The sequence below is a fragment of the Frondihabitans sp. Leaf304 genome (genome assembly GCF_001423105.1).
Taxonomy (GTDB): Bacteria; Actinomycetota; Actinomycetes; order Actinomycetales; family Microbacteriaceae; genus Frondihabitans.
Genome location: NZ_LMNV01000003.1, coordinates 571925 through 626983 on the forward strand (window position 1 = coordinate 571925; position 55059 = coordinate 626983).

61 protein-coding genes, 1 tRNA gene and 2 pseudogenes are annotated in these 55059 nt (G+C 65.5%); 29 read left to right on the forward strand and 35 right to left on the reverse strand.

The genetic code is table 11. The features are described from left to right. The first annotated feature begins 252 nt into the window (after positions 1–252). From ASF54_RS12970 to ASF54_RS12980, 3 genes are all read left to right on the forward strand, one after another. Complete coding sequence (locus ASF54_RS12970) at positions 253–591, forward strand: hypothetical protein (protein WP_055963653.1); 339 nt, start codon at positions 253–255, stop codon at positions 589–591. Between the two features lie 150 nt (positions 592–741). Further along, complete coding sequence (locus tag ASF54_RS12975) at positions 742–1479, forward strand: glycosyltransferase (RefSeq protein WP_055963656.1); 738 nt, start codon at positions 742–744, stop codon at positions 1477–1479. A 106-nt stretch (positions 1480–1585) separates the two neighbouring features. Then, a complete protein-coding gene (locus ASF54_RS12980; RefSeq protein ID WP_055964096.1) occupies positions 1586–2041 on the forward strand; it encodes an SRPBCC family protein in 456 nt (151 codons plus the stop codon). A gap of 5 nt (positions 2042–2046) precedes the next feature. Here ASF54_RS12980 and ASF54_RS12985 read toward each other — a convergent pair whose 3' ends face one another. From ASF54_RS12985 to ASF54_RS13000, 4 genes are read right to left on the reverse strand one after another with little or no spacing between them, the layout of a single operon-like run. Continuing rightward, entirely contained in the window at positions 2047–2787 is a 741-nt protein-coding gene (locus ASF54_RS12985) for a PIG-L deacetylase family protein (RefSeq protein WP_162237134.1), read from the reverse strand. Beyond that, entirely contained in the window at positions 2784–3791 is a 1008-nt protein-coding gene (locus ASF54_RS12990; protein WP_055963662.1) for an acyl-CoA/acyl-ACP dehydrogenase, read from the reverse strand. Before ASF54_RS12990 ends, ASF54_RS12985 begins: the two co-directional genes overlap by 4 nt. Beyond that, entirely contained in the window at positions 3788–4384 is a 597-nt protein-coding gene (locus tag ASF54_RS12995) for a class I SAM-dependent DNA methyltransferase (protein WP_055963665.1), read from the reverse strand. The genes ASF54_RS12990 and ASF54_RS12995 overlap by 4 nt, the downstream gene beginning before the upstream one ends. Beyond that, the gene (locus ASF54_RS13000; RefSeq protein ID WP_055963668.1) at positions 4381–4839 is read right to left on the reverse strand and encodes a hypothetical protein; all 459 of its coding nucleotides are present in this window, start codon (positions 4837–4839) and stop codon (positions 4381–4383) included. Before ASF54_RS13000 ends, ASF54_RS12995 begins: the two co-directional genes overlap by 4 nt. A gap of 109 nt (positions 4840–4948) precedes the next feature. Here ASF54_RS13000 and ASF54_RS13005 point away from each other — a divergent pair, with 109 nt between their 5' ends. Beyond that, a complete protein-coding gene (locus ASF54_RS13005) occupies positions 4949–5551 on the forward strand; it encodes a histidine phosphatase family protein (protein ID WP_055963670.1) in 603 nt (200 codons plus the stop codon). On the opposite strand, the gene ASF54_RS13010 is transcribed toward ASF54_RS13005, so the two are convergent. Further along, a complete protein-coding gene (locus ASF54_RS13010; protein WP_235481068.1) occupies positions 5548–6042 on the reverse strand; it encodes a hypothetical protein in 495 nt (164 codons plus the stop codon). The genes ASF54_RS13005 and ASF54_RS13010 overlap by 4 nt on opposite strands. A 212-nt stretch (positions 6043–6254) precedes the next feature. Here ASF54_RS13010 and ASF54_RS13015 point away from each other — a divergent pair, with 212 nt between their 5' ends. From ASF54_RS13015 to ASF54_RS13025, 3 genes are all read left to right on the forward strand, one after another. Next, complete coding sequence (locus tag ASF54_RS13015; protein WP_055963672.1) at positions 6255–6707, forward strand: Hsp20/alpha crystallin family protein; 453 nt, start codon at positions 6255–6257, stop codon at positions 6705–6707. A 589-nt stretch (positions 6708–7296) separates the two neighbouring features. Next, a complete protein-coding gene (locus ASF54_RS13020) occupies positions 7297–8805 on the forward strand; it encodes an MFS transporter (protein ID WP_055963675.1) in 1509 nt (502 codons plus the stop codon). Further along, positions 8798–9817: an alpha/beta hydrolase gene (locus tag ASF54_RS13025; protein ID WP_055963678.1), complete on the forward strand. Its 1020-nt coding sequence runs from the start codon at positions 8798–8800 to the stop codon at positions 9815–9817. The genes ASF54_RS13020 and ASF54_RS13025 overlap by 8 nt, the downstream gene beginning before the upstream one ends. 70 nt (positions 9818–9887) lie before the next feature. On the opposite strand, the gene ASF54_RS13030 is transcribed toward ASF54_RS13025, so the two are convergent. The 3 genes from ASF54_RS13030 to ASF54_RS13040 form a co-directional block, all read right to left on the reverse strand. Further along, positions 9888–10511 carry an HAD family hydrolase gene (locus ASF54_RS13030; RefSeq protein WP_162237135.1) on the reverse strand — a complete coding sequence of 208 codons (624 nt, stop codon included), beginning with the start codon at positions 10509–10511 and terminating at the stop codon, positions 9888–9890. Between the two features lie 700 nt (positions 10512–11211). Then, complete coding sequence (locus tag ASF54_RS13035; RefSeq protein ID WP_055963684.1) at positions 11212–12012, reverse strand: nucleotidyltransferase domain-containing protein; 801 nt, start codon at positions 12010–12012, stop codon at positions 11212–11214. Positions 12013–12350: 338 nt separating this feature from the next. Further along, a complete protein-coding gene (locus ASF54_RS13040) occupies positions 12351–13025 on the reverse strand; it encodes an SDR family oxidoreductase (protein WP_200919621.1) in 675 nt (224 codons plus the stop codon). 136 nt (positions 13026–13161) lie between these two features. Between ASF54_RS13040 and ASF54_RS13045 the strand changes: the two genes are divergently transcribed. Together ASF54_RS13045 and ASF54_RS16475 are read left to right on the forward strand one after the other, a co-directional pair. Further along, positions 13162–13749 carry a TetR/AcrR family transcriptional regulator gene (locus ASF54_RS13045; protein WP_157510178.1) on the forward strand — a complete coding sequence of 196 codons (588 nt, stop codon included), beginning with the start codon at positions 13162–13164 and terminating at the stop codon, positions 13747–13749. A gap of 260 nt (positions 13750–14009) precedes the next feature. Further along, positions 14010–14156, forward strand: a complete 147-nt coding sequence (locus ASF54_RS16475) for a hypothetical protein (RefSeq protein WP_157510179.1) — start codon at positions 14010–14012, stop codon at positions 14154–14156. Positions 14157–14190: 34 nt separating this feature from the next. On the opposite strand, the gene ASF54_RS16480 is transcribed toward ASF54_RS16475, so the two are convergent. Beyond that, positions 14191–14601, reverse strand: coding sequence for a hypothetical protein (locus ASF54_RS16480; protein WP_157510180.1), 411 nt, complete (start codon positions 14599–14601; stop codon positions 14191–14193). A gap of 577 nt (positions 14602–15178) precedes the next feature. Here ASF54_RS16480 and ASF54_RS16485 point away from each other — a divergent pair. The 3 genes from ASF54_RS16485 (at position 15179) to ASF54_RS13060 (ending at position 17244) form a co-directional block, all read left to right on the forward strand. Then, positions 15179–15355 carry a hypothetical protein gene (locus ASF54_RS16485; RefSeq protein WP_157510181.1) on the forward strand — a complete coding sequence of 59 codons (177 nt, stop codon included), beginning with the start codon at positions 15179–15181 and terminating at the stop codon, positions 15353–15355. A gap of 191 nt (positions 15356–15546) precedes the next feature. Further along, a complete protein-coding gene (locus tag ASF54_RS13055; protein WP_055963696.1) occupies positions 15547–15966 on the forward strand; it encodes a hypothetical protein in 420 nt (139 codons plus the stop codon). A 291-nt stretch (positions 15967–16257) separates the two neighbouring features. Next, entirely contained in the window at positions 16258–17244 is a 987-nt protein-coding gene (locus ASF54_RS13060) for a hypothetical protein (RefSeq protein WP_055963699.1), read from the forward strand. A 946-nt stretch (positions 17245–18190) separates the two neighbouring features. Here the strand turns inward: ASF54_RS13060 and ASF54_RS13065 are convergent. The 3 genes from ASF54_RS13065 to ASF54_RS13075 all read right to left on the reverse strand — a co-directional run bounded on the left by ASF54_RS13065 (position 18191) and on the right by ASF54_RS13075 (position 20090). Next, a complete protein-coding gene (locus ASF54_RS13065) occupies positions 18191–18481 on the reverse strand; it encodes a winged helix-turn-helix domain-containing protein (RefSeq protein WP_235481070.1) in 291 nt (96 codons plus the stop codon). A 17-nt stretch (positions 18482–18498) separates the two neighbouring features. Further along, positions 18499–18933, reverse strand: coding sequence for a hypothetical protein (locus ASF54_RS13070; RefSeq protein WP_055963705.1), 435 nt, complete (start codon positions 18931–18933; stop codon positions 18499–18501). 233 nt (positions 18934–19166) lie between these two features. Continuing rightward, entirely contained in the window at positions 19167–20090 is a 924-nt protein-coding gene (locus tag ASF54_RS13075; RefSeq protein ID WP_055963708.1) for a LysR family transcriptional regulator, read from the reverse strand. Positions 20091–20161: 71 nt separating this feature from the next. Between ASF54_RS13075 and ASF54_RS13080 the strand changes: the two genes are divergently transcribed. After that, the gene (locus ASF54_RS13080) at positions 20162–21151 is read left to right on the forward strand and encodes a DMT family transporter (protein ID WP_084816263.1); all 990 of its coding nucleotides are present in this window, start codon (positions 20162–20164) and stop codon (positions 21149–21151) included. Between the two features lie 155 nt (positions 21152–21306). Here ASF54_RS13080 and ASF54_RS13085 read toward each other — a convergent pair whose 3' ends face one another. Next, positions 21307–22527, reverse strand: a complete 1221-nt coding sequence (locus ASF54_RS13085; protein WP_055963711.1) for an MFS transporter — start codon at positions 22525–22527, stop codon at positions 21307–21309. A gap of 112 nt (positions 22528–22639) precedes the next feature. On the opposite strand from ASF54_RS13085, the gene ASF54_RS13090 reads away from it, so the two are divergent. The 5 genes and pseudogenes from ASF54_RS13090 to ASF54_RS13105 all read left to right on the forward strand — a co-directional run bounded on the left by ASF54_RS13090 (position 22640) and on the right by ASF54_RS13105 (position 25664). Continuing rightward, positions 22640–22969 carry a hypothetical protein gene (locus ASF54_RS13090; RefSeq protein WP_157510182.1) on the forward strand — a complete coding sequence of 110 codons (330 nt, stop codon included), beginning with the start codon at positions 22640–22642 and terminating at the stop codon, positions 22967–22969. 495 nt (positions 22970–23464) lie between these two features. After that, positions 23465–23578 (forward strand): annotated as a pseudogene (locus tag ASF54_RS17040) (DUF2510 domain-containing protein); the annotation flags it as partial. A gap of 21 nt (positions 23579–23599) precedes the next feature. Continuing rightward, positions 23600–24097, forward strand: a complete 498-nt coding sequence (locus tag ASF54_RS13095) for a hypothetical protein (RefSeq protein WP_055963718.1) — start codon at positions 23600–23602, stop codon at positions 24095–24097. Positions 24098–24120: 23 nt separating this feature from the next. Continuing rightward, positions 24121–24633, forward strand: a complete 513-nt coding sequence (locus ASF54_RS13100; RefSeq protein ID WP_157510183.1) for a hypothetical protein — start codon at positions 24121–24123, stop codon at positions 24631–24633. A 47-nt stretch (positions 24634–24680) separates the two neighbouring features. Next, positions 24681–25664: a prohibitin family protein gene (locus tag ASF54_RS13105; RefSeq protein WP_055963723.1), complete on the forward strand. Its 984-nt coding sequence runs from the start codon at positions 24681–24683 to the stop codon at positions 25662–25664. 164 nt (positions 25665–25828) lie between these two features. On the opposite strand, the gene ASF54_RS13110 is transcribed toward ASF54_RS13105, so the two are convergent. The 9 genes from ASF54_RS13110 to modA form a co-directional block, all read right to left on the reverse strand. Beyond that, positions 25829–26227, reverse strand: a complete 399-nt coding sequence (locus tag ASF54_RS13110; protein ID WP_157510184.1) for a hypothetical protein — start codon at positions 26225–26227, stop codon at positions 25829–25831. Continuing rightward, positions 26224–26568 carry a PadR family transcriptional regulator gene (locus ASF54_RS16140; RefSeq protein ID WP_084816266.1) on the reverse strand — a complete coding sequence of 115 codons (345 nt, stop codon included), beginning with the start codon at positions 26566–26568 and terminating at the stop codon, positions 26224–26226. Before ASF54_RS16140 ends, ASF54_RS13110 begins: the two co-directional genes overlap by 4 nt. Positions 26569–26765: 197 nt before the next feature. Then, positions 26766–27338: a TetR/AcrR family transcriptional regulator gene (locus ASF54_RS13115; protein ID WP_055963729.1), complete on the reverse strand. Its 573-nt coding sequence runs from the start codon at positions 27336–27338 to the stop codon at positions 26766–26768. Beyond that, positions 27331–28179 (reverse strand): alpha/beta fold hydrolase, encoded by an 849-nt coding sequence (locus ASF54_RS13120; RefSeq protein ID WP_055963732.1) that lies wholly within the window; start codon positions 28177–28179, stop codon positions 27331–27333. The genes ASF54_RS13115 and ASF54_RS13120 overlap by 8 nt, the downstream gene beginning before the upstream one ends. A gap of 104 nt (positions 28180–28283) precedes the next feature. Then, positions 28284–28730 carry a hypothetical protein gene (locus ASF54_RS13125; protein WP_055963734.1) on the reverse strand — a complete coding sequence of 149 codons (447 nt, stop codon included), beginning with the start codon at positions 28728–28730 and terminating at the stop codon, positions 28284–28286. Further along, positions 28727–28939: a type II toxin-antitoxin system HicA family toxin gene (locus ASF54_RS16145; protein WP_084816267.1), complete on the reverse strand. Its 213-nt coding sequence runs from the start codon at positions 28937–28939 to the stop codon at positions 28727–28729. The genes ASF54_RS13125 and ASF54_RS16145 overlap by 4 nt, the downstream gene beginning before the upstream one ends. Positions 28940–29170: 231 nt before the next feature. After that, entirely contained in the window at positions 29171–30220 is a 1050-nt protein-coding gene (locus tag ASF54_RS13130) for a sulfate/molybdate ABC transporter ATP-binding protein (protein ID WP_055963737.1), read from the reverse strand. Continuing rightward, positions 30217–31035: an ABC transporter permease gene (locus tag ASF54_RS13135; protein ID WP_055963740.1), complete on the reverse strand. Its 819-nt coding sequence runs from the start codon at positions 31033–31035 to the stop codon at positions 30217–30219. The genes ASF54_RS13130 and ASF54_RS13135 overlap by 4 nt, the downstream gene beginning before the upstream one ends. A 47-nt stretch (positions 31036–31082) precedes the next feature. Next, positions 31083–31886, reverse strand: a complete 804-nt coding sequence (gene modA, locus ASF54_RS13140) for a molybdate ABC transporter substrate-binding protein (RefSeq protein ID WP_055963743.1) — start codon at positions 31884–31886, stop codon at positions 31083–31085. Between the two features lie 382 nt (positions 31887–32268). Between modA and ASF54_RS13145 the strand changes: the two genes are divergently transcribed. Continuing rightward, positions 32269–33249 carry a glycosyl hydrolase family 32 gene (locus ASF54_RS13145; protein WP_055963746.1) on the forward strand — a complete coding sequence of 327 codons (981 nt, stop codon included), beginning with the start codon at positions 32269–32271 and terminating at the stop codon, positions 33247–33249. Here the strand turns inward: ASF54_RS13145 and manD are convergent. From manD to ASF54_RS13160, 3 genes are all read right to left on the reverse strand, one after another. Then, positions 33220–34458: a D-mannonate dehydratase ManD gene (manD, locus tag ASF54_RS13150; protein ID WP_055963748.1), complete on the reverse strand. Its 1239-nt coding sequence runs from the start codon at positions 34456–34458 to the stop codon at positions 33220–33222. The two genes, ASF54_RS13145 and manD, sit on opposite strands and share 30 nt — an antisense overlap. Before the next feature lie 121 nt (positions 34459–34579). Next, complete coding sequence (locus ASF54_RS13155) at positions 34580–35050, reverse strand: DUF4395 domain-containing protein (RefSeq protein WP_055963751.1); 471 nt, start codon at positions 35048–35050, stop codon at positions 34580–34582. Next, positions 35037–35501: a TlpA family protein disulfide reductase gene (locus tag ASF54_RS13160; protein WP_055963754.1), complete on the reverse strand. Its 465-nt coding sequence runs from the start codon at positions 35499–35501 to the stop codon at positions 35037–35039. The genes ASF54_RS13155 and ASF54_RS13160 overlap by 14 nt, the downstream gene beginning before the upstream one ends. An 83-nt stretch (positions 35502–35584) precedes the next feature. On the opposite strand from ASF54_RS13160, the gene ASF54_RS13165 reads away from it, so the two are divergent. The 3 genes from ASF54_RS13165 (at position 35585) to ASF54_RS13175 (ending at position 38199) form a co-directional block, all read left to right on the forward strand. Next, the gene (locus tag ASF54_RS13165; RefSeq protein WP_055963756.1) at positions 35585–36001 is read left to right on the forward strand and encodes a hypothetical protein; all 417 of its coding nucleotides are present in this window, start codon (positions 35585–35587) and stop codon (positions 35999–36001) included. Positions 36002–36025: 24 nt separating this feature from the next. Further along, positions 36026–37198, forward strand: coding sequence for an MFS transporter (locus ASF54_RS13170; RefSeq protein WP_055963759.1), 1173 nt, complete (start codon positions 36026–36028; stop codon positions 37196–37198). 113 nt (positions 37199–37311) lie between these two features. Beyond that, positions 37312–38199, forward strand: coding sequence for an SDR family oxidoreductase (locus tag ASF54_RS13175; protein ID WP_055963761.1), 888 nt, complete (start codon positions 37312–37314; stop codon positions 38197–38199). Between the two features lie 106 nt (positions 38200–38305). On the opposite strand, the gene ASF54_RS13180 is transcribed toward ASF54_RS13175, so the two are convergent. Next, on the reverse strand, positions 38306–38935 hold the full coding sequence (locus ASF54_RS13180) for a TetR/AcrR family transcriptional regulator (RefSeq protein WP_235481071.1): 630 nt from the start codon (positions 38933–38935) through the stop codon (positions 38306–38308). Positions 38936–39059: 124 nt separating this feature from the next. Between ASF54_RS13180 and ASF54_RS13185 the strand changes: the two genes are divergently transcribed. Beyond that, the gene (locus ASF54_RS13185) at positions 39060–40562 is read left to right on the forward strand and encodes an MFS transporter (protein WP_055963763.1); all 1503 of its coding nucleotides are present in this window, start codon (positions 39060–39062) and stop codon (positions 40560–40562) included. 43 nt (positions 40563–40605) lie between these two features. On the opposite strand, the gene ASF54_RS13190 is transcribed toward ASF54_RS13185, so the two are convergent. Then, complete coding sequence (locus tag ASF54_RS13190; protein ID WP_084816268.1) at positions 40606–41259, reverse strand: TetR/AcrR family transcriptional regulator; 654 nt, start codon at positions 41257–41259, stop codon at positions 40606–40608. A 33-nt stretch (positions 41260–41292) separates the two neighbouring features. Between ASF54_RS13190 and ASF54_RS13195 the strand changes: the two genes are divergently transcribed. Continuing rightward, positions 41293–42342, forward strand: a complete 1050-nt coding sequence (locus ASF54_RS13195; RefSeq protein WP_084816269.1) for a DMT family transporter — start codon at positions 41293–41295, stop codon at positions 42340–42342. Here ASF54_RS13195 and ASF54_RS13200 read toward each other — a convergent pair. Beyond that, on the reverse strand, positions 42266–43207 hold the full coding sequence (locus ASF54_RS13200; RefSeq protein WP_055963766.1) for a LysR family transcriptional regulator: 942 nt from the start codon (positions 43205–43207) through the stop codon (positions 42266–42268). The genes ASF54_RS13195 and ASF54_RS13200 overlap by 77 nt on opposite strands. 124 nt (positions 43208–43331) lie before the next feature. Between ASF54_RS13200 and ASF54_RS13205 the strand changes: the two genes are divergently transcribed. Then, on the forward strand, positions 43332–44324 hold the full coding sequence (locus ASF54_RS13205; protein ID WP_055963768.1) for a DUF1852 domain-containing protein: 993 nt from the start codon (positions 43332–43334) through the stop codon (positions 44322–44324). 20 nt (positions 44325–44344) lie between these two features. Further along, positions 44345–45382: a methionine synthase gene (locus tag ASF54_RS13210; protein WP_055964107.1), complete on the forward strand. Its 1038-nt coding sequence runs from the start codon at positions 44345–44347 to the stop codon at positions 45380–45382. A gap of 107 nt (positions 45383–45489) precedes the next feature. Here ASF54_RS13210 and ASF54_RS13215 read toward each other — a convergent pair whose 3' ends face one another. After that, a complete protein-coding gene (locus ASF54_RS13215) occupies positions 45490–46413 on the reverse strand; it encodes a hypothetical protein (protein ID WP_055963771.1) in 924 nt (307 codons plus the stop codon). Beyond that, entirely contained in the window at positions 46413–47438 is a 1026-nt protein-coding gene (locus ASF54_RS16490; RefSeq protein ID WP_157510185.1) for a hypothetical protein, read from the reverse strand. Before ASF54_RS16490 ends, ASF54_RS13215 begins: the two co-directional genes overlap by 1 nt. A 480-nt stretch (positions 47439–47918) precedes the next feature. Between ASF54_RS16490 and ASF54_RS16495 the strand changes: the two genes are divergently transcribed. Both ASF54_RS16495 and ASF54_RS13235 read left to right on the forward strand, forming a co-directional pair. After that, on the forward strand, positions 47919–48392 hold the full coding sequence (locus ASF54_RS16495) for a hypothetical protein (RefSeq protein ID WP_157510186.1): 474 nt from the start codon (positions 47919–47921) through the stop codon (positions 48390–48392). A gap of 694 nt (positions 48393–49086) precedes the next feature. Beyond that, positions 49087–50067 carry a hypothetical protein gene (locus ASF54_RS13235; protein ID WP_055963781.1) on the forward strand — a complete coding sequence of 327 codons (981 nt, stop codon included), beginning with the start codon at positions 49087–49089 and terminating at the stop codon, positions 50065–50067. Positions 50068–50196: 129 nt separating this feature from the next. On the opposite strand, the gene ASF54_RS13240 is transcribed toward ASF54_RS13235, so the two are convergent. From ASF54_RS13240 to ASF54_RS13255, 4 genes are all read right to left on the reverse strand, one after another. Further along, positions 50197–50268: transfer RNA gene (locus tag ASF54_RS13240), tRNA-Arg, on the reverse strand. Between the two features lie 244 nt (positions 50269–50512). Continuing rightward, positions 50513–51010: an HNH endonuclease gene (locus tag ASF54_RS13245; RefSeq protein ID WP_055963784.1), complete on the reverse strand. Its 498-nt coding sequence runs from the start codon at positions 51008–51010 to the stop codon at positions 50513–50515. A gap of 489 nt (positions 51011–51499) precedes the next feature. Next, positions 51500–52450: a C40 family peptidase gene (locus ASF54_RS13250; RefSeq protein WP_055963786.1), complete on the reverse strand. Its 951-nt coding sequence runs from the start codon at positions 52448–52450 to the stop codon at positions 51500–51502. A gap of 241 nt (positions 52451–52691) precedes the next feature. Next, on the reverse strand, positions 52692–53384 hold the full coding sequence (locus ASF54_RS13255) for a metal-dependent transcriptional regulator (RefSeq protein WP_055963787.1): 693 nt from the start codon (positions 53382–53384) through the stop codon (positions 52692–52694). Positions 53385–53505: 121 nt separating this feature from the next. Here ASF54_RS13255 and serC point away from each other — a divergent pair, with 121 nt between their 5' ends. Further along, entirely contained in the window at positions 53506–54642 is a 1137-nt protein-coding gene (gene serC / locus ASF54_RS13260) for a phosphoserine transaminase (RefSeq protein ID WP_055963790.1), read from the forward strand. A gap of 174 nt (positions 54643–54816) precedes the next feature. Here the strand turns inward: serC and ASF54_RS13265 are convergent. Then, positions 54817–55059 (reverse strand): annotated as a pseudogene (locus tag ASF54_RS13265) (hypothetical protein); the annotation flags it as partial.

Sequence of the window (55059 nt, forward strand, 5' to 3'; positions counted from 1 at the left end):
GGAATGCTTTCGAAATGGTCGTGCGACAGGCCACAGGTGCATTCAGCGATGACCGGCTCATCCCAGAAGGGAACCCAGTAGGTCACGGAGTGTGGGATGCCCCACGGGTCGTCCGGGCTGTACATGCGAACAGCTCCTCTTCCGTCAGACGATCGTCTGTCGGAAAGACCGTATGGCTTGAGAAGACTCGTTGTCAACGACTTTCCCCACCGTCGCGACCCCACCGGGGCTGGCCCGTGTACCGTGCGCGCCATGACCGAGTCGAACCCGGGCGAGCAGGCCGCCGCTCACTCCGACGCCGACGACGAGCGCTGGCTCGTCATCAACGGACGACGGTGGCGACGAACCGACCCGAGCCTGCCCGACGACGTCGCGTCCGCTCTGAGGTCGCACCTCGGCCGCGGTCGCTCGGGAGTGGGTTCGGCGAAGCGTGCTGGCGACGAGACGGCGGTGACGGACGCGCGAAAGCGGGTGGGTCTCGCCAAGCACGGTCTCGGCGAGCGGGGCGACTATTGGTGGGAGCGGCCGGTGGCCGACCGTCTGGTTCAGGCCGAGCAAGCCCTCCGCGACTTGGATGCACTCGACGGCTGAGCCTCGTGCTCGGCCACGGGCCCGCGATGCGCGGGTGACCGTGGCAGAGGAGGCCCGCGCGAACCGCCGGGAGCGCCTACAGTTCGAAGTTCGTGCACGTCCGGTGCAGCAGGGGTTGACCGCGTCGCGAGACGGGTGGGGAAGTGACTAGTGTCGTCGATAACGGCTCTGTGCGCTGTGGTGCCGGCTCACAATGAGGAGGGCCTCATCGGCGCCTGCCTCGAAGGTCTCAGTGCGGCCGCGAGCGCTCTGCACGCCGCCCGCCCCGACGTAGCTCTGCGAATCGTCGTGGTGGCAGACAGCTGCAGCGACGACACGGTGGCGATCGCCTCGTCGTTCTCCGGCGTCGAGGTGCTGACGAGCATGGGCGGCACGGTGGGTGCGGCTCGGGCAGAGGGCATCGACCACAGCCTGGCTGCCCTCCGTGGCCATGCTGAAGGCGGGCCTCTCGGGCGCGGTGTCTGGATCGGCAACACCGACGCCGACTCGGTAGTTCCGCCGAATTGGTTTGTCGAGCAACTCCGGCTCGCCGACTCCGGTATCGACGTGATGCTCGGCACGGTCACACCCGACTTCGCCGATCTCACCGAGGCCCAGATCGCCGCGTGGAAAGCGAAGCGCGTTCCAGGGAAGCCCAACGGGCACGTTCACGGGGCCAACCTCGGGGTTCGAGCATCGGCATATCTCGAGGCCGGTGGCTTTCTCCACCACGACGAGCACGAAGACAACGACCTGGTCACGAGGCTGCGAGCGCAGGGCGTCACGCTCGCCGCATCGGATGATTGCGACGTGATGACCTCCGGCCGACAGGTGGGTCGCACTCCGGGTGGCTACGCCCGATACCTTGCCGAGAACCTCGTGCCGGCTTGCGTGGCTCCGTCGTTCTGACCGGGTCTCGACCTGTCAAGTGGCCTCGAATAGCCGCGTGACCGAGCCTCGGTTCCGCCATCGAGCTACCGTCCACGTCACACCGATCACAAACCAGGAGATCTCCATGGCACAAGCAATCGAAACCATCGACGTCAACGTTCCCGTGTCCGTCGCCTACAACCAGTGGACCCAGTTCGAAGAATTTCCGAAGTTCCTCGACGAGGTCGAGTCGATCGACCAGGTCACCGAGACCCTGACCGTCTGGAACGTCAAGGTCGGTCCCGTCGAGAAGCAGTTCGAGGCCGAGATCACGGAGCAGCACCCCGACGAGCGCGTCGCCTGGAACTCCACCGGCGGCGAGGTCGACCACGCCGGCGTCATCACGTTCCACAAGCTCAGCGACTCCGAGACCCGCCTGACCGTGCAGATCGACTGGGAGCCCACCGGCTTCCTCGAGAAGGTCGGCTCGACGCTCGGCGCCGACAACCACGCGATCAAGAAAGACCTTAAGAACTTCAAGGAGTACATCGAGTCGCAGGGCAAGCCGGACGGCGCCTGGCGAGGCGACGTCAAGGCCTGAACGGTCTAGCCGACCGCTACTCTGCCCTCGTTCTCCACGACGAAGACCTCCTCCGGGCGCTGAAAGTGCCCGAGGAACCTCTCGTGAAGAACGGGGGCAGAGCCGTGTACCTGCGAGCGGTATTTGCCTAGCGCACGAGCTTTGGCGGCTACGTCGTCGCCGGTCAGCGGCAGCGTGGCCATCGTCGACCACGGGGTATTCGCGTGCTCGGGGTTGCCCCAGTGCCACAGCCAGATCGGGTACGCCCACAGCTGCCGTTGCTCGCGCCGACACACCTCGAGGGTGATCTCGCCCAGAACACGGTGGTCGCGGTGCCCGTCGCCCTGCCACGGTGCGACCACGAGGGCGCGCGGAAATTCGCTCAGGATCCCACCGGTCGCCCGGGCGACAAGGTCACGGTTCTCGCGAATGGCACCGTCGGTCACTCCGAGAAACCGGACGTCGTCGATGCCGAGGTCACGGGCTGCCGCCTCCGCTTCCGCGGTGCGAACCGCTGCGAGCGTCTCGCCCGGAGAGACGTCCCCGGCGCCGGAGCCGTCGGTGACGACGACGAAGGTCACCGCGATTCCGGCCGATCGGGCAGAGGCCAGGAGCCCACCGGCACCGAGGGTCTCGTCATCCGGGTGGGCGGCGAAGACGATCACGTGATCGATTCCGCCGAGGCGGAGTCGGGGCAGGCGCTGCCACCTCGGATCCTCGTCCCATTCCCGTGCCGCCGTGCCGGGGTCGGCGGAGTCGAAGATCACCACTCGATGTCGGAGTCGCGCACGCTTCGACCGAGGGAGGCGTCGTCGCGCTCTCCGTGGTGCTGGCGAATGTAGACGGTGAGGTCGGCGACCCGCTTCGCGTGCGATTCGTCACGCACGAGGGGCTCCGGTCCGAGGGCGTGTCCGACGTGGAACATCGCGCCCTCCGCGGCTCGGGCTACGGTGGAGCGGAGGCGCTTGCCGAGCACGACCGCCTCGTCGCCGGAATCGAGCACGGCGGCCGCTGCCGCGAAGGCCCGACGGGATTCGGCAAGGCGGGCGTCGACCACGCCGAGATGCATGAGCGTGATGTCATCGCCTCGACCACCCGGTCGTCGAGTCGCCTCGAGCAGAGAGCGGCCGAGCCCGGTCGCGCCGCCCAGCCAGCACGCGGCGACACTGATGCCGCCCCAGGCGAACCCGGGGCGATCGAGGTACCAGCCGGTCGCGCCCACGGGAGTCGCCGGGCTTTCGTCGAATTCGACGGCGTTGCTCGGGATCTCTTCGAGACCTCGAGAGTGCCACTCGGCCGACGACACCCGCACACCGTGCTCCGACAGCTTGACGCGGAACAGTCGCCGCTCACTCTCGCTCACCCAAGCCGTCACGAGGGCGTCCGAGAGCGATCCCCCGAGCGAACACCACTGCTTCACGCCGGTGAGACGCCAGCCGGTGTCGCTTTCGCGAGCTTCGACGCGATGACCGGAACCCTCCGACGCGAACACTCCCCAGGTGCCGCCGCGCACATGGCTCGACGCCTCCTGATCGAGGATGGTCTGAGCGTCGATGTGCGGCTCGATCGCGCGCGCGAGAGCGAGATCATGCGAGGCGAGAGTCGCCAGCGCCTCCCACACATCGAGTGTCGCGCCCTGACCGACGAAGGGGCGGAGCGGATTCAGGGCGACGCCGAGGTCGAGCGCGTCGTTCACTGTCTGGGGGTTCGCATCCAGGACCGCCTGGGTGATGCGACCCACGGGTGCCTCGGAGAGAGCAACTCGTTTCATGTCGTCGCCTTTCTGGTGAGAGTCACGACGTCGAGGACGAAATCGGGCTCTTCGTGGTGCACAACCGTCGTGAACTCGGGGTGCTGCGTGAGCGCCTGATGGACGGCGTAACCGGATTGCCGGAAGTCGGACGCCGGGTGCCGCCAATGGCACGCCACCACCGTGCCGCCCTCGGTGAGCTGAGACGCGATCGCCCCGATGAGGTCACGCCAGACGTCGTCGTCCAGGTAGTAGGCGACCTCCGACACCACGACGAGATCCCACTGCCCGGCCGGCAGCCCGTCCGACACGTCGCCCTGCGCGACCCGCACATGAGCCAGACCCGCGAGTCGCTCGCGGGCCCTCTGCACGGCGCTCTCGGCCAGGTCGACGGCGAGGATCCGATCGCTCCGGCCCGCGAGCTCCTCGGTCAGCACCCCGGTGGAGCAGCCGATCTCGAGCACCGCGCCGTATCGCTCCCGGGGCAGGGCGGCGAGCAGCACGGCACGCTTGCGAATCTCATACCAGCTCGTCTCGACCGACCACGGGTCGGTTGCATGCAGGTGCGTCGCCTCGAAGTGCGATCGCAGGGCGCCGTGTGACTCGCCGCTCACGGCTTCGCTTCGTGGTGCGCTCGGCCGTGGCTGCGGCGATCCTCTTTCATCTCCGCTTCGAAGAGGTGGCGCTTGCCGCCGGCCAATTCGTCACGGGCCTTCGACTCGGCGGCCTTGAACGCGGCGTAGTAGTTGTCGTCGTAATCCTCGACGACCTGGAACGTCCATCGGCCGTGGATCACGTTGCGCCCTACGAGCTCGTTCTCGATCTCGTCGGCAATCGACTCCTGGCCGGCCTGGTGGAGCATCTCCACGGCCTCCCCCAGCGCGAGATCGGCCTTGCCGGTGAGTCGATGGAATCCGTAGAGGTAACCGCGGGCGTGCTCCACGACCTCAAGGGCCTCGGACAACTTGCCGAGCGCCGCCACCGTCGCGTCGTCGAGACCGGCCGGTCGGCGGTGTGCTGCGTCGGGACCGCCGGATCCTTGTCGTGGGCTGTCTTCGCTGGCGCTCATACGTCGAAGTATGCCCCTCTCTCCCGGGGTGTCGCCCACCGTGGACGGGCACAGACCGGCCCCAGCCACCGCATGCCACGATGAAAGCCACCCCGACCCGAAGGATCCGATGCGACTCCTCCTCATCCGCCACGGCGAGACCGCTGACAACGTCGCTCGCACCATCGGCTCGCACCTGCCCGGGCCGGCCCTCTCGCCGACCGGCATCGAGCAGGCTCGCGCCCTCGCCGATCGTCTCGCCGCCGACGAGGTCGCGGTCGTGCATTCGTCGCGGGCGCTGCGGGCGTCGCAGACAGCCGCCGAGGTGGCCGCCGCCCGGGGTCTGGCGCATCACGAGATCGACGGATTCCACGAGATCGACGCCGGAGACCTCGAGGGGCTCCCCTACGCCGAGGCCCTCTCCGGCTACGCGGGCACGATGCAGCGCTGGTGGCACGATCCCGACGCCCGCATCCCCGGTGGTGAGAGCGGCACCGAGTTCATGGCCCGCTTCAGTGCTGCCATCGATGCGGTCGCGAATGAATCGAACGAGGTCGCCGTCGTGGTCTCGCACGAGGCCGCGATCTGCGTCTGGGCCTCCTCGACGGCCACGAACCTCGATGCCGAGTTCAGTCGCACCCACGGCGTGCAGAACACCGGCGTCGTGGAGCTCCACGGCTCCCCCGCCGAGGGCTGGCGAGCCGTCTCGTGGGATGGCGCGCCCGTCGCCTAGTCGCTTCGGTTAGCGCGGTCGGCACGCTCCCTGAGGGCGTCGAACACCGGTGCGCAGGCTGCCCGGAGCTCCTCCCACGACGCATCCATCAGCTCGGCCGGCGGGGTGTCTACCACCGCGGCATAACCGTGCTGCGCCCTGGGCACTGGATCGCCCGGCAAGACCAGCGACTGCACGAACGCGCCCGTGTCTTTCTCGAAGGTGAGGGTGTGCGACGCCACGTTGCGGCCCCAGTCGGCGGATGGCCACGACAGGAAGGCGACGTGTCGCGGATCGGCCGACAGGTCGGTCGCCGAGACGTAGCTGCCGAAGTGCTCCTCGCCGAGCGAGAGGATCTTGTAAGCGCCGTTGTCGAGGTACACCAGGAGCGCCTCCGGGAACGGCTTCGGCCCGTACATCGCCGTGTACCGCAGCGCTTGTGCGAGCACTGGCGTGCCCAACGGCACCTCGATCTGGTGCTGCGCGGGTGAGTTGACCTGGTCGACCATCATGTCTCCGATCGGAGTAGCTGGGGTTGCAAACGACGCCCACAATAGCGGCACCACCTGTCGCGAAAACGACTCCGTTTGCGGCGAGCGCGAAGGCACTTTTGAGCCTTTTTTGAGCTACGACCCCGGCCACGGTTTTATATTTTTGGTGTCTGAATCCGGGAGGGTTCGGCACCACCAACTCCACACGCAGCACCCAAGAAAGGGGACTCTTCATGGCTATGTCTTTTGATCCTTTCACCGAGATCGACCGTCTCACCGCCGGTCTTCTCGGAACCCGGCAGGGGCCCAAGTTCATGCCCGTCGACCTGTATCGCGATGGCGATCGGTACGTCTTGAACGCAGACATGCCCGGTATCGACCCCGGGTCGGTCGATATCGACGTCGATGGTCAACTGCTGACCATCCGCGCCAACCGGACGGCCGACACCCGCGACGGCGTGAAGTGGCTCAGCCAGGAACGTCCGCATGGCTCGTACCTACGCCAGTTCTCGGTCGGCGAGGGCATCGACTCGACCAAGATCACGGCGCACTACGACAACGGCGTTCTGTCGCTGGTGATCCCGGTCAGCGAGAAGGCCAAGCCTCGCAAGATCGAAGTCACCACCGGCCAGGCCTCCGAGCTCAGCTCGGGTCAGGGTTCGGAACAGCACTCACTCAACAGCTGACGGCGAGGGTGGGGGCCCTCCATGAGGGCCCTCACCCCACCCTCTCACTACGCACCGGCGAGGAGGCCACCATGCTTCTGGTCGCAGCTCTCGACACTCCCACCCGGGATGACATCGACGACGTCATCCGCGAAGCGGAACAGATACTCGTCGACGCCGTCCTCGACGACGCAACCCGCGTGACCATCACTCGGGCAGCACCGCCACTGACTCCAGCCCGTGCAAAACCCGCGGCCACGCCCGGTTGCTCGACGACGTCATGGCGCCGCATCTCACGTCCGACAACCTCGACGCCTTGGGCCCGCTCACCTCCGAGGCGGCCGACACACGACTAGCTCCTCCCGGGGCGGGAACCGGCCTTTGCCAGTTCCCGCCTCGGCCTTTGCGACTGAGGAGGAGACAGCTCACGCACAACGCTGCAGACTGTTCCCTGCCTCGCTCACTTTTGGCCCCGGACCAGCAGAGCTGGCGGTGACGCCGCCCATGCGCTACATTCCGAGCAGAGGGAAAAATCCCGTTCGGCTTCGGTCGGCGGAAATGCGCACGCGTCTCATGGGAGTCGCCACTTCTTCCTCGAAGGAGTGCGCCTATGTCCGTGCAAACAAGTTCCTCTCCCCGTATTGCCGCCCCACCGGAGCGGCTCCGCGACGCGTGGATCGCCCTCGCCGGGCTGTCGGCCGTTTTCCTGTTCGAGATGCTCGACAACTCGATCCTGAACGTCGCCCTGCCCACAATCGGCCGCGACCTCGGCGCGGCAACCGCAGCACTCCAGTGGGTATCGGGGGCGTACTCCGTTGCATTCGGTGGCCTCATGCTCCTGTTCGGGGCCGTGGCCGATCGCTTCGGCAGGCGCCGAGTCATGCTCACCGGTCTCGCCCTCCTCGCCATCGCAAGCGTCCTGACCGTGTTCGTCACGTCGATGGAACAGCTCATCGTCGTCCGAGCCCTCATGGGAGTCGCCGCGGCGATGACGACCCCCGGAACGATGGCCCTGGCTTTCCGCCTCTTCACAAGGGAGGATCTCCGGATCCGGGCATTGACCGTGATCTCCACTGCCGGGCTCGTCGGTCTGGCCATCGCACCGACTGTCGGCGGATTCGTGCTCGCGGTCGCCCCCTGGCAGATGCTCCTGCTGGCCACCGCTCCCATAGCCGCCCTCGCGTTCGTCGCAATCCGTGTCGGTGTCAGCACCGATCAGAAAGCCGACCTGCACCGTGATCCGATCGACATCGTCGGCGCATTCCTCGGCAGCGTGACCGTCGTCGGGATCCTCGTCACACCCACGCTCTTCGTCACCCACGCTGGTACGGGTTTGTCGTGGGGGTCAGTTGCCGTCACTGCCCTCTCGATCGCCGCTTTCGTGATCCGGGAGCGGTCGGCCCGCTTTCCGCTCCTCGACCTGCACCTCATCGCCACGCCCTTGGTCTCCAGCGGTCTGGCTTACAAGGCCGCGGCGGGCCTTGCCATGGCGGGCCTGTCGTATTTGGTCACTCTGCAGCTGCAGCTCGCGTGGGGGTGGTCGCCAGCTCTCGCCGCCGTCGGCACCCTGCCCCAGGTCGTCGTCCTCCTCGCAAGCGGACGGTTCGTGGGTCCCTTCGTCACCCGGGCAGGTCTTGGCCGTGCCGCGTGGATGAGCGCCGCCTCAGTGGTCGCCGGCCTTGCCGTGTTCGCTACCCTCGCCCGGTTCGGCTACGTCTGGGTTGCCCTCGCGCTAGTCCTCGTCGCAGCCGGCATGCGAGTCGTCGGTGTCGTCGCCGGCAACAACGTCCTTCGGGGCCTGCCAGAGAACCGCACCTCGATCGGTGCCGCCCTCGTCGACACCGCCAGCGAGATCGCGACCGCCGTCGGGATCACCGCCACCGGCACCATCCTCGCCGCACTCGTGAAAGGCAGCATCACCAGCGGGGCCTGGACGCCGACGCGAGTCGACTCGTTCGAGACCGCCCTCACCATCGCCGGCCTGACGATCACCGCCTTCGCCGTAGCCCTCGTCGCGCTCGGCATGGTTCGTGCCCCCCACACCACCAGCCCGTCGTCCGCCACCGCCACCACTTCTGCCACTGCCACCGCCACCGCCACGGAGCCCACTCATGTCTGACCCCACCATTCGCCCCACGTTCGACCCCGAGCTCCAGACGTTCCTCACGGCTCTCGAAGCTCGAGGACCCTTCACCCTGTCGACCGAGATGCTGCCCCGCATGCGCCAGCTCGACACGACCGAAGAAGAGCTCGACGAGAAGCTCCGCGACCGTGGTTACGAACGCCGAAGCGTCACCGTGCCCGGGCATTTGGGCGACCCCATCGAGCTGGCCGTCATCCAGAGAATCGGCCGCACCGGCGCTACGGCCGCCGTCTACTCGATCCATGGCGGCGGGATGATGTTCGGTCACTACCTCGGCAACCTCGACTCCTATGACGACTGGCTCCTCGACCACGACGTCGTCCTTCTGAGTATCGACTACCGCCTCGCCCCCGAATACCCCGACCCCTACCCCGTCGAGGACTGCTACGCCGGCCTCGTCTGGGTCGCAGCCCACGCCGACGAGCTCGGCATCGACCCCAATCGGATCGTCATCGCCGGCCAAAGCGCGGGCGGCGGGCTCGCCACCGGCACCGCACTCCTCGCACGTGACCGGAAAGGTCCGGACTTGTTGGCACAGATCCTCGTCTCACCGATGCTCGACGACCGCGACAACACGGTGTCAACGCTCCAGATCGACGGGGTCGGAGTTGCTGACCGGCAGATGACTCGCTTCGGCTGGGACGCCTACCTCGGCGCTCGCCGCGCCACCGACGACGTCTCCATCTACGCCGCACCCGCCCGCGCCGAAAACCTCTCTGGTCTGCCAAGGACCTACATCGACTGCGGCAGCACCGAGGTGTTCCGCGACGAAACCGTCGCCTACGCCAGTGCCCTCTGGGCCGCAGGAGTCGACGCCGAACTGCACGTCTGGCCGGGCGCCTTCCACGGATTCACCAGCATGATGCCCGAGGCCGTCATTTCGAAAACCGCGACCGCCGCCCTGGGCGACTGGACACGACGAACCCTCGGACCACCCGCGCCGGTCGCAGATCTTTCAAGTCGGGCGCTCCAGGTGTCTCTTAACTGAAGCGTGCCGGGCGTCCGGTTTACGTACGCCTGCGTACTTTGTTCGCGCCGCTAGTACGAAGCGGGGCCGCTCACCGTGGACTAGCGAGCTCGAACGCCCGCCACATCTGCTCAGGCCGAGTGACGATGCACAGCATTCCCAAGACTGCACCGCCCACGTCGTCGTACGCTGAGTCGCCGATCATCAAACAATCGGTCGGGTCCGTGTCGAGCAAATCCGCCGCGAGTTGAAAAATACGTGGATCCGGTTTTACGTATCCGACTTCGTAGGACAGGACCACTGCATCGAGGGCCGAGGCGATGCCCCAACCCTCCAGAGCGGGGCGGATGTCCAGGGCAATGTTTGAGACGATCGCCAAACGCACCCCCGCGCCCGACGCGCGAACGATGAAATCCGACACTCCTCGGTTCAACTTCCACTGGTTCGGCATGGTCTCGTACAGCGCTCCGGCGAAATCGAGGGCGATTGCGCCGTCTTGGCTCAGGGCTGAAACGAAAGCGTGCCTGTGAGCCGCGGGATCGAGGTCCCAATCCAGAGCCGGGAAGAGCTTTCTCGCGTCACCCCACACGTTCCCGAGCCGCTCAGCTGCCGTCGACCTCGACGCAGGACGTCTCGCCAGCCGGGATCCTGCCTCATCGACCCACGTCTCCATGGAACGAACAACTGCCATCGTGTTATGAAAATCCAGGAGCACAGCGCGAGGATGAGCACTCGATCCCCTGGACCTCGGCGTCGCGCCTACCCAACGTCCGACCCCGGACTGATCGAGAGGCGCTTGGTTGCCGCCGTGTCCGCTCATAGACCAAACCTAGGCCGCGCAGATCGCTCATCGAAGAGTTGCGCCTGCCGGACGAAGAACTGAACCGGGAGCGGGTGGCGTGGGCCACCGCGCATGGTTAGGTCCGGTCTGGCTCCGGTGCATCGCGTTCGTCGCGAACGACAGCGTCGGGGTCGGTGTGACCATACGTGGCGAGTGAATCCACGTTTCGCGTCGTGGAAGAAAACGTGCCAGCTCGTCGGCCAAAGACTGCTTTACGGAGTCGGCTCATAAGCGGGCGAGGTTGCTCCGGTGCGGTCATGCAACGAACCTAATCATTCACAGCAGCATTGGCCAGACAACGATTTGAAAGGGTCCGACTCGGCGGCGAAAGAACAGGGCCGCCTCGTTGAGCTCTCCGGCCAACGCAACTTCTTCCTGCGAAGCACGCCAGGGTTTCAGGGAGCGGGCGCTGGTGCAGCGTTACTAGCTCCGGCAGGCTTGAACGATGAACCCTCTACTCGCGCTTGTCGTGAACACTGGACCCTTGGAGCGGCGACGACGGGCATAACCATTGGGCACTAGCGCGCGAGTATGCCACCCATCACGTAAGCCGGGCCGACCGCAAGACGTTCGGCTAGCGAACGCCGGACTTGGCGATCGCTACTCGGAAGTAAGTGTCGGCCAGGGCCTGAACTTCAGCGGCTGGCCTCATCAAGGTGTCCGAGTCGAAGTGCTCAGCCCGCTTCAACTCGGTATCGACGAAAGCCTGCAGCACCGGCGGGGCTGACCCCGACCCCATCTCCCGAGTCACAGCCTTCACCGCGATCAACTCGGCCGCCGCGGCACGGACGTCGACACTCGCTTCGCTCTCGGCGAGAAGCGTAGGAAGGTCCATTGGGGGAAGGACTGCGCCCGGATGGTCGAACAGCCACCGCAATGCTGCCGTCGTCCGCAGAACATAGAAGAACCGCTTTAGCGTGGGTGAGCCCGTCTGCTGCTGACGAGCGACGTGGAGGTAATGGCGGCCAATGTGGGCCCGATCGACCACGGCCGACGCGAATGCGAGCAGATCGTCTCGGAATGTAATGTCGCCGGAGTACACGATCGGAGACCGCAACCACTCGATGGCCACCGCGTTGCCCTTCACGATCAGCCGAACGGTTTTGGCAAGATCCCAACCGTTAACATCGAGCACGCTGTCCAAGGGTGTCTCGAGGACATCTCGCTGCGGCCACAGCGACAGATACTGCTCCGCCGGTCGGATATAGATGAAACGGCAGTCGTAGTCGCTGTCGGGCGACGGGAACCCCCACGCTCGGCTACCGCTTTCGATCGCCCAGCCGATACGAACCCCAGCCTCTTGCTCAACTGCCGCAAGGCGCTCGTCGATCCGAGCGACGACAGATGCATCAAGATCCCCAGGCACGGCACGCATGGCAGGACCCTACCGCTGTGCAGGTGTGCCGCCGTCCGTGGCCGTCGGAATGGCGTGATCACTCCATCCCCGCCGGGAGGACCCTGGGCAAACCCTACGTACTCACCGCGCGATCGATGAGGGTTGCCGAGCCCGAAGGACTGACGGGAGCCGATCTCCAAACCCGAATGGTCGCGGTTAAGCCCACTCTTGGCCCGGCTCGAACGGGCTGCCTCCCTCTCCAAAACTCGGCCGGGCCCTGTGGGCGGGTTGCCGGCTAGGGCAAGTCGAAAGCACCTTAGTCCAGGCACGGACGAGGTTCCCCTGCGGAAGACTGAGGTTCCTTGGCGACTAAGTCGTCACGCTTTATGGAGCCACTCGACGAACGCGGGACCGACCGTCTCGACGTTGCCGGTAGGGAGCAATGCTCCGTCGCTGATCGCTCTCCACGTCGCACCCGGTAGTGCGAGGGGAAGACGAAGGGGTTTGGTCGGCCGGACACGTCTCACCATCTCGCTCAAGGTCATCGACTCCGGGCCCGCGAGGTTGATCATGTCGCTATGGCGTTGCCCCACGGCAACATCGGCAATGACTTGCGCGACGGCACTCAACGCAACGGGCTGGATGAGCATTCGCGGAACTAGCGCCACGGGCCCCGCACCCATACGTTCAAGGGTCTGCTGCGCGAATTCAAACCACTGCGTGGATCGAACTGTTGTAAGGTCCGCGCTCAATTCGTGCGCCAAATGCTCCTGGGCTGCTTTGCCGGCGAAATACCCGTATCCCTGAACCTCAGGCAGCTCGCAATTCACAATTGACAAGAGCACGTGCTTTGCTCCGGCCAGTCGTGCGGCTTCCGAGATGGCGCGCGTGGACTTCGTAAAGAACTCGGTCGCTCGCTTCCGGCTCGTGGTGAACCGGCCCGTGGCTTCCACGACGGCATCCGCGCCGACGAAGAGAGCGGCTGCGTCGTCCAGGAGAACGTCGAATCCTGTTGATCGCGACAGCAGCTTGACGGTCGCGCCTCGCTCCACTAGCGCCTCCCGGATTGCTTTGCCCGAGCGCCCTCCGCCTATAACTATGACTTTCACAATATGTCCTCCCACAGCGATCAATGCTCTACAAAAGTAGAGACTCTAAGATTGTAGAGGGTGGGTGATGAGGAGTGATATGACGCGGCTAGACGACATCGGGGACGCGGGAGTGCGCCTGATCGCCCGCGGAGGCATTCGAGCGCTCACGCATCGTGCAGTCGATACGGAGGCAGGACTCCCGCCCGGTTCCACGACCTACTACGCCAAGACCCGCCGCGACCTCACGGCCTTACTCGTCAACCGGCTAGCCGACTACACCCAACAAGACCTCGAAGGTCTCGTAGTTGCGCCGAGCCTCACGCCAGCGCAAGCGGCCGGAGTTGCCGTGGGCTTCCTTGAGTACCTGTCGCAGCGCGAAGATGCCCAGGCTGCGCGGTTCGCGCTCCTGTTCGAGCTGCGACACGACGATGAGATGCGTGCCGCTCTCACCGAGCAGGCTCCTGTGCGGCAGCTTCTAATTCAAGCCGCGGAAGCAGTGCTGCGAGCGTTGCACGTCCTTGACCCGTCTACTCATGCACGAGATCTCGTCGCCATCGTTGATGCGCTTTTGATGTACGGCACGGCACGAGCAGCGACATTCGACGCCACACGGATTCTCACCTCGTACCTCTCCGGGCTCCCTCGCAAGACTCAGGACCACGATAGAAAAGCACTCCGGCATTAGCGCAGGATGGTTGTGTCGGCGAGAACGAAAAGTCCTGAGCCAATTGAAAAGGGAGGGGAGCAGCAGGATTTGAGGGCAGCCGGGTACTTCCCGGGCCGACCAAGGTCGGCGGTGGCCAAGAGTGCGCCTTAGATCTTCGGCTTGCGCGCAATGACATGTGGCCGGCGGACCTCGGTCACCGGGCCGAACAACGTCTAAACGCAGACAAGCTATGCCGTAGGTGAGTAGGGGTAACCTCCGGGGTATTAGAGGAGCGGATCATGTTGATAAAGATCGGCAAGGCAATCGCTTGGGTGACGCGGCTCGTGACTGACGCGCTCACGCAACTCGGTGGTGAAAATGGCGGGCACTCCCAGGATCCGTCGGCCCGCAAGCTCTACGAGGCACCTGAGAAATACCGGCCTTAGCCGAAACCGAAAGCTCCGAACTGTGAGGGTCGGGCTACCGGGCGGCACGAGCCCACTCGTCTCGGGCTTCTTTTGCTCTTGAGGCGAAATAGTCTCGCGCCTGTGGATTCTTCGCTCGACGTCCAGCCCGGACGCGTTCTTGGCGACCATCGGCCCACAACTCGACTTCGAATTCGTCACCGATCTCCTCAGCGACGCGACGAGCTAGGACGAGACCTAGCTCGTTGAGGGAATGCGGAAGACCAACCGGAGTGAAGTGATTCGTTTCGTCAGTTTCTCCACTGGAGCGGAGATGCCACCATCGCAGGTCGCTCGCGAGCGCCGCGCTGAGTCCGCTCTCCTCGAAACCAACCGCGTCAGGAAACCAAAGGACCTCGTCCGCGTGATCAACCTCTAACCGGATGACCGACGTCTCGTATTCATCTGGCTCGGCACTGACATCCATGTCGGGAGCCTAGCCACCGCCCAAATCGACTCACAAGCCGATACCTCTCACTGCGTGCAGAGCAGCGACAGCGCGCTAGCCATCCCCTCTCGCGCACCCGAATCGTCTTATAACTGGAGGGTGCCGAAGGAATCCAGTACCGTCATCTCACCCACCCGAGGAGCTGAGACCATGTCGAATCTGCAGCGCCCTTCCGCTTTTCAGGACGGGGACACGGGTGTTGGGAAGACGCCCCCGAAGCGCGAGAGATGGCCGTCGTGGGCGCGGATCCTGGTCGTATTGGTGGCGGTGGTCGGCATCTTTTTCGGATTCGCGCAGTGCACCGAGTACCAGGCGCGGCTCGTGCCGCACCTGCCCTCCGGGGCGAAGCAGGTGCTCGCCCGCCCCGCCACCGACGCGGGGGTGATCGGGACCTCTCGCACCAACAGGGACATCACTGTCGTGCAGAAGGAGGGCAGGATCCCAGCCGACCTCATTCCCGTGCGCTGGAGCACCGGCACGCTCCGCCCGGCCTCCCGCGACCTCCTCATCACGGGGGGGGTACGGCAACTGCGGTGCGCCCGCCCGCGAGACCGACGTGTTCCTCCTCGAGACGCCCGACTCGGTGCTCATCGACGTGTGGGACGACACCCGCAAGGACCTTCCACTCGGAACGGCGTGCTCTGGCGTCGGCCTCACCGGCACAGCGACCGTGCACCTCGCAGAGCCACTTGGCTCCCGGACGCTCGAGCTGCACGAGATCGCTCCACGCTGACGCACGCTGGTAATAGTCAGTGCTCGGCTTCGCGGCATGACCAGCTTAAGTTTGGGGAGGGTTCCGTTCTGCGCACGTCAAGGAGACGTCTAAATCGACAGCAGCCCCCTTCGCCAGATCCACCCTCCGGCCGATCCATTGACCTCTTTGGGCCGATGCGACACCGTCCAACCTCCCCGTAGCGTCGAATTGTGACAACGGGATGGGACGACACCGGCGAGCTCTACAGAGAGCGGACGACGCAGCGCACCGCCGCCCAGTCCTGGATCCTCGCACTCATCGCCATCGGACTACCTGCCGCATGGTTAGCCGGCATAGTCTTCGCACGCTGGTTCGAAGGGCATGTCGGTTACCAGGAGGCACCGTTCGGTCCCTACCCCGGTTACGTGCACCCAACCGACGCGCAAACGAGGGTGCATCTCACCGCTGCTGCCCTCGAGACGTTGACGCTGCCAGCGATGGTCGCCGGGATGGTGTGCGGCTTCCTGTCGCTACGGCGGCCGCGACCGGACGTGCTGCCGGTCGCCGCGACCGTCATTAGCTGCGTCGCCGTGCCACCCGGCGTCTACGTGACGGTGCTCGGGTTGGTCGGGTTCGTCTTTCAGTCGTAGCCGCCGCCTGGTTGGGCCGAGAAACACCCACTCGAACCGGTTTCTCTTTTTCCACCGATGCAGGGCTCGTGCAGCCAGGAACCGGAGATAGGTAACTCCCGTTAGGACCACAAAGCTCAAGGGGCGAACAGCAAATCCACCGGTGGTCGACTAACTACCAAAGGGCAAAAGGATGCCGAGCAAACACAGGGAGAAGAAGCGACAACTTGGTGTGTGGGGCCTGGCTATAGTCCCACCTGGACAGGAGTGCCATTCTGGTAGGCGTCCAGCCGATAAAAGAGCAGCGAGGCAATGAGCCCCACCGTCGAGGAAGTCCAGAGATCCGCGGATGCCCAACGCGAGCTCGCGCTCACGCTCTTCCGGGCCGTCCCCGAGAGCGACTGGGTCACAGTAGTCGCCACCTTCGTTGAAGGCGGAGCAACCAATATCGGACGCGCGGAATTCATCCGACCGGATTCCTCGTTCGGATCCATCAGGGGAGGATGGGCCGTCTTCGAGGCCTGGACTGCTGTCCGAGCGTCCATGGTGGACGGCACGAAAGGCACCTGGCTGTCGGCCGAGATCACGCTCGAGGCCGCAGGCAAATACCATTTCGACTTCAACTACGACGTTCGACCCTATGGCGGAAGAAGCGCCGGCCTGTTCGCGCCGCTGGACGACCCCTCCACCGCTATGCCGACGGACGACGACTGGCGCGAAGACCTCCGCCGATACCCGCGCTCGCCTGAATTTCTCCCCAACTGGCTCGCCGCCCTCGCGGGTGAGGGCGACGCGCCGGTCGTCGCGCCCCACGAGGCGCTCGACTCGTCCCTCATCATCGCCGCCCTCGCAGCACCAATCACCTGGCCGGAAGAGCTCGCCATGCTCGAAAGCTCGCCCGAATGGACAGAACTGTACGACGCAGTCTCGGCCAGCACCGCGGTGCAACTCGACGTGAACCGCGACATCACCTCAATGCTCGCCTCCGAGAGCAAGCGCGCCGAGTGGGGCGGGTGGCTCGACAGCCTTCTACAGGCTGTGTTCAGCGACGTATTCGCAAACCGCATCGAGTCGGGCGACGTCGCCGGCCTCGAGCGGGTGTGGCGTCCTCTTGAGGCCGCGGGCCTCGCGAAGGCGCCGACGGGACTCGAGAACATCGACCGGTCGGCACCCGTCACCGGGATCGGCGGCAACATGCCCGACGTCGTGGTGCGACTCATCGATGACGTCTCCCACGCACTCGGTGTGCTGATCGCAGGCCAGTTGATCAACCGGTTCGGGTTCGCGCCGGAGGCGTGAGAAGCGAGGGATCTCAGCCCCGATGCCGCGAACCATTGACGCCGCAAGGCATCAGGTATCCAGTGGCATCACCTTTCTCGCTGGCTGAAGTCGACACCCGGCTGTCCCGAGGGCCAGACCGGTGTCACCCGCTGACCGTCAGTCGGCAAAGTCGTGGAACACGGCTCGGAGCTTAGGTCGTCCAAGGCGAGCCTCGGCGATAGGGTGTCGAAATCAGTTGGGGAGCGCGTGGGGGCACAGTGCAGTCATCAGACAGCGAGTCAGCATCAGGATCGATAACCCAGTTCGCAGGCGTGGCTGGCATGAGGGGGCGCCGGGCCTCGACGATCACGGGAGCCGCAAGGGCATCCTCCGATGCCCTTGTATCGCTCATCGTCAGGGTCATCCGATGAAACACGACACGACTATTCCTAGGCGTGGTTTCTTGGTCGCTGCAGCAGCCGTGGCGCTTCTGGTCGCGAGCGGATGCACGATGTCCACACCCTCGGTGATTGCGACCTCACACCGCGCAACCGCGGTAAACCCCTCCCCGAGCCAGATGTCCGCGCCTCTCCTGCCGGCCAAGGATCTGGGCCCCCGAGAAGGGGCGGACGGAGAAGCGACACCTGGGAAAGACGGTGTCTTTGAATACGTGGTGGCGTCGGGCGACACTGAGACAGGCATCGCTTCGCGGTTCCGAATTTGCGTCGGTGACGTTCAAAGCTCCACCGGTGATTTGTCTATCTTTGCCGGTGATCGGATTAGTCTTGAAAAGACGACAGGTGTGCCTTTGGGCTCATCGAAATGTGTCCAGCCTGGCGGATAAAAAACCGTCGCTCCGACGCCTGCTCGTGGATCCGATGGGGGGGAGGACACCGCGGTCCCCTTTGTGTCGGTGGCCCTGCCTCGAGAGACAGAACCACCTCCCACGCGACGAGATGGACGAGCGCGTCACCTGGAGGATTGCTTAGTCTCCGGCGATATCTCGAAGAGCTGCCAAGTGTGCCTTCCACGCGGTACGGCCCTCGGCGCTCAGGGCGAGAGTCGTGCGTGGCATCTTGCCGACGAACCCTTTCTGAACTTTGAGGTAGCCGGCCTGCTCGAGAAGAGCGACCTGCTTGCTCAGCGCGGAGTCAGTCACCTCGATCGCATCGCGCACCTCACGGAAACTGAGCTTCTCGGCCTTATCGAGGGCTGCCGCGATCGAGAATCTGATCGGATTCTGCAGCACGTCGAAGAGGCGATGCCTGGGATGCACGTGTTCGTCGGTGGCCGTCAACGTTTTGCCTCAACAATGGCGGCCGTGAATGTCACAAAGAACACCAAGCCCGAGGCCAGAGCTGCGAGAGGAAGGGAACCATGGGCGAAACACATCACACCGATGGCGAAGAGGTAAGGGACAAGCCACGCGCCGATGTAGATCGCCCATCTCTTGCTCCATGCGAAGGCGAGACTTCCCTGCGTCGTGATGAGGAAAAAAATTATTGACGCAAAAAAGGCGGCGAGCGTTGCGACATAGACGAGACCGAACGCGTTGCCTTCTGTCATCGCCATACCGAGGGTTCCCATGGACGTCGTGAGCCCCAGCGCGAGGAGGAAGGTGATGTAGGGCCAGCGGACCGCATTGTGGGCACGGTCACTGATTCGGCGAGCGTCCTCCAGAAGGGAGCGGGCGGCCACAGGGCTAAGTTGTGCGTTTTCGTCGGACATGAGGCTCCTTTGCTTGTCTCAAGCATCACACGTACTTTCCAGTACGGCAAGTAGTTTTTCGACGCGCAACTGACACGACTGTCTCATGTGTAAAACCAAGCGGATTCCCCGCAGAGGGTGCCTCAGCCCGACGGCCGAATACCCTCCAGACACCAGCCGAGACCAACGCTGGGAGTCCGCGCAGCATGGGTCGGGCGTGTGGCAGGCCAGCCTTCGCGAAATCGTGCGACGGGTTAGCGGGGCGAAGGTGTTTTCGACCGCTGCGTCGCGGCGGCTGCGACTTCCCGGAGTGCCTTGAGGACCCTGCGGACGGGGGCGTGCGCAATGGCGTCGGGACGGGCGAGAACGTCGACGTGGCGAACGAGAGTCACGCCGATCACTGGGCGTAGCACCATCCCGTCGACCGCAAGGGAGGCGGCAGTCGTCTGCGGCATGACAGCGATCGCCGCCCCGGCGCGGACAACCTCGGCGGCGACAGAAAACTCGTTGATGCGATGATCGACCCGAGGGGCTTGGCCGATCACGGCTCCCAGGTAGTCGAGCACACCGGTGAGGGGAAATCCCTCATGGGTGGATATCCACCGCTCGTCTCGTAACTGCTCCGGGCTGATGCCGGGCAATACTGCCAACGGGTGGCCAGCGTGCAGGGCGATCACGAGGGGTTCTACGAGGAGCGGTGTCACCACAAGACGCGTGGTCGGCCATTCGGGGTCGTGGGCGAGACGGTGTGCGATGACGAGGTCGTAGTCCGCAGTGAGGCCGGCGAACTTCTCTTGCGCGACGTCGGCGTCCGCGAGGGAGACACGCGGACCGTCGCCCAGCTCGATGAGGAGCGGTCCGAACAGGGCGAGACCGGCACTGTGAAAGGCGGAGATGGAGACGGGTCGCGCCTCCTGGTCCAGGAAAGACCCGACGGCCCCCAGGGCCTCGGCGAGAGCCTCGTCGACGCGTGCCGCAGCGACTGCTAATGCTTCACCGGCTTCGGTGAGCACAAGTCGGCGCCCCTGCTTGACGGTCAACGGAACGGGGATTCCCGCCTGCAGCGCAGTGAGCTGTTGCGACACTGCGGATGCACTGACATGCAAAGCGGTAGCCACGGCCGCGACACTGCCCCGGTCTCCCAGCTCGCGAAGGAGACGGAGGCGGGCAGGATCCATAAGTTGAGACTAAAGCGTCGATGAAGATGGTGGCCGTTGTTCTTCACGATCCATATACGGACAGTAGTGGGATGGCTAGTAAGCGCCCTGAACTCATCGTCGATCTGCTCCTGCTCGGCGTCGCTGCAGTGTGGGGTGCCAGCTTTCTCGCGGCTAAGGAACTCGCCGCCGAGACCGGGGTTCCAGCGGCCGTCGCTCTCCGGTTCCTTGTTGCTGCAATCGCAGTAGGGGTCGTGTGTCTCGTGCGGAGGGAGCGACTCCCTCGGGGACGAGGCCTCGTGATCTCCGCCGGGCTGGGTTGCTCGCAGGCGGCCGTGATCGGGCTCGAGACCTGGGGCGTGCACCTCACCTCGGCGACCAATGCGGGGTTGCTGATCAGTCTGGCGCTAGTACTGACGCCAGTCCTGGATGGCATTGCGTCGCGATCGTGGCTACCCCGGTTCTATTTCATTGCCGCCGTAGGTGCCGTTGTCGGCGTTGCCCTCCTCGTCTCCGAGGGTGGCCTGCGCACACCGACAGCTGGTGACGGCCTGGTCATCGCCGCGGCGGTTATCCGCGCCTTTCACGTGACGGCAAGCTCCCACCTGACGCGCAAGCGCGCGGAGGGCAGCTTCGGCGTTGTTCTCGTACAAATGGTGGTGTGCGCGATCGCCTTCGCCACTATGGCCGGACGCAACCTTCCTGCCGCCGTCGTGCAGATGGATCCTTATCAGTGGGCTGATGTCCTGTTCCTGGGGCTGCTGTGTTCCGTGTTCGCCTTCATCGTTCAGCTCTGGGCGGTGAGACGCACCTCGGCTTCCCGCGCGAGCATCCTGATGGGCACCGAACCGGTGTGGGCACTGCTCGTCGGAGTCCTCATCGCCGGCGAAGCAATCGGACCGCTCGGGGTGTGCGGTGCAGTCCTGATCATCGCGGCGAGCTATGCCGGGCAAGCCATTGAGCGCCGGCACCGACAGCAGACCAGCGACTCAGTTGGTCGGCCGACCTCAAAGGCTGCTCCTGAGCGAACCTTCGCGACCATCTCGGAAGACAAGAGGCCGAGTAGAGAGCCGTCTCGATAAATCGATGGACGAGACCTGCACGGACCGGATGCCGAGTACCCGTAGTTCCGTGATCAGTCCGTTCGCGCGGCGCTTCGTCGAGTGAGACGAGTCCCCTGAAGCGGCACGCGGGCGTCCCGCAATCGGTTGCGAAGGGGGTCTGGGGCAAGGAGCCCCTATCGAGCGAGCTCGTCCTCAACGAAGGCCGGCCGCGCCAATGTCACGGCCGGAACAATCGCCACGAGTGCGACGACGAGTAGGAAGAGCAGCGGCAATGTCCAGCCGTCGCTGACGTCATGCAGGAGCCCGACGAGCAGTGGGCCGAGCGCGCCGAGCGCGTACGCGACCCCCTGCGCGAAACCGCTGAGTGCGACGGTGCCCGCGGGAGTTCGCGTGCGTCCATTGATGAGCACCAGGCAGACCGGGAACAGGATCGAACCCAAGCCGATGAGCAGGACCCACAGCAGCGTCAGCGGCGCGGGTGCGAGGAGAAGGCCGAGGTAACCAAGCACGAAGCTGACGATGCCGGCGCCGATCAACCAGCCGACGTTCCGCAGCCGGGCGACGAGGAGGGGCGCAAGGAGTGCGCCGGGCACGCTGACCAGCCCGGTCACGGCGAGTAGCACGCCTCCCTCGGCCGGGGTCGTCCCTGCGACATCTCCGAGGATCTCAGGGAGCCAGGCGAAACTGGCGTACGTGAGAATCGTGCTGGTCGAGAAGGCGAGGGTGATCGACAGCGCTACGCGTGATCGCCACAGGCCCGTGACGACGGTCGCGGTCGACGGCGGGGCGGTGCCGTCATGTGACGCTCGTCGATGGCGCTCCCGCAGGATGACGACGAGCCATGGAACGAGCGCGGCGATCGAGGTGACCGACCAGACTCCGAGGGAGAATCGCCAACCGGCGAACTGCGCGACCGGCGCTGCGAGGGCGGCGGGCACGGCGGTACTCACGCCGACGGTGCAGACGTAGACCGCGGTCAGCAGGGCGACGCGATCGGGAAAGTACCGCCGGACGACAGACGGCAGCAACACATTGCCAATGCCCGTGCCGGCGAATGCAACGATGCTCCCGACGAGTAACCCCCCGACGCCCGGTGCCGCCGCGCGGATGAGGTGCCCCGCGGTGATGAGAACCAGCGCGATGACGATGCCGCCATCAAGACCGAATCTGCGGGCGACCCGGGGTGCAATGAACCCCGAGCCGGCAAACAGAAGTGGCGGGAGAGTTCCGAGCCAAGCAATGTCGAGGGTCGAAAGAGGGATGTCCACGAGGACGTCGCCCAGGATCGGAGAGATCGCGGCGACAGCCTGGCGCAGGGAGAACGCAACGAGCAGGATGCCCACGAGAGCGGCTGTGCGTCCCGCCCACAGCGGCAGGCGACGATCATCAGGCACCCCGCGATTCTAGAGTCCTGCTGACACGCAACTCGATCGAGGGATGCGCCTGGGCCGGTCGACAGGGATACTTAGGCATCGGCCTATAGCCGCGCGTGAAGGGGGATTCACCATGTCACACGACCAACAGCCCTATGCGGGCCGCCCCAATGCCAGCGAGATGTCGCACTACGGGGGCGTCGCCTACTCTCCGCCCGAGCGAGTCGAGTCACGGCTCAGCGACCAGATCGCGCCTCTGTCGCGCTGGTCTCTCGTCTGGCGCCTCGCCGTCGCTGGAGTCCTGGCGCTCCTCGGGGTCGTCGATCTCATCCGGTTCTTCGTGCTGCTGTCGTCGGGTTCGAGCGCGAACCCGGCCCTCATCGTCGGATCCTTGGCTCTCGCCGTCGTCTTCTTCCTCTACCCGGTGTCCGTCGCGGTGAAGCTCCGAAGGGGCACGCTTTAGAGCGTATAAAGCGACATAACGCCGGCGCAATGCGGGGAAACTTCCCCTTGGCCGCTTAGGTGCGCTGTTCCTAGCTCTTCGCCCGCTCCACAATTCACGCGTTCTGAAAGGCGCACACCTTAGGATCCGATCCGCTCCATTTGATCATCGGGCGCCAGTTCTGTTTTTCGACCGGCGCGACTCCTAGTCCTTCCGCGAGGGGTGCGAGTAGTTGCTCGCTCGTCTTACCCGTTGCTCATCCGCCAGGACGAGGCAGAGCCCCACGAACGCTCCGGCTACGGCGACGCTACACACGATGAGCAGAACCATGCCTCAAGTCTCCGTCGCGCACCATATGACCGCAACAACGGCGTGAACTTGATCGGCCCCGAGGGCACACGGGTGACCTGGGCAGAAACAGTCCCACGTTGTTGGTCGCAGATCGCCCATCTGCCCTAGGTTGAGCAGTGGTGAGGAAGCCCGAATCTTTCTCAACTGCCTTTGAGGGGGATCCGTATGTCTGGTGAGTCGCGCCCGGGTGCCGGTCCTGGTGCCGGGTGGTACCCGGATCCTTCTGGGGGTGCGGGAACTCGCTGGTGGGACGGCGTCAGGTGGACGGATCTCGTGGCTCCCCCCGGTGGCTCCCATGCTGTGGGAACCCTTTCGCCCGACAGGCCAAGGCTCGATCCGAAGACCCCGATCTATGGCCCGCTGATCTGGCTGATTGTGCTGCTGCCCGTGGTGGTCTGGCCGCTCAGCCTGTCGTACCGGCCGACGATCCGCGTGATCGAAGTGGGCCCCTCTGGCGTGCCCTCCGTCGACCCGGCATCGATCTACACACCGCAGTACATTGCCGTGCTTGCCGCGGGTTTCGTTCTGTATGGAATCAGCGTGGTTCTGGCGTGGGGAGACTACCGACACCTCACCCGGGTCGGCGTCGTGCGCCCCTTTCACTGGGCCTGGAGCTTTCTCTCGTCGCCGGTGTACGTGATCGGCCGATCGGTGATCGTGCACCGCGTCGCTCCGGGGCGGGGCTTGTGGCCGGTGTGGGTGTTCATCATCGTCGAGGCCGGTGGGCTGGTGCTCGGGGCAATCAACGCGGCCAGTTACGCCCAGCAGCTCTCTGACGTCTTCCGGCCCGGATCGTGAGACGGCTTTTTCGAGATCTGCGCGTGCGGCTTGCACTTGGAGCACTCGGCGGTGGTGTGCTCATGGGTGCATTCGTCCTGGAGTTCGGGGAGAAGTACTCCTGGGATCACCGCGGGTGGATAGCTGTCGTGGCGGGCGTCGTCTTCGCCGGAGTCGCCGCGGCCCTGATCCGCTTCGATTCGAACCGCGACACCACTATTGGTGCCCAAGAAGTCGACGACTGGGTGGAAAGGAACGAACTCCCCTCCGACATCCCGCTCGGTGAGGCCTTGTCTCGGCTGGCAGCGCGCGTCGACCAGGTCCGCACGGCAGTGTGGGCCAACGGTGTCCTCCTTCCCCTGTGGCTCTTCCAACTCGGACTCATGCCCGACCACCCGACGCTGATCAGCATCGGGATCCGGGTAGCGATCAGTGCTTTCTACGCCGTAGCCCTGGGATGGGCCATCCACGCCCGAGTCCGGCAGGTTCCTGTCATGCAGGAACTCATCCTTGAAGGGCAACGATGCTTTGCCGGTATCCCCTCCCCCACCGATTAGCAGTCTCCCCGGCACCACCCGACATTCCTCCCGAAGAAAGCACTCTCATGTTCGTCTTTGCTCTGATCTGCCTCGTCGCAGGCGTCATCACCCTCGTTCTCGCCCGCCGTTCCCGAGCAAACAAGCTCGCCCTTCCCGGGGGCAGCGAAGCACCGGGCCCAGACAAGACGGGAAACCGCATCGCTCTCGGCGCCGGTGCACTCCTTGTAGTCCTCGGCTTGGTACTGGGGGTCACGTCGTCCGTGTACGCCCAGGATGCCGGCGAGGCGAGAGTGATCCGCTCGTTCACTGGTCAGATCGTCGGGCAGACGACGTCGACCGGCCTCCACGTCAAGGCGCCGTGGGATTCGACGGTGAACTTCAACATCCGCAACCAGACGGTCACCTACATCAACGGGACCGGGGGCAGCGACAGCGACAACAACGGTGGCATCCGCACCGGCCCGTACATCACTGTTCAAGACAAAGACGGGGTCTCGGAGAACGTGTCGCTCACCGTCCGCTACTCGATTCGGCCCGCGTCGGTCACGACGATCTACACGTCGTTCCGCGACGAGGAGAACTTCAAAGCATCTTTCATCACTCAAGACGTCCGGGCCGTCGTGCGCGAAGTGCCGAACAACTACTCCACTCTCGAGGTGCTGACGAAACGCGCCGAGATCGAGACCAGTATCGAGCAGGCGCTGACCAAGCGGTGGGCGGATACCGGTGTCGAGGTCAACTCGATCAGCCTGCAAGAGATTCAAGCTCCGAAAGCCGTCACGGAGAGCTATGCCGAGGCCCAGCAGGCGCAGATCGACGTCACCAAGCAGCAGGCCAAACTCGATGCGACGAAGGTCAGCGCTCAGCAGGCAGTCGTCACCGCCCAGGCCAACGCGAAGGCGAACGATCTGCTGACGAAGTCGCTTTCGAGCCAGGTTCTCACCCAGCACTACATCGACGCCCTCGAAGCCTCCGCCGACAAGGGTGGCCTGGTCGTCGTGCCGAACGGATCGTCTCCCCTGATCAACATTCCCAAGGCGACCAAGTAGTCGTTCGCGACACGTCGCTCGGAGCACGCCAGCCGCAGACCGCATGCCGCGACCCGGCGAATACCGCTGGCGGTCGTCTCGTCGAGATCGACGGACGTAAGCGGTATGTGTGGGGCTCGGCCGAGCGCTTCCGGGCACCCCGTTTCTCCCGCCGGCGCCCTAGGTCACGCGGCTTTTTTCTCTACCCCAAACCCCGCTGGCAGCCGGCGGTCAAGCAGAAAACCGCCCACGAAACCGGCAACTGCGACGACGACGCCAGCAAAGAGCGGAATAGAGAAGACCCCCACGCGCAGCTCCGTGCCCATCGCCTTCGACAAGACGAACAGGCCGATCACCACAGCGAGGGCCACCACTGTCATCACAACAACAAAGCGACGGCCAGCTGCATGAGCCCCGCCCTTTTCGAAGTTCTCTGCGAATCGGTCTGGCGGCCCGAACTCATGAGACGGATCTTGCCCCGCCTCCGCCGAATGCATTCGAACGTCGTCCAACGTCGATCGAATCGTGTCTTCCGACAGACCTCGAACCCTCAGTGCAAAAGCTAATTCCCGGTAGTAGTTCACGAATTACCCCTCCTTCGTCGAGACGCCACGACGTCCAGTGTTTTTCTGACTAACTGCCATTCGTCGAGGAGCGCATCAGCGTGTTCCCGACCAGCCCCCGTCACCCGGAACACTTTTCGTCCGGGACCCGTCACCTCGTGCTCCCACGCGAACTCAACCCATCCTCGGTCGCCGAACCGGGCCAACAGCGGGTAGAGCGTTCCACCCGTCACCGGAACGCCGGTAGCCTCCGTCAACCGCTCGAGAAGCAGATAGCCATGAGCCGGCTTCTCCTCCAGAAGAACGAGAACCGTCAGCGGAAGGACGACTCGAGTCCAATCCGACGACCATGGGTTGTACATACCTAGATGGTGTCACAACCTATCTAGGCATGCAACGTTTTCGGGTGTGTCAAAGCGCAGCGTTCCGTGTCTCGCGGCAGGGCACTTTCGCCCCAGACGGGATGTCAGCATTACGGAACTCGGGCCCACACGACAGGCGACGACCCGGGCGGAATCACCAAACCGCTTCAGGTCGAGACCAGCGCCCCACCCGCCCCCTACTCGTCCGACAACCCGCGCAACCCACGATCGACGAACGCAACCGTCCAGGCGAAGCTCTCGTCGACGTCGGTGTCCATCTGGAATCCGTTCGATGCCTCGAGGGTCGCGAAGCCGTGCACGACACTGCGCAGCAGACGGATCGCGTGGATCTCGTGCTCCGGGGCGAGGTGGTAGCCGCGCAGCACAGCCGCGAACGAGCCGAGCGTGCGTTCGAGAGCGATGGCGAGGGGATCCTCGGGCCCCGTCGGGGTGATTCCGACGGTGGCGGCGTACCGGCCGGGGTGCTCCTTGACGAAGGTGCGCACCACTTGAGCGGCTGCGGCGAGCGCATCACCGCCGGCCAGGCCCTGCATGGCCTCGCGCAGCGCGTCCCCCAGCTCGGTGGCGCCGAGAAGGGCGATCCGGCGGGTGAGGTCGGCGAGGCTGTCGACGTGTTTGTAGAGCGACGGCCCCTTCACCCCGAGGCGCTCGGCGAGCAGACTCATGCTGAGCGGGGCCGGGCTGATCTCGTCGGCGAGGTCGGCCGCCGCGAGGGTGACGGCCGCGGGAGCGAGCCCCGCCCTAGGCATTGGTCGGTGCCGCGGCGTGCGTCCGGCGCAGGAACGGGACGACGAGCTCGAGCACTGCCCCGGGAGTCTCGGTGTGCGGGTAGTGCCCGGCACCGTCGATGACGGCCAGTTCGCCGAGTCCGGCAGGGAGGTCTCCGAGGATCCTGGTGCCCTCTTCGCGAGGATCGGTCCAGTCCGGGTCGGCACTCCCCTCGATGACGAGCACCGGGCACTGCACATTGGCAAGTTGCGCACCCGCGTCGACCGGCGCGGACTTCGTCATGCCTCGCAGGGCCTTCATGCGCTCGGGCTTGGACAGCTCCGTCTCGATGCGCGCTCGCTCGGCGGTCCAGTCGGCGGGCTTCGCGGGGATGGCGATGTCGAGGTAGGCCAGCCAGCCCTTCACGCTGCCGCTCAGCATCACCCTCATGAGCTGGGTCGTTCCCGTGCGAACGCGCTTCGTGCGGAGGATGCCGATCAGGTCGAACGACTGCTTGCGGGTGAACGGAGCAAGCTCGACGACGCCGACGATCACGTCGGGTGCGGTGGCGGCGGCGATCGTGGCAGCCCCACCGCTGATCGACTGGCCGACGATCACAGCCGGGCCACCGAGGTGACGCACGACCGCGACGAGGTCACCCGCGATGTCGGTGCGCGAGTAGCTCGGCCAGTCGGCGCTGGAGTCTCCGCAGCCGCGGATGTCGACGTTCGCCACCCGGTAGCCGGCCGCGACGAGCTCAGGCACCAGGAAGCGGTACGAGTGTCGACTGTCGCCCATGCCGTGGGCGAGGACGACGAGGGGGCCTTCGCCGGTGAGGTCGTAGGCGATTGTTCCTTCGCCGATGGTGAGGTGCTCGAGCATGATGTTCTCCGTTGGTTGCGCGTTGGCTACTGTGTGTAGCTAAAAGCTATTGATCGTAGCCAAGCGTGTCAACCCCAGATTCAAAACAGTCTTCGCCTCGGGCGTCAGCCCGCCCGGCGGGGCGCGCTCGTGGTCGAGCCAGAGGCGCCGATCACCTTCTTCGCACCGGGGGCAAGAATCTGCGAGACCCGACCGGGCGACATTTCGAGCGCCCCGCTGATGTCTCGCACTGAGTACCCCTTCGATTGCAGCAACTCGGCGACCCGCGCCGTGTTCCGCACGAGCTCAGCGGCCCGCTCTTCGAGCGAACGCCTTTGGCGCCCGAGCTCGATCGCCGATACAAACTCGGCTTCGACATTCTCGAACGTCCACTTAGTGTCGACGACGGCCCCATCGTCGAGGTCGTCCATCACGTGAATGGCCTCCGCCAGCGCGGCCCGAAGCCCGGAATAGGTGCGCGAAAACGTTTGAATACCCTCTCGGTTCGTCACCTCACCGAGCCACGTGCCGTTCTCGCGCGTCACTAAGACCTCGTAGGTCGATCCACTCATTTCAGCCACCCCTTTCCAAATGCGGGTTCGAGCGATCTTTGAATACTTGCCAGCGTGCCGGCGGGAATGTCGTGCGGTCCGTGCTGAGCGACGATCGTGCGGTACGAGCGGCCATTGGCCCACACCTCGTACTTTCGATGCGAGCCCCGTTGACCCACCTGAACGCCTCCGAGCTTTTCAATCCGCTCGTTCACTTCACCCGCCTTCATAAGGCTAAGTTTAGGAGCTAAACACCGCAACTGTATAGCATCTAAACACTTGCGTGAACTAGTGCTCGCGGCAGAGGGACTAAGCCGGTCAGCCCCGTGGCGAGACCCTCAGATCGGGCTCACACCCTCGATATTGGCGGAGACACCGGCCCTAGGCAGCGGGTTTACGCCGATCGAGCGGGTCCACGCCGAGCCAGCGGGTTTAGGCCGAACGCGCGGGCCCCCGCGGCCTCAGAGCGCATACCCGACGCCCGCATCCGCCGAGAACGCAAACCACGCCGTGTCGCCGGGGGCGAGGTCGAGGTCGGCAGCCGCAGCGGGAGTCACGTCGGCTGCGAGCATGTCTCCGCGGATCCTGATGCTGTCTCCGCGCGGTTCGACATCGAGAATCGTCTGCCACACAGCGTTCCCCTCCGCACGCCCCGGCTTGAGATGCGAGACCCGCACCAACGACGGCTTCACCACGATCGCCGACGACGCACCCCTCGCCACCTCGGCCTCGAACGGCGCGACGACCTTCCACCCGTCCGTCGCCTCGATGCCGTCGGCACTCCGCACCCCGGTCACGAGATTCATCCCGGCGAGACCCGCCACGAAGGCCGTCCGGGGGTGCGCGAACACCTCGCGGGTCGGTCCGTCGTCGACGAGTCGGCCACCTTCGATCACCAGCACCCGGTCGGCGAGCACCAGCGCATCGAGTGGGTCGTGCGTCACGAGCAGTGCGGTCCGGTCGGCCAGGACCCTCTTGAGTAGCCGACGGAGCGCGGGCGCTGCACCGATGTCGAGGGCCGACAACGGTTCGTCGAGAAGAAGAAGCGAAGGATCCGCGGCCAACGCCCGCGCAACACCCACCCGCTGGGCCTGTCCGCCCGACAGCGCTGCCGGTCGCCGCCCTCCCAGCTCGGCCGCATCCACTTCGGTGAGCCACTGCCGCGCCACCGCCCGGGCCTCCTGCCGCGATGCGCCCGTGCTCCGCGGCCCGAATGCCACGTTGTCGAGCACGCTCAGGTGAGGAAAGAGGAGGGCCTCCTGCGCGAGCAGCGCGACACCTCGGCGGTGGGGCTGAGTCCAGGCCCGCGAGCCGGCCGTTGCGTCGAAGAGTGTGCGGTCGTCGAGTCGGGCGTGACCCTGGTCGGCATGGACGAGCCCGGCCAGCAGACCGAGCAGGGTCGACTTGCCGGCGCCGTTCGGGCCCATGACGGCGATCGTCTCGCCGGTTTTCACACCGAAAGTGAGGTCGAACCCTCGGGCGCGCACCCGCGCTTTGAAGTCGAGCGTCATCGGTCGGCTCCCGAGGGGCCTGATGGCACGGAGCCGTTGCGGTAGGCGAGCCCCACCACGAAGACGGCGACGGCCACGAGCACGAGCGACAGCGCGACCGCCGTGTCGGGGTCGGTCTCGAGCTGCAGGTAGATCTCGAGGGGAAGGGTGCGCGTCGTTCCCTGCAGGCTGCCGGCGAACGTCAGCGTGGCGCCGAATTCGCCGAGAGCGCGGGCGAACGACAGGATCGCCCCCGACACGAGCGCCGGCAGCAACAGCGGCAGCGTCACCCGCCGGAGCACGGTGGTCGGGGCTGCGCCGAGGGTGGCGGCGACCGCCTCGTAGCGCGCGCCCGCCGTGCGGATCGCCCCCTCCAGGCTCAGGATCAGGAAGGGGATGGCGACGAACGTCTGAGCCAGGATCACGGCCGTCGTCGAGAAGGCGATATCGATGCCGAGAAACTGGAAGGTGCTGCTGAGGAGGCCGCGCCGCCCGAACGTGTAGAGCAGGGCGATGCCGCCGACCACGGGCGGAAGCACGAGCGGCAGCAGCACGAGCGACCGAGCAATGCGCTGCCCGGGGAAGGTCGCGCGGGCGAGCACGATCGCGATCGGCACGCCGAACACGACGCAGAGCGCGGTCGCGGCAAGCGACGTTCGCAGGCTGAGCAGCAGAGCCGCGACCGACGAGTCGGACGTGATCAACGGAACGAAGTCGACCCAGTTCACTCGGCTGACGATGGCGACGAGCGGGAGCAGAACGAACGCCGCTCCCACGCCTGCGAGAACAGCGACCCACCGGGGAACGCCGGCCAGGTGCGCCCGGGTTCGCGTCATCCTCCGATTCTGGTCCATCCGCGCCCGCGGTATCGGGGCTGACCCGATCAGGGCTGGCCGAAACCGGCCGCCGCGAGCACCTTCTGGCCCTCGGCCCCGGCGACGTACTTCACGAACGCGTCTGCCGCCGCCTTGTTGCTGGAGTCTTTGAGGGTGGCGATCGGATAGGTGTTGACGGCCTCCTTCGAGTCGTCGAAGGTCACTCCGTCGACCTTGCCGTCAGCACCCTTCACGTCGGTCACGTAGACGAGGCCCGCGTCGGCCTCGCCGGTCTCGACCTTGCTCAGCACCCCCGTCACCGCGGTCTCCTCGCTGACCGGCTTGAGGGTGACGCCGGTGGCCGCCTCGATCTTCTCGGTGGCCGCGCCGCACGGAACCGCCGACGCGCAGACGACGGTCTTCACACCCGACTTCGCCAGGTCTGTGAAGGTCGAGATGTTCTTCGGGTTGCCCGTCGGCACCGCGATCTCGATGGTGTTCGTCGCGAAGTCCGTCGGGGTGCCCGTCACGAGGTCGGCATCGGTGAGCTTCGCCATGTTGGCGGTGTCGGCCGAGGCGAACACGTCGGCCGGAGCACCGGACTGGATCTGCGTCACGAGCACCGACGATCCGTTGAACGTCGTCTTCACAGTGACGCCCGGGTTGGCCTTCTCGAAGTCGCTCGCTAGCTGCGTGAAGGTCGCCGTGAGCGACGCCGCCCCGTAGACGGTGATGGAGCCCGAGAGATCGCCCGACCCGGCGGTCGTCGAGGTCGTCGCGGCGGGGGTGCCGCCGGAGGAGCAGGCGGCGAGGCCGAGAGCGAGGGCGGCAGTCACGGCCAGGAGGCCGGACGTACGGGCGAGGGGGCGCATGGGATGGCCTTTCGGATCCTTCAGTGTCGCGTTTGCGGCGCTAAACCCACTCTAGATGCGCTTTTGCGGTTTCGTCGCGACAAAGCCCGCGGTCATTCGGGGTGAAGTCGCGTGAATCGGCCGAGGTCGCACCGCCGCGGCGCGCGAGGTCGGCCGTTCCGCGCGAGGTCGCCGCACCCCCCACGCCGCCGTCGGTACGCTCGTGGGAGCGACAACTGGGTCACTCTGGCCCTGGCAGCTACGTTAATCGCAGCGAAAGCATCAGGCTCTAGCCCCTCGAAGGAGAGACCCCCATGAATTCGACTTCATCTGCTCCCACATCGGGCCTCTCTGAGTGGTCGTTCCTGCTGCCCGGTGCGAGCACGGCCTGGCTGCAGGCCTGATGACGCTCCATCTCGCCGACTCGTGGGTGTGGGACTTCTGGCTCGTCGACGACGGCGCCGAGTACCACGCGTTCTTCCTCTACGCGTCGAGAGCGCTTCAGGATCCAGACGCCCGCCACCTGAGAGCGTCGGTCGGGCACGCGGTCTCGACCGACCTCCGCTCGTGGACCCGGGTCGCCGACGCTCTCGTGCACTCGGACGCCCCCGCGTTCGACGACGTGGCGACCTGGACGGGCTCGATCGTCAGGCACCCCGACGGCCGCTGGTTCCAGTTCTATACGGGCACCTCGATGCCGGGCGGCCGGAACGTGCAGACCGTCGGCTACGCCACCTCCGACGATCTGCTGACTTGGACGAAGAACCCGGCGAACCCCTTGCTACGGGCTGACGAGCGCTGGCATCACCGGCTCGTCGACGGCGGCTGGGATCATGAGGCGTTCCGCGACCCGTGGGTGTTCGCCGATGGCGACGGCTGGACGATGTTCGTCACCGCGCGAGCGGTCGGCGCCCGCGCGGGTGAGTGCGGCGGCGGAATCGTGGCTCGGGCGCACTCCACCGACCTCGAGCACTGGCAGGCGCTGCCGCCGCTGACGACGCCGGGCCACGGCTTCGAGCAGCTGGAGGTCGTGCAGACCTTCGCCCTCGACGGCCAAGCCTTCATCACGTTCTCCTGCCTTGCGCCCGAGCTGGCGGGGCCGAGGCGCGAGACGACGGCGACCGGCGGCATCTGGGTGGCCCCGGGCGAGAGCCTCAGCGGGCCGTTCGACCTCGAGGCCGCGCAGCTGCTCACCGACGACTCGCTCTACGTCGGCCGCGTCATCGCCGAGCGCGAGACGGGCCGACCGCTCTTCCTGGCGTTCCGGCACAACGCGCCCGACGGCTCGTTCGTCGGCGACATCAGCGACCCGTTCGAGATCGGCGTGGTCGACGGCGTCGTGCGCATCGAACCGTCACCAGTCGTGAACGGTGCCGTCGGCTAGGCGGTTGTAGGGCAGGTACGCCTTCTCGTAGGGGTACTTGCCCGCCGCGTCGACGTCGAGCGCCACTCCGAGGCCCGGCTCGTCGCCGGGGTGCAGCATGCCGTCCGTCCAGGTGAAGGTCTGCTGGAACACCTGGTTCGTGGCGTCGCCGTGCTTCATGTACTCCTGGATGCCGAAGTTGTGGATCGCGAGCCCGAGGTGCATCGCGGCTGCCATTCCGACCGGCGAGATGTCGGTGGGCCCGTGCATGCCCGACTTGATCTGGTACTGCGAGGCGTAGTCGAGCACTTTGCGCAGGTGCGTGATGCCGCCGGTGTGGGTCACGGCGCTGCGGACGTAGTCGATCAGCTGCTCGCGGATGATCTGCTGGTAGTCCCAGACGGTGTTGAAGATCTCACCGATGGCCAGCGGGGTCGTCGTGTGCTGGCGCACCAGGCGGAGCGCCTCGGGATTCTCGGCCGGGGTCACGTCTTCGAGCCAGAAGAGGTCGTAGGGCTCGAGCGACTTGCCGAGGCTTGCGGCCTGGATCGGCGTCATCCGGTGATGGCCGTCGTGCAGCAGCGGCACCTCCGGCCCGAACTCGTTGCGGACGGCCTCGAACACGGTCGGCACGTGGCGGAGGTACGACCGGGTGTCCCAGTCCTCCTCGTTCGGCAGAGCCCCGCGCTGGGCGGGCTCGTGGTCGTAGCGCACGCCCCTGTTGGCCTCGAAGGTGGCGTTCGAGGCGATGCCGTAGATCGACTTGAGCCCCGGCACGCCGGTCTGCACTCGGATGGCCTTGTAGCCCTGCTCCTGGTGCGAGCGGATCGAGTCGAACAGCTCGTCGGTCGTCTTGCCCGAGGCGTGGCCGTAGGCGAGCAGACCGGTCCGCGACGCCCCGCCGAGCAACTGGTAGAGCGGCATGCCGGCGGCCTTCGCCTTGATGTCCCACAGGGCGACGTCGACCGCGGCGATCGCGGCCATCGTCACCGGGCCCCGCCGCCAGTAGGCGCTTCGGTAAAGAAACTGCCAGGTGTCTTCGATGCGGCTGGCATCCCGGCCGACGAGGAGCGGCACGACATGCTCCGAGAGATAGGCCACGACGGCGAGCTCCCGGCCATTCAAGGTCGCATCCCCGAGACCCGTGAGGCCGTCGTCGGTCGTCAGCTTGAGCGTGACGAAATTGCGGTCGGGGCTGGTGACGATCACTTCGGCTTTGTTGATGATCACGGGAGAACTCCTTCGTTCTGGGTGGCGCGGGCGCACCATCGAGCCTACGGGCGCCGGTCGCGCCTCGAAGGGCTGGTCAGAGCGAAGGATCCGCGGATCCTCGTGTGCGACCCGGCCGACCCTACGCGCGCTGCGGCCGCCCGAGCACCCCGGCGCGCACCCCGAGCAGATACATCTGGCATCCCAGGCAATAGCCGAAGACCGAGTTGAGGAACGCCGCGACGAACGCCAGAGCCGCGAAGAGCGGCACGGCCCACGCGAGCCCGACGAGGCCGAGCACGACGCCGATGCCGGTGATGACGAGACCGACCCCCTGGGCGAACGTCGGCGGTGTGGGGTCTTCGAGCTCGGTCGGTGCCGGAAGTCGGGGCCGGACGACGCGGCGGAAGAGGGCGCCGTAGGGGTGACGGCGGATGCCCGCGAAGGCTCCCCAAGCGAAGAGGAGGGCGATCGCCGTCAGCACGATCACGGCCGCCACGGACGCGCCGATGAGCGAGAGGAAGATCGTCACGAGGAGGAGGATCGCGGTGATCCCGGCCCCGAAGCGGGGTGAGCGCGGGTCGATGCCGGATCCTCGGTCAGTTGGCGTCATGGTCGTCTCCCAGTAGTCGAGCGAGTTCGGTTTGGAGTTCGCGAGGTTTCGGCGGCCCACCGATTCGTGCGCGGATCGCCCCGCGCCGATCGAGGATCAGCGTCGTCGGCGTCTGCAGAACGTTGTAGCGCGTCGCCACGTCGGGGGCCCGGGTGAGGTCGACGTCGATGTGCTCGACGCCCTCGTGCCGCGCGGCCTCGGCCGATAGCAGCCGCCTCGTCGCCGGGCAGTAGGTGCAGAACTCGGTCGAGAACTGCAGCAACGTGACGCGGTGGCCGAATGCCTCGGTCGTGCCGACGTCGGCGGGCCTGACGAGATCGCTCTCTCGGGTGTCGTCGTCATTCTCGGGTCGGCGACGCACCCGGCCGGTGGACCGCCGCCACGCCAGCCCGACGACGGTCGCCAACGCGACCAGCGCGAGGAGCGCGACGAGAGCGAGGCCGGGAGTCATCGCTCGACGATAGGTCGTTTTTCTGGTGCTTCGCCCACATGACCGCATGTGACGAAGGATCCAGCACTGGTTACGCTTGCGATATGAGCCGCTCCCCGATCGTTCTCTCGCCGGGTGCGTCCATGCCGGGCACCACGGTGCCGGCCACGTCGGGCCCGCGCACTCTAAGTTGCGCGTTCGGTGCGAACTGCGCCTGTGTCTTCGCACCCAAGCCGGTCGCGGCGGATCCTGCGCTGGCGTCCACCGACGTCGTCGACGTGGAGGTCGCGAAGCTGACCGACCTCGGCTACACCGTCGTCGAGTCGAGCCCCGACGAGGTGCTGATGGAGCGCCGCATGGGCATCCCCTTCTGCTACAACCTCGGCCTGGTGGTCGTGACCGGGTTGCTCTGGCTCGCCTACTGGATTCCGCGCATCCGCCACCCGCGGTTCGACACCCGGCGCCTGACGCGCGCCGCCGACGGGTCGGTCGCCGTCGAGCGCGCAGTCGTTCGTCGCTAGTCGCGTCGCCAATCAGAAAAACGCATGAACAAACGCCTCGCCTTTCTCTTCGCCCTCGCCGGCGGGGCCGCTGTCGGCAACCTCTACTGGTCGCAACCGCTCCTCGACTTCATCGCGCGTGACCTCCAGACAGGTACGGCCCACGCGGGCTGGCTCGTCACTGCGACGCAGGTCGGCTACGCCATCGGGGTCCTGCTGTTCGTGCCGCTGGGAGACATGCTGAACCGCCGGATCCTCGTTCCGATCGCCCTGCTATGCGCGGCCGCCGCCCTCCTCGCCAGTGCTGTCGCCCCCACCTTCGCCGTTCTGCTGGTGACCCTGTCGCTCGTCGGCCTCACCACGATCTCGGGTCAGATCCTCGTGCCACTCGCCGGCGACCTCGCGGACGACGGTAACCGGGGCCGGATCGTCGGAACGGTCGTCTCCGGAATCCTCATCGGCATCCTGGTCTCGCGCACGGTGTCGGGCCTCGTCGCCGGAGCCGCCGGCTGGCGCGCCATCTACTTCGCCGCCGCCGGCCTCGCGGTGGTGCTTGCCGTCCTGCTCTGGATCGCCATTCCGACGCTGCCCGCCCGGGCAACGATGCGATACCCGGCACTGATCGGCTCGGTGTTCGCCATCGTTCGCCGCGAGCGCACGGTGCGGTGGAACCTCGTTCTCGGCGGCACCTCCTTCGCCGTCTTCACGATGTTCTGGACGGCGCTCACGTTCCTCTTGAGCGCCCCGCCGTTCTCCTTCCCGGTCTCGATCATCGGGTTGTTCGGGCTCGTCGGTCTGGCCGGCGCCGCAGCCGCCCAACGCGTGGGCCGCCTGAGCGACCGCGGCCTGGGCCTGCCCACGATCGGCGGAGCCTGGGCGCTAATCCTCGTCGCCTTCGTCGTCGCAGGAATCGGGCAGCGCTCCGTCGCCGTCATCATCGTCGCCATCCTGCTGCTCGACGTCGCCATTCAAGGGCACAACATCACCGTCCAGTCGCGGATGTTCCTCATCGATCCCCAGGCGCGCAGCCGTCTGAACACGGCCTTCGTCACGAACAACTTCATCTGGGGTGCCGTCGGCTCGGGGCTCGCGTCATTCCTCTGGACGCAGGGCGGATGGACAGCCGTCATGGTCGCCGCCGCCGCGCTCAGCGGCTTCGCCCTCACGGTCTGGTTCATCATAAGGCGGAGTGCCCTCCGCCTGCCCCACGAGAGGTAGCTCCCTCGTAGTGGTCGCTGACACCGGCGAGGAACCCGCTGAGAACCATCCCGCGTTGTCAACCCGTTCGGCCGTGAAGAGCCGATCGACCGCGACCGGGCCAGTGTCGAGGGATGAGCCAATACGACAAGAAGAACCCGATCACCCTCTACCCGGCCCCGCCGTTCCCGAAGCAGGAGCAGTCGTTGCCGGGCGCGGCCTGGAAGATGGATCCGAAGCCCGACCACGGTGAGGAAAGCTACGTCGGTCTCGGCCGTCTCAAAGGCTTCCGCGGTGTCGTCACCGGAGCCGATTCCGGCATCGGGCGGGCCGCCGCCATCGCCCTCTCTCGCGAGGGCGCCGACCTCGTTCTCTCCTACCTGCCCGACGAGCAGACCGACGCCGAGGAGGTCCGCGACCTCCTCGTCAGCGAGGGTCGTAAGGCGATCCTGGTGCCCGGCGATATCTCCGACGAGCAGTACTGCGCGGATCTCATCGAGACGGCCGTCCGTGAGCTCGGCGGACTCGACACCCTCGTGATGGTCGCCGGCCGCATGGAGAGCAACGACGACATCCTGACCCTCACGACCGATGCGATCGACTCGACCATCAAGACGAACGTGTACTCGCTCTTTTGGCTCTGCCAGGCGGCGATTCCGCACCTCGAGCCAGGATCCAGCATTGTCACCACGGGCTCCATCCAGGGCGCCCAGCCCTCCCCCGACAAGATCGACTACGCCCTGACCAAGGGTGCGATCGGTGTCTTCACCGCGGCACTTGCCCAGCAGCTCGCGCCCAAGGGCATCCGCGTGAACTCGGTGTCGCCCGGCCCCGTCTGGACTCCCCTGCAGCCAGGATCCGACGACGCCGAGACGGTATCGACGTTCGGCGAGCAGGCCCCCTTCAAGCGTCCCGGTCAGCCGGCCGAGCTCGCTGCGGCGTATGTGCACCTCGTCAGCCCGGAGTCCAGCTACACCTCCGGTGCCACGATCACGATCGCGGGCGGCACTCCCGCGTTCTAGTCGTCGCGGGCGGGTCGGCCCCGGTCGAGATGTTCTGCGCTGCGTCGAGGTCGATGCCGCGCAGAACATCTCCACCGGGGTCCGCGCCCCTGCCCGGACGCCCCGCCTAGAGGCGTGGAGCGAGAAGCGCCGTGATGACGTCGCGAAGCGGCCCCTCGAGGCCGTCGACCCCGGTGGAGGCCAGCGGCTCGAGACCCGTCGACGAGGCGCGGAGCAGGGCAATGCCGAGCATGGTCGACAATGCGATCTGCGCTCGGAGCCGGAGGTCGTCGCTCGAGACGTCTTCCACACTGCGCCCGGCCGCGACCGCCATCTGATCGGCGAAGTAGCGAAGCGTGTTGAGGCGGATCGCGTCGGCCGTCTCGTCTCCTGACGACCGCAGGAGGAGAAGAAGCTGAAGCGAGCGGTCACCGTTCGCCGGCCCCGCGACCTGCCGAGTGAGGGCCTCCACGAGATCGTCGAGCGTCGCCGACGAGCCGTCGGACCGCCCCAGCTCGTCTCGGGCGTGGGCGAGACAGGCTTCGAAGAGGCCCTCTTTCGACGAGAAGTAGCGGTTGATGAGCGCGACGTTGACCCCGGCGTCGGCGGCGATGTCGCGCACCCGGGTCGCCGAGTAGCCGTCCTGCGCGAATCGCCGACGAGCAGAGGAGAGAAGGAGTCGTCGGGTGTTGGCGGCGTCCCGCGACTTCCCTGTCGTGGCGTCTGCGTCGACGGCGTGCGGCGGTGCGTGCATCATGGCTCCTTTGCGATTCTCCCCCACCGTACAGGTCGAGCCCAGAGCCTGTAAACGACTGTTGACTTTGATCCGATTCTGGATAGAGTCGCTAAGTCATCACTTGTTTACATCGACTCGGAGCCTCATGTCGCACACCCTTCAGGAACCCGCCACCGGTTCCGTTCCCGTCACCCGCGGGCACAACCCGAACACGACTCTCCTGGTCGTCTACCTGGCACTCGGCGGCCTCGCGTACGCCGTCCTGCAGTCGCTCGTCGCACCGGCCCTCTCCACGATCGGCCGTGACCTCAACGCGTCGACCGCCAGCGTCAGTTGGATCATCACCGCGTACCTCCTGTCCGCCTCCGTGCTCACACCGATCTTCGCGAAGCTCGGCGACATGATGGGCAAGCGCAAGATCCTCATCGTCGTGATGAGCCTCCTGCTGATCGGAACGGTCGTCGCAGCTCTCGCCCCCAACCTCGGCGTTCTCATCGTGGCGCGCATTCTGCAGGGCGCCGCCGGCGCGGTACTGCCCCTCTCGATCGGCATCGTCCGCGACGAGCTCCCGAAGGAGCGCGTCAGCGTCACGATCGGGATCCTGTCGGGCATCTTCGGCATCGGAGCGGGCGTCGGCATCGTCGCGGCCGGCCCGATCGTGCAGAACCTCGACTATCACTGGCTGTTCTGGTTCCCCCTCGTGCTCATCTTCGTGGCCCTCGTGGGCATCATCTTCGGCATGAAGGAGTCGCCGATTCGCACACCCGGGCGACTCGACCTGGCGGGCACCGGGATCCTGACGGTCTCGCTGGTCTCGCTCCTCCTCGCCATCAGCGAGGGAGAGAGCTGGGGCTGGGGCGACGTCAAGACGATCGGCCTCCTCGCCCTCGGCGCCGTCGCACTCGTCGCCTTCGTGCTGGTCGAACTTCGCGTCACCAGCCCGCTGATCGACGTACGGCTGTTCACGATCCGCGGCGTCTGGACGGCCCACGTCGTCGCCCTCGTCTTCGGCTTCGCGATGTACGGCACCTTCGTGCTCGTGCCGACCCTGCTACAGCTGCCCACGTTCACCGGTTACGGCTTCGGCAAGACCGCCTCGGTCGCGGGTCTGTTCCTCCTGCCGACGGTCCTGATGCTCGTCGTCGTCTCGCCCCTCTCGGGCAGCATCGTCCGCAAGTACGGGCCGAAGCCCGCACTGGTCATCGGCGCCGCCTTCTTGACCGCCGCGTTCGTCTTGCCGGCCATCTCGCATGCATACCTCTGGCAGATCCTGGCCTCGGGAATCATGACGGGTGCCGGCATCGGATTCGGGCTCGCAGCCGCCTCGAACGCCGTCATCGAGAGCGTCCCCCTGGCTCAGACCGGCGAGGCGATCAGCGCCAACACGATCGCCCGCACCATCGGCTCGAGCGTCGGAACCGCCGTGATCGCGGCCCTGATCTCGTCACACACCCAGGTCTTCCCGCTTCCGACCGGCTCCATCGCGCTGCCCTCCGACGACACCTTCACGATCGGCTTCTGGACGTCTGCCGGCGTAGCCGTCCTGGCGATCATCATCGCGCTGATCGCTCCGTCGATGAAGAAGCGCGCTCACGATGCCCGCGCCCTCGGCGTCGAAGACACCGATGCGATCGTCACCGTGAAGTAGGTCGCGAACGGGCCCCCTGGCGGGTCGCCAGAGACCGACAACCTCAGGATCCGGCGGTCCGCCCCCGCAGAATGCCCTCCGCCGCGGCCCGTGCGACGGCGAACGGCTCGGCGAAGGTCTCCATGCCGACCGTGACGAGGGCCCCCTCGTACAGCAGCATGAGCAGCCGCGCCGTGTCGTCCGGGTCGGTGACCCGGGCGGCACGGCAGAGCTCGGCGAAGACATCGAGCATCCAGACCTTCTGCCCGGAGACCTCGGGGAACACCGGGTGGCCGTCATGGCCGTCACCGATCTCGGCGCGGGCATTGATCGCACTGCACCCCTTCGGGCTGTTGTCGCTCATCCACGAGTTCGATGCATCGAAGACCGCGAGTACCTGGTCGACGCCGGGCTCGGGCACCTGAGCGAGGTTCGCGGCCACATGGTCGCGCCACCTCGCGTCGCGGTGCTGGAGATACGAGACGACCAGCGCCTCCTTCGAGCCGAAGCGGTCGTAGAGGGTCTTCTTCGTCACCCCCGCCTCGCTCGCGATCGTGTCGACGCCGATGGCGTGGATGCCGTGGTCGTAGAACAGGCGCGACGCCGCTTCGAGCACGCGGCGAGCGCCGGGGGTCAGCGCCGGGAGGTCGCGAGCGGTGAGGAGCCTGTCGAGAGGACTGCGAGAGCCCTCGTCGACGGCGGTGGCGGATGATGGCATGCCCAAAGTCTACCGACCTGTATAGTCGGCGGCATGAGTAAACAGATCGGTGTACTTCGCGTCGGTGCCCTTCGTGTCGGAGTCACCGCACTGGCCTCGGCGGCGTTCGTCGCCTCGTGGAGCTCGGGCTTCATCATCGCCAAGGTGGCCACCGTCAACGTCGGCTTGACGACCCTGCTCGTCTGGCGATTCGCGCCACTGGCCGTCGTGCTCCTCGTGGTGACGGTCGCAGCCGGGGGCTTTCGAGGCGTCACCCGCTCCGATCTACGACACCAGGCCACAATCGGCCTGTTCGCCCTGTTCGGCTATTGCGTGTTCGTGTACGCCTCCGTCGGCGCCGGAATCGCGACGGGCACGACCGCGCTGATCGACGCCATTCAGCCCCTGGTCGTCGCCACGCTCGTCGGCCCGCTGCTCGGGCTTCGAGTGCGCGGTGCGCAGTGGCTCGGTCTCGCGGTCGGCGCCATCGGCGTGGCCACGGTCGTCGGCTCGCAGCTCGGCGGGTCGTCTGCGCCGCCCATCGCGTACGGGCTCCCCGCGCTCGCCATGCTGTGTCTGGTCGCCGGCACGTTCGTCGAGCGCCGGTCAGAATCCCGCCTCCCCGTCGTGACCACTCTGACGATCCACGTCGCGGTGACGGCCGCAGCCCTGATCGTCTTGGCAGCAGTGACCGGCACGTTGGCTCCGCCGGCGAGCTCGACGTTCTGGCTCGCCGTGGCGCTTTCGGCGATCGTGCCGACCCTGATCGCGTACGGCCTCTACTGGTGGCTGCTTCGCCGAGTGGGCATCACGGCCCTGAACGCCCTGCTGTTCCTCGTGGCGCCGACCACCGCCCTCGCCGGCAACCTACTGCTGGCCGAGCCGCTGACCGGCCTGACACTGGTCGGCTTCGTGCCATGTGCCGCGGGAGTGGCGCTCGTGCTGGCCAGCGAGGCCCGGGCAGCCCGCGCGGCTCGGGCAATGCAGGCGGCGCGGCCGGATCCTCGGCCCCGTCGCACTGCGCTGATCAGCCGAGCAGCTCCACGCCGAAGCCCGCGACGACCGCCCTCACTTCGGCGAGGTAACGCTGCGCCTGCTCGGTGAGGGGTATCGCCGAGTGGCCGATCCAGCCGATCTCGATGCGTTCGTCGACGTCGAGCGGCACGGCCACGATCTCGGGGTCGAGGTCGTCGCTGACGATGCCCGTCGAGATCGTGTAGCCGTTGAGGCCGATCATGAGGTTGAAGATCGTCGCGCGATCCGAGACCCGGATCTCGCGCTTGCTCGACAGGGTGGAGAGGATCTCCTCGGCGAAATAGAAGGAGTTGTTCGCGCCCTGATCGAAGGTGAGCCGTGGCAGGTCGGCGAGGTCGTCGAGGGTGGCACGCTCTCGGGAGGCCAGCGGGTTCTTGCGGGAGATGAAGATGTGTGGCTCGGCGACGAAGAGGGGGTGGAAGACGAGCCCGGAGTCGCGGAGCAGCTTGTCGATGACGTTCCGGTTGAAGTCGTTTCGGTAGAGGATGCCCAACTCGCTGCGCAGCGTACGGACGTCTTCGATGATGTCCCAGGTGCGGGTCTCTCGAAGCGAGAATTCGTACTCCGCCGCCTCGGTCTCTTTGACCATCCGCACGAACGCGTCGACCGCGAACGAGTAGTGCTGCGTCGATACCCCGAGCAGGCGTCGCGACGGCGGCCGTCCGAGGTAGCGCTGCTCGAGAAGCGCCACCTGCTCGACGACCTGCCGCGCGTACCCGAGAAACTCGGCACCGTCGGTGGTCAGCGTGACTCCGCGAGCCGAGCGGAGGAGCAGCGAGCGGCCCACCCGGGTCTCGAGGTCTTTCATCGCCGCCGACATCGTTGGCTGTGCGACGTAGAGCACATCGGCGGCCGCCGTGATCGATTCCTCCGCGGCGACCTCGATGAAGTAGAGAAGCTGCTGCAGCGTGATTCCGCTCGTCCGTCGGGCCATAGCGAGAGCCTATAGGTAGGCATAGCAGCGCCGAATTACCTGATACCCGCGCCGAAGCACCACGATGGCTGTACCGACATTCACCAGGCCCTTCCCGGCCGATCAGCTACCGGATTGGCCGCTCATGGCGAACGACTTCACGTTCAACATCACCACCACCCGATTTGACGAGAACTACGCGCCGTCCGAGACCTCGCGGGCCACCACGAACTTCGCGAACCTGGCCCGGGGCGAGCACCGTCAGCAGAACCTCCGCAACGCTCTGACGATGATCGACCGGCGGTTCAACAGCCTCGCGCACTGGGACAACCCCGGCGGCGACCGGTACACCGTCGAGCTCGACATCGTCACCGCCGAGCTGCAGTTCAGCGCGGGCGGCGAAGACCGGGTGTTCCCGCTTCTCGAGGTGCTCGACATCCACATGGTCGACAAGCAGACCGGCGTGCGCCATCAGGGCATCGTCGGCAACAACTTCTCGTCGTACGTGCGCGACTTTGACTTCAGCGTGCTCCTGCCCGAAGTCAACCGCGACGCGACCGAATTCACTGTGCCCGACGACTTCGGCGCCCTCCACGGCAAGCTCTTCCAGCACTTCCTCGACTCCGCCGTCTATCAGGAGCGCTTCCCGATGACGCCGGTGATCTGCATCAGCGTCTCGACCAGCAAGACGTACAGCCGCACCTCGAACAACCACCCGATCCTCGGCGTCGAATACCGCCAAGACGACTACTCGATGACCGACACGTACTTCGGGCGGATGGGCTTGCAGGTGCGGTACTTCATGCCGCCGGGTGCCGTGGCGCCGCTCGCGTTCTACCACCGCGGCGACCTGCTGAACGACTACACCAGCCTGCAGCTCATCGGCACGATCAGCACCATGGAGACGTTCCAGAAGATCTATCGGCCCGAGATCTACAACGCCAACTCCGCCGCCGCCGGCGTCTACCGACCGACCCTCGAGCAGCACGACTTCTCGCGCACCGAGATCTCGTACGACCGCACGGAGCGCAACCAGCTCGCAATCACACAGGGCAAGTTCACGGAGGAGCACTTCGTGAAGCCGCACCGAGAGGTGCTCGAGCGCTGGGCCGCCAACTACCCCGTTCCTACTCGATGACCGCCGGAGGATCCTCGTCCATGAACACTCTTCTGCCCACCTCGCCCGTCGGCAGCCTGCCGAAGCCGTCCTGGCTCGCCGAGCCGGGCTCTCTCTGGTCGCCCTGGAAGCTCGAGGGCGAGGCGCTGGTCGAGGGCAAGACAGATGCTCTCCGCATCTCGGTCCAGGAGCAGAGCCGTCTCGGCATCGACATCATCAGCGATGGGGAGCAGACCCGCCAGCACTTCGTCACGACATTCATCGAGCACCTCACCGGAGTCGACTTCGAGAACCGCGAGACCGTGAGGATCCGAGACCGGTACGACGCGAGCGTCCCGACCGTTGTCGGTGACGTGAGCCGCGAACATCCCGTGTTCGTCGACGACGCGAAGTTCCTCCGGCAGCAGACCGATCAGCCGATCAAGTGGGCTCTGCCCGGCCCGATGACCATGATCGACACCCTCTCCGACCGTCACTACAAGAGTCGCGAGAAGCTGGCGTGGGAGTTCGCCACGATCCTCAACCAGGAGGCCCGCGAGCTCGAGGCCGCCGGCGTCGACATCATCCAGTTCGACGAGCCCGCCTTCAACGTCTTCCACGACGAGGTGCAGGACTGGGGCGTGGCCACGCTCGAGCGGGCGACCGAGGGACTCCGTGCCGAGACGGTCGTGCACATCTGTTACGGCTACGGCATCAAGGCGAACAACGACTGGAAGGCGACCCTCGGCGAGGAGTGGCGGCAGTACGAGAAGTCGTTCCCCCTGCTGCAGCAGTCCAGCATCGACACGATCTCGCTCGAATCGCACCACTCGCATGTTCCGGTCGACCTCGTCGAGCTCCTGCGCGGCAAGAAGGTCATGCTCGGGGCCATCGACGTGGCGAGCGACACCGTCGAGACCCCGGAGGAGGTCGCCGACACCCTTCGCACCGCGCTCCAGTACGTCGATGCCGACAAGCTCATCCCCAGCACCAACTGCGGCATGGCGCCGATGACTCGGGGCGTCGCGCTCGGCAAGCTGGCCGCGCTCAAGGCGGGGGCTGACATCGTTCGTGCGGAGCTGGTTGCGGCGCGGTCTTAGGGGCACAATTTCTGGCGAAGCGCACCTGGGGAAAGCTTTGACCGTAGCGCCCACCGGCATACTTCTTAGCGAGGTCGGGGCCCTCCCCCGCTCGGCGAGCGGCGGAACTATGCTTTGTCGGAATCGTCGTTCGGGGACTTGAAAGTAGTGATGTCTGAACTCGTCGTGTGAGGAGTAGACAGCCGCACACCCATATCCTCGGGTGACGGTTCAGGTCTCGGCTCAGGGGGTACATACGCTTCGTTCACCCATCCCCACCGTTGGCAGGTGCCACCGGAGAGGCGGTACGAACCGCAGTCCTCACAACGTGCAGGCGAACCTCTTTGGTGCCGGAGGATGCTGACCGTGAAGACCGAGATGAGATGCGAAACGTTCGCTACGGCAATTTCGGCATCGATAAGAGATGCGTGGGTTGCGTGAGTCAGCCAATTGACGTGCTGCCACGTTTCCTTCCCGGCGACCTTCAGGTAGGTGCGTAGGCGAGAGTTCGAGGAACCCGGGGCAATGTAGTCCGCGAACAGCCCAAGCCACGCGTTGTCTGCGTCCTTTGGCCGCTCAGTCCCGTCGGGTAGAAGATCGTCGTCTGCCACCATTTTGAGCATGGACACGTACGCCTCACGGAGCCGCATTCCGACAGCCTGAAAATCCTCTGCTTCTCGTGCGGTCTTTAACGTCTCTACCGCGTCCTCCCACTTGCGCCACGGCTCAGTGAATGCGTCTGCGAGTTCAGGCGCAATGGGTACGTCGTCACGGGAAAGGATACGAGCAACCATCCCTACATGGAACGTGAGAACGACATCCGCACTCTTGAAGTCCTTCTGGGAGTAAAAGTTCATGAGCGGGGTGAGAACCCACCAATTGCCCTGATTGGTGATGCAGTTCCACAACTCGTAGCGGTGCCCCGCGATGTTCTCAGCGCTAATTTTCTCCACGTGCTGCACGGACAGTTTGCGCTGTGTCGACTTCCCGAGTTGCGCCTCAAGGTATTCAGTGACTTCTTCTTTCTCCTTGCCAGAGGTAGCAAGTGCCATTAAAAGGGCGTTTCGTCGTCGTACGTAGACGTGCGCCAAGCGTCGCTTTGCACCTGAGCCGCTTGTGCCTGCGCGTGCCGCGCCACCTCCTCGGCTTTCTCTGCAGCGGCAGCCTCCGCTTGACGCTTATCCCGCGCCCTCAGAATATTTCGCGGTTCCTCGTTTGAGAGCCTGACCATGAGGGCAGCAGCGACGTGGACGGCGAGCCACGCGTCACTCTTTGATGCGTCACCTTCTCGATGGTGATGAGCATTCCCCCTCTCAGAGCGATCACTATTCGTCCAATCCACGATGGGCTTGAGAAGGTGACGGTCATAGGCGGTGATGACCCCTGCCTTCTGCGCGTTGTCGAGTTGGTTGGAGATGCTGTTGCCCTGAACATCAAGCGAGCGAAAGAACTCTTGGACTGAGGAGGCAGCATCTGTAATGGCAACATCCGGCTTATTCTCCGCAAGCCTCGTGATGGCAGCTTGAAAACCCGCTGAAGCAGACAGAAACTTTGGGTCCGCGTCGAGAAGAACGGACGCAGGCTTGACCACTTCCGCGTAGAGAACAGAGTTTCCTCGCGGGGTGAAGTGCCCTTCGTCGAAGTGCCACTCAACCCGAGCCGCGAGCAAGAAGTCGTTGACCATCGAAATGAAGTGGGGGTCGTACTGAGGCGGGACATTGTTGTGCCAACCGTCGTCAGTAGGAGCTTCATCGCGGACACGGAGGTCTTCGAACGAGTAGAGGACAGCCGCAAGGACATCCAAGCGTTCCTCAGCGCCTCCCTCGCCTTTCAAGACATCCGCCGCAGAGACCTCCACGGGGCTTCCGTCATTGGCTACGCTCCGGTGTTGGTCAGCCGCCTCGAATACGTCCCAACGCTTATTGGTCATGTGCGGCAGTAACGCCGTAACCTTGCGTCCAAGCTCGACCGGACAGTCGTCGCGCCACACGACACCCGTCAGCGCCTCCGTCTCAGCTAACAGCCGCCGCCGCCGAAGTTCCGAAGGGAGGGGCGCGAACCGGTTGTCGGTACTCATCCCCTCAGAGTAGGGCGTGCTCAACCTGCGGAAGCCGTTTCTGTAGCCACTGCTGTGACGTGACCTGTCTTGCTGATGCTGACCTTAGAGAGCTCAACAAAGCGGGACACACACCACAGAGCATTACCTCTCGCCACGGCTTTAGAAGCTCATCTTCCGAGTCGAGGACGTGAAGAGTAAGCAAGCGGACGCTGTACCTCGTGGCAACGATCACGATGTGCAACGCGGAGCGCTCAGGAAAGGCTCCGAATACGCTTGCTCCTACGTCCTTTACGCCCGCTCCGCTGGAGCCCTAAGTCAGGCGTCCTGAATCTTGAGTCGTAGCAAACTAGCGGGCGCGTCATCAGCAGCCGGTGCTTCCAACCTTGGTTTGTCCTGCGCCGGGCCTCGGGTGCGAGAACCAGTGTCTGTAGCCTGTGGGACGATGCATTCTTAGCTTCCAAAGCGTCGCCTTTATGGAAATGATTAGGAGTCGTACAAGTGCCTGAGCCTTCACAGCTCGTCGAGATAATCGACGCAAGGGGCACCGCCAGCTTTCGGGTACTCAACCGAGAGGGCACAGATACTTCCGCCAACCGACTAAGGCTCGCAGGTGCTGAACTGCACTTGACCGGAAGTGACGAGATAGTCCGAATCGCTGGTGCGGCTCTTCGCTTGAACGTCGACACTCGACGGTTCCTCTTTTGTGACCACAGGGCACGGCTCCTTGAGGAGGATGAACAGGAGGAATACTCGCAACTTCTCCGTGAGGCGGTGCAGACGGACCTGCGAGCGGTCGGTTTCCTCATGAGCCACACGCTTCGTGGCCTCTACGTCTGCGGCGTGGACCTGTACTCGCGGGAATTGGGCGCTTCAACAGTCGAAGTTGGCGGGATCGTTAGAACGAACAAGCCTGAGGCCCTGGCCGACTTCCTTACTTCAGCCCTGCATCGTTGGGCATGGCCGCTGGCATGACTCGACTGAAAAGCGTGACCGCCGGAGCCTTAAGAATTGGCTTCGCCCTCGTACTTACACTGCTCATCGACCCATTCTGGCAAGGCGCATTCGCATTTCTTGATCCTCGCAGACCACCGAGCGGTGCCCTCCTGCCATCAGCAGTCGTCGGCACCGCGGTAGCCGGTGTCGTCAGCGCTGTGGTTGTGGCTCTTGGCTCAGAGTTTCTCACCTTTCACACAACCCTTGAGATCCTCTGGAAGGACGTATCCACAAGCCGGGTCCTGCCGGGTCAGGTTCTCGACATAGCGCTGCCAGAGCATCACACTCAGCCCCTTGGTGCCGTGTTCGACCTACAAGTTCAGCAAAACTGCTCCTCGTGGTTGCAACGCCGACTGGTGAACGCACTCCTAAGACACAATTTGCAACTGCTAGTGACGATTCCACAACCTGAAATCAGCGCGATTGTGATGACTCCCGTGACAGACGTGCGTCGCGACGGAAAAAGCCTTGTCTTCCCGCTCAGCTACTTGCCCTCGTTAGGGGAATGGGCGTGGGTCACTGTGGGGCTGACCACCGGCGCGCTTCCCGCATCGTGGCGCGTAGATGTGGAAGTCTCATTTAGGAGTCAGGGCCATTTCACCCATCTTCTCCGATGGTTCTGTCTTTCGGGTCACTCCAGCATTCGTTCAATTCAAGTTAACAGGAGTCAGTAATGCCGAACCTCGTCAGTGGAATCTTCAAGGTTCAGCCCCTCCTCGTCACAGCCGACGTCACGCTGTCGCAGCTCGCGACTCTCATGGAACAAAGTCCGCCTCGACTCGAGTCCTTTACGCCAGGTTGGGGCGGTCCGGATGACTCACTACATTTCCTCGGCAGGACGGCAACCGAGCCGGCCGTTACGAAGCCTGTAATTGTACGGAGCTTCAGGGACTACCCGGATACCCTCCTGTCGCGTCTCTACTGGTACGAATCGGACCCTCGTGCCAAGTACTACGTCGATGGCGATCTCACACTGGAGCAGCGCCGGGCGCTGCATGCCTGTGACGTGCTCATTGCGCCCGATGGCCTTGGCGGGTGGACCGTTCTCGTAACAACGAGAACTAAGGCCACGCTGAACCGGTTCGTCCTGCCGGCTCTGCGCTCGGTCTTTAGCTCTGCCGATGGCGCCTCACTACTCCAGGCCGACACGTCAAGACTCGCCCTTGGCAACGCCGACTTTTTCCTCTGGCTCGTCTACCGGTCGATGGGTGACCCTTCCTTGAGCGAGCATGTGAGAGTCGAGCGAGTGCATCAAGTAAACACGCAGACCGCTGGGACGCTCCACGGGGCCGTTTTCCGGTACGGCATCGATCCTGATCGCCACGATGTTAATGCCACGCTTGCGAGCAACCGTGCAGTCCTGGGACCGGCGAAGCTGCTGCTTCGCGATGACGAACTTGGACTCACCGTCGATTTCGAGCTCTTCGAAGACGGCGGATTTGGCATTAAGACCAGTGAGACGTCCTACGACGACGAAGCCCTCGACGCCGACTTGCGCCTGAACGCGGTTTTGGACCTCGCGTTTCACGTCACGCCCACCCTCCGCAACTTCTACGAGTCGGAGGAGGACTGGATGGCGGTCAAACGGGACGCGTTCAGAGCCGCTCGATGGCAACGACTCATCGACGGCCAGCAGGCCGAGCTAGCAGACTAGACCGACTCACTCTGCCTCGAAGAGGGCAGAGCCGAGGCCGCAAACCGTCAGGTTAGAGCACTGCGTGGGGTTTACGCGGGACACGGCAGCCCATCGAGCGCTGACCGCTGTTGATCTGTGCAAACTGGGTGCCCCTGGAGGGACTCGAACCCCCAACCCTTTCCTTAGGACGGAACTGCTCTTCCATTGAGCTACAGAGGCTGACGACACCAGCCTAACCGACCTCGGATCCTGAGTTCCTGCCCGCCCGCCGCGCGCCCGAACCCTCGCAGTCGGCCTCCGAGGTGGTCCTAGGCGGAGTTTCCCTTCCGACCGCGAGGGTTTAGCCACCTGCACCCCCGCGCGGCCGAATCATCCGACCGCACGGTGGGTCGCGAGACCCCTAGGGGGTGCGAGTCACACTCAGCGCCGTCGCACCCCCGCGAGCAAGCCGCGACCCCGCAACCTAAGCAGCAACCGCCAGATACTCGTCCCACACCGCTTGCGGCTGCTCGACCCCGCGCACGACCCATCCGACCCCGTGCGGCGCCTTCGGCTGCCAGCGCAGCGACCAGCCCATCTCGAGCGGCGTGCGGTTGCTCTTGAGGTTGTTGCAGCGGAGGCAGCAGGCGACGAGGTTCTCCCATGAGTCTTGCCCACCGCGCGACCGGGGCTGCACGTGGTCGATCGTGGTCGCGGTCTTGCCGCAGTACGCGCAGTGGTGTGAATCTCGCCGCAACACTCCGCGGCGCGACACGGGGATCTGCCGGGTGTGCGGCAACCGCACATACCGGGTCAAGACGATCACCGACGGGCGATCGAAGGTGAATGTCGCTCCGAGCACCGGGTGTTCCGCGTCGGCCGCCAGCACGGTGGCTTTCTGGCTCATGACGAGCACGAGTGCTCTGCGGAACGACACGACGGCGAGGGGCTCGTAGCCGGCATTGAGGACGAGAGTGCGCATTGCTTCCCTTTCGAAACGGCCTGGACGGCTTCCAGGCATTCGATGCAGACAGCTCGGGGCTTACCGGTCGGGAGACGAAAAAAGCACCGTCGAAAGACGATGCTTCACACGCGGGCGCTGGGGCGCACACCGAAATGGTGCACGTTCCGGCGGGTGGTCCGTATGGCACGGGTCAGCAACGCACCCATGGTGCGGGAGGCTGCTGATCGTGACACGGGGATCTCCGTAACGGCTCGTCGAACTGCGTGCGCTCAGATTACGTCACGACGCCCGCGAGACCTAGACCCGCCAGCAATGCTTAACACGGAGTTCACGACCCCAAAACCCAAGGATCCGCTCCGCCGCCTCACCCCCGTCCCGCTCGTCGCCCCCGCGTCGCTCCCCCGCGCCCGACTGCAGGTGCACCAGCCCCCACAAACAGCAGCCCCCGCAAACAGCAAGCCCCGCTCCACACGGGAGCGGGGCCAGCGGTAGCAGCAGAGGTGCGGCCTACTTGATGCCGAGGCGCACGAAATGCACGTCGCTCGTCCAGAGCGGGCGGACGCTGACTGCGCCGCCGGGCTTGGGAGCGTCGAGAATCATGCCGTTGCCGGCGTAGAACCCGTCGTGCGAGCCGTCGTTGAGCACGACGATGTCGCCGGGCTCGGCGTCGGCCTGCGAGATGATCGTGCCGGCAGCGGACTGCGCGGGCACCGAGTGGGCCAGCGAGATGCCGTACTGCGCGTACACGTACATGACGAAGCCGGAGCAGTCGAAGCCGGACGGGGTCGCCCCACCGAAGACGTAGGGCGTGCCGACGTACTGCAAGGCCGTCTGGTAGACGGCCGCGAGGCTGAAGGCGGGGTGGGCGGGCGACGCGAGGTAGTCGGCGGCCGTCTTTCCCGTGTACGCGGTGCTGGCGGCGAAGGAGGCACGCTCGGCGGTGGCTGCAGTGGCCTGCGTGTCGGTCAGGGTCGACGCGGTCGACGTGGTCGCGGTCTGAACAACCGGTGCGGCGACGACGGGTGCGGTGGCCGTATAGCTGTCGCGGCTGGTGCTGGCGGCGGTCACGCCGGAGGCGACCGTGGCCGACTGCGACCCTGTGGCGAGCTCGGAGCTCAAAGCCGAGGTCGAAGCGTCGACAGACGAACCGGCGACCGGGCTGGCGGTCTGGGCGAAGGCCGGAATGGCCATGGTGCCCATGAGTCCGGCAACGAGAGTGAGGGCGCCGACCGAAACGACTCCGCGCTTGACCGATCCAGCCTTGAAGGAGCGACCTGCAGCACGGTTCCGCGCGGCTGCCTCATCGGCGGCGCGAGCGGCGCGACGTGTCGTGGGTGCGACGGCGGCGGTGCTCGTGACGGTGTCGATGGGACCGGTGCGGATCGGGTCGGTGCGGGGGGTCGACCGACGCGTGGCGACCGAGGTCGTTTGGGTGGTCGTAGTGATGCCAGTGCTCAAGAGGGGGGCTCTCCTGCGTCTCGACGCTGTTCCGGGCAAAGCGGTGGCTACCCGGGTCAGACGACCCATCCGTTCGTTGGATCAACGACTAGCGGCAAGAGATGGGGATCGAGACGTCTTGCCACGGGTCCGGCAACCGGCTTCCTGGTTGTTTGGACTTGGCGAGCGTACCCGAGTACGACCCCGGTGTCATCCTGAAGGAGGACTTTTGTAACGAAAAGGTAAACGAACGGGGCGAAAGTCAGGCGCTGAGGTAGATGTGCGCCGCGACGTCGTTAGCCAGCTCGAGCGCCTCGTCGTACCCCTCCACGTGCACGCGAACGTACGATCCCGCCTGAGAGATGGTCGCCGTCTTGCCGGGCTGTACCCCACTGTCGTGCAGCTGCTGCAAGAACTCCGGCTCGAACTGGACCGGCTCGGCAAGGCGCCGAATCGTTCCTGACTTTCCGCTGGGATTCTGCGCCGCCACGTCGACGATCGAGATCACGCCGTCCATGAACCGGCCCGCGGGCGAGTCGCCGAGCTCGTCGAGCCCCGGGATCGGGTTGCCGTACGGCGACTCGGTCGGGTGGTCGAGCATCTCGAGCAGGCGGCGCTCGACCTGCTCGCTCATCACGTGCTCCCAGCGGCAGGCCTCGTCGTGCACGAAGGCCCAGTCGAGACCGATGACGTCGGCGAGCAGGCGCTCGGCGAGGCGGTGCTTGCGGATCACGTGCGTGGCCTTGGTGCGCCCCTGCGTGGTCAGTTCGAGGTGGCGGTCGCCGGTGACGACGACCAGGCCGTCGCGCTCCATGCGGGCAACGGTCTGCGAGACCGTCGGGCCGGAGTGGCCGAGTCGCTCCGAGATCCGCGCGCGAAGGGGAACGATGTTCTCCTCTTCGAGATCGAGGATCGTCCGAAGGTACATCTCTGTGGTGTCGACAAGATCAGTCAACGGTGCCTCCCCGATAACGCAATTTTCACCAAGACTACTGCTCGCACCTTATGGGCCGGATCACCTGGGCGTCCTCTGATGGTGAACTTCCCGTGTAGCGGCCCTGGATACGATCGAGCGCATGGCCGACACCCACACCCCCTCCGACATCACGATCCCCCGCGACCTTCTCCCGACCGACGGTCGCTTCGGTTGCGGCCCCTCGAAGATCCGCGGCGCTCAGCTCGAGCACCTCGTGACGGCGGGCTCCACCATCCTCGGCACGTCGCACCGGCAGGCGCCGGTCAAAGACCTGGTGGGCAGGATCCGGGCCGACCTCTCTACGCTCTTCGCCCTTCCCGACGGCTACGAGGTGGTCCTCGGCGACGGTGGCTCGACCGCGTTCTGGGATGCCGCGTCGTTCGGCCTCATCGAGAAGCGCGCCGAGAATCTCTCCTTCGGCGAGTTCGGCTCGAAGTTCGCCAAGGCGGCCGGCGCCCCCTGGCTCGACGCGCCCCGGGTCATCACCGCGCCGGGCGGCTCGCGCGCCGAGGTCGAGGTCGAGGCGGGCGTCGATGTCTATGCGTGGCCGCACAACGAGACCTCGACCGGCGTCATGGCCCCCGTGAAGCGCGTGCACGGCGACCCGGGCGCCCTTACCGTGATCGACGCCACCAGCGCGGCCGGTGGAGCGGCCTGCGACGCCGCCGAGGCCGACGTCTACTACTTCGCCCCCCAGAAGAACTTCGCCTCCGACGGCGGCCTCTGGTTCGCGCTCATGTCACCCGTCGCCATCGAACGCGTCGAGCGCATCGCCGCGTCCGACCGTTACATCCCCGAGTTCCTCAGCCTGAAGAACGCGGTCGACAACTCGCGGCTGAACCAGACGCTCAACACGCCCGCCCTGACGACGCTCCTTCTTCTCGAAGACCAGACCCGGTGGATCCTCGACAATGGTGGCCTCTCGTGGGCCGACGCCCGCACGAAGGAGTCGTCGGGAGCCCTCTACGACTGGGCCACCACGTCCGACTACGCGACGCCGTTCGTCGTCGACCCCGAGCACCGCTCGCAGGTCGTCGCGACGATCGACTTCGACGACTCGATCGACGCGGCCCTCGTCGCGAAGGTGCTCCGCGCCAACGGCATCGTCGACACCGAGCCGTATCGCAAGCTCGGCCGCAACCAGCTCCGCGTCGCCACCTTCACGGCGATCGAGCCCGATGACGTCCGCCAGCTCATCCGGTCCATCGAGTTCGTGGTCGCCGCCCTCGCTGCCTGAAGCCGCACCCCCTCCGAATTTGAAGGAGAAACGCCTACCTCGGGCCCAAAACTCAAGGATCCGACGGCTCACTCCCACAAATCTCCTTCGAATTCGGTAGCGCTCCACGTCGAATGCACGAAAACCGCCCCTCGGCCGAAGCTGGGGGGCGGTTTTCATACTCTCGATCAGCGTCTAGGAGCGCGCGACGTCGTCATCCTCGTCGTCGCCGTCCGACCCGTCGAGGCCGGCGGCCTCGGCTGCCTCCTCGACGTCGACGCCGTCGAACTCACGGCGGAGGCCGTCGCGGGCCTTGCGGGGCGAGTTCTCGTCGTAGTCGTCGTCATCATCGTCAGAGTCGTCATCGTCAGAGTCGTCCGACTCATCGTCATCGTCGTCGTCCGAGTCGTCTTCGTCCGACTCATCGTCGTCGTCGTC

Excerpts from the sequence above, each read along its gene's own strand:
- ASF54_RS16480 (WP_157510180.1), bottom strand. The coding sequence starts at position 14,601 with ATGGATGTCAGTGCCGAGCCAGATGAATACGAGACGTCGGTCATCCGG.
- ASF54_RS13170 (WP_055963759.1), top strand. The coding sequence starts at position 36,026 with ATGAACAAACGCCTCGCCTTTCTCTTCGCCCTCGCCGGCGGGGCCGCT.
- ASF54_RS13005 (WP_055963670.1), top strand. The coding sequence starts at position 4,949 with ATGCGACTCCTCCTCATCCGCCACGGCGAGACCGCTGACAACGTCGCT.
- ASF54_RS12970 (WP_055963653.1), top strand. The coding sequence starts at position 253 with ATGACCGAGTCGAACCCGGGCGAGCAGGCCGCCGCTCACTCCGACGCC.
- ASF54_RS13020 (WP_055963675.1), top strand. The coding sequence starts at position 7,297 with ATGTCCGTGCAAACAAGTTCCTCTCCCCGTATTGCCGCCCCACCGGAG.
- ASF54_RS13215 (WP_055963771.1), bottom strand. The coding sequence starts at position 46,413 with ATGGCACTTGCTACCTCTGGCAAGGAGAAAGAAGAAGTCACTGAATAC.
- ASF54_RS12980 (WP_055964096.1), top strand. The coding sequence starts at position 1,586 with ATGGCACAAGCAATCGAAACCATCGACGTCAACGTTCCCGTGTCCGTC.
- ASF54_RS13010 (WP_235481068.1), bottom strand. The coding sequence starts at position 6,042 with ATGATGGTCGACCAGGTCAACTCACCCGCGCAGCACCAGATCGAGGTG.
- ASF54_RS13045 (WP_157510178.1), top strand. The coding sequence starts at position 13,162 with ATGACGCGGCTAGACGACATCGGGGACGCGGGAGTGCGCCTGATCGCC.
- ASF54_RS13185 (WP_055963763.1), top strand. The coding sequence starts at position 39,060 with ATGTCGCACACCCTTCAGGAACCCGCCACCGGTTCCGTTCCCGTCACC.
- ASF54_RS16145 (WP_084816267.1), bottom strand. The coding sequence starts at position 28,939 with ATGAAGGCGGGTGAAGTGAACGAGCGGATTGAAAAGCTCGGAGGCGTT.
- serC (WP_055963790.1), top strand. The coding sequence starts at position 53,506 with ATGGCCGACACCCACACCCCCTCCGACATCACGATCCCCCGCGACCTT.
- ASF54_RS16490 (WP_157510185.1), bottom strand. The coding sequence starts at position 47,438 with ATGAGTACCGACAACCGGTTCGCGCCCCTCCCTTCGGAACTTCGGCGG.
- ASF54_RS13175 (WP_055963761.1), top strand. The coding sequence starts at position 37,312 with ATGAGCCAATACGACAAGAAGAACCCGATCACCCTCTACCCGGCCCCG.
- ASF54_RS13195 (WP_084816269.1), top strand. The coding sequence starts at position 41,293 with ATGAGTAAACAGATCGGTGTACTTCGCGTCGGTGCCCTTCGTGTCGGA.
- ASF54_RS13180 (WP_235481071.1), bottom strand. The coding sequence starts at position 38,935 with ATGATGCACGCACCGCCGCACGCCGTCGACGCAGACGCCACGACAGGG.
- ASF54_RS13235 (WP_055963781.1), top strand. The coding sequence starts at position 49,087 with ATGCCGAACCTCGTCAGTGGAATCTTCAAGGTTCAGCCCCTCCTCGTC.
- ASF54_RS12990 (WP_055963662.1), bottom strand. The coding sequence starts at position 3,791 with ATGAAACGAGTTGCTCTCTCCGAGGCACCCGTGGGTCGCATCACCCAG.
- ASF54_RS13165 (WP_055963756.1), top strand. The coding sequence starts at position 35,585 with ATGAGCCGCTCCCCGATCGTTCTCTCGCCGGGTGCGTCCATGCCGGGC.
- ASF54_RS13090 (WP_157510182.1), top strand. The coding sequence starts at position 22,640 with ATGTCACACGACCAACAGCCCTATGCGGGCCGCCCCAATGCCAGCGAG.
- ASF54_RS13000 (WP_055963668.1), bottom strand. The coding sequence starts at position 4,839 with ATGAGCGCCAGCGAAGACAGCCCACGACAAGGATCCGGCGGTCCCGAC.
- ASF54_RS13070 (WP_055963705.1), bottom strand. The coding sequence starts at position 18,933 with ATGTCCGACGAAAACGCACAACTTAGCCCTGTGGCCGCCCGCTCCCTT.
- ASF54_RS13080 (WP_084816263.1), top strand. The coding sequence starts at position 20,162 with ATGGCTAGTAAGCGCCCTGAACTCATCGTCGATCTGCTCCTGCTCGGC.
- ASF54_RS13025 (WP_055963678.1), top strand. The coding sequence starts at position 8,798 with ATGTCTGACCCCACCATTCGCCCCACGTTCGACCCCGAGCTCCAGACG.
- ASF54_RS13115 (WP_055963729.1), bottom strand. The coding sequence starts at position 27,338 with ATGCCTAGGGCGGGGCTCGCTCCCGCGGCCGTCACCCTCGCGGCGGCC.
- ASF54_RS13205 (WP_055963768.1), top strand. The coding sequence starts at position 43,332 with ATGGCGAACGACTTCACGTTCAACATCACCACCACCCGATTTGACGAG.
- ASF54_RS13130 (WP_055963737.1), bottom strand. The coding sequence starts at position 30,220 with ATGACGCTCGACTTCAAAGCGCGGGTGCGCGCCCGAGGGTTCGACCTC.
- ASF54_RS13155 (WP_055963751.1), bottom strand. The coding sequence starts at position 35,050 with ATGACGCCAACTGACCGAGGATCCGGCATCGACCCGCGCTCACCCCGC.
- ASF54_RS13075 (WP_055963708.1), bottom strand. The coding sequence starts at position 20,090 with ATGGATCCTGCCCGCCTCCGTCTCCTTCGCGAGCTGGGAGACCGGGGC.
- ASF54_RS13200 (WP_055963766.1), bottom strand. The coding sequence starts at position 43,207 with ATGGCCCGACGGACGAGCGGAATCACGCTGCAGCAGCTTCTCTACTTC.
- ASF54_RS13210 (WP_055964107.1), top strand. The coding sequence starts at position 44,345 with ATGAACACTCTTCTGCCCACCTCGCCCGTCGGCAGCCTGCCGAAGCCG.
- ASF54_RS13135 (WP_055963740.1), bottom strand. The coding sequence starts at position 31,035 with ATGACGCGAACCCGGGCGCACCTGGCCGGCGTTCCCCGGTGGGTCGCT.
- ASF54_RS13015 (WP_055963672.1), top strand. The coding sequence starts at position 6,255 with ATGGCTATGTCTTTTGATCCTTTCACCGAGATCGACCGTCTCACCGCC.
- ASF54_RS13105 (WP_055963723.1), top strand. The coding sequence starts at position 24,681 with ATGTTCGTCTTTGCTCTGATCTGCCTCGTCGCAGGCGTCATCACCCTC.
- ASF54_RS16475 (WP_157510179.1), top strand. The coding sequence starts at position 14,010 with ATGTTGATAAAGATCGGCAAGGCAATCGCTTGGGTGACGCGGCTCGTG.
- ASF54_RS16140 (WP_084816266.1), bottom strand. The coding sequence starts at position 26,568 with ATGTACAACCCATGGTCGTCGGATTGGACTCGAGTCGTCCTTCCGCTG.
- ASF54_RS13145 (WP_055963746.1), top strand. The coding sequence starts at position 32,269 with ATGACGCTCCATCTCGCCGACTCGTGGGTGTGGGACTTCTGGCTCGTC.
- ASF54_RS13035 (WP_055963684.1), bottom strand. The coding sequence starts at position 12,012 with ATGCGTGCCGTGCCTGGGGATCTTGATGCATCTGTCGTCGCTCGGATC.
- ASF54_RS13125 (WP_055963734.1), bottom strand. The coding sequence starts at position 28,730 with ATGAGTGGATCGACCTACGAGGTCTTAGTGACGCGCGAGAACGGCACG.
- ASF54_RS13160 (WP_055963754.1), bottom strand. The coding sequence starts at position 35,501 with ATGACTCCCGGCCTCGCTCTCGTCGCGCTCCTCGCGCTGGTCGCGTTG.
- ASF54_RS13120 (WP_055963732.1), bottom strand. The coding sequence starts at position 28,179 with ATGCTCGAGCACCTCACCATCGGCGAAGGAACAATCGCCTACGACCTC.
- modA (WP_055963743.1), bottom strand. The coding sequence starts at position 31,886 with ATGCGCCCCCTCGCCCGTACGTCCGGCCTCCTGGCCGTGACTGCCGCC.
- ASF54_RS13245 (WP_055963784.1), bottom strand. The coding sequence starts at position 51,010 with ATGCGCACTCTCGTCCTCAATGCCGGCTACGAGCCCCTCGCCGTCGTG.
- ASF54_RS13060 (WP_055963699.1), top strand. The coding sequence starts at position 16,258 with ATGAGCCCCACCGTCGAGGAAGTCCAGAGATCCGCGGATGCCCAACGC.
- ASF54_RS13190 (WP_084816268.1), bottom strand. The coding sequence starts at position 41,259 with ATGCCATCATCCGCCACCGCCGTCGACGAGGGCTCTCGCAGTCCTCTC.